Annotated in this window: 46 protein-coding genes (1 of these 46 running past the window's edge); 25 read left to right on the top strand and 21 right to left on the bottom strand. The window is 60.6% G+C overall.

Annotation, left to right across the window (positions count from 1 at the left end):
* The 8 genes from ACSOSP_RS32960 to ACSOSP_RS32925 form a co-directional block, all read right to left on the bottom strand.
* Window positions 1-571 carry the beginning of a citrate/2-methylcitrate synthase gene (locus tag ACSOSP_RS32960; RefSeq protein WP_455314855.1) on the bottom strand. It extends 653 nt beyond the left edge of the window, so the window shows 571 of its 1,224 coding nt (coding positions 1-571); its start codon is at window positions 569-571; the stop codon falls past the left edge of the window.
* A 177-nt stretch (window positions 572-748) separates the two neighbouring features.
* A complete protein-coding gene (locus tag ACSOSP_RS32955; RefSeq protein ID WP_455314854.1) occupies window positions 749-1,732 on the bottom strand; it encodes a LysR family transcriptional regulator in 984 nt (327 codons plus the stop codon).
* A 237-nt stretch (window positions 1,733-1,969) separates the two neighbouring features.
* Window positions 1,970-2,902: a 2-hydroxyacid dehydrogenase gene (locus ACSOSP_RS32950; protein ID WP_455314853.1), complete on the bottom strand. Its 933-nt coding sequence runs from the start codon at window positions 2,900-2,902 to the stop codon at window positions 1,970-1,972.
* Between the two features lie 78 nt (window positions 2,903-2,980).
* Entirely contained in the window at window positions 2,981-4,180 is a 1,200-nt protein-coding gene (locus tag ACSOSP_RS32945; RefSeq protein ID WP_455314852.1) for a mandelate racemase/muconate lactonizing enzyme family protein, read from the bottom strand.
* Window positions 4,181-4,236: 56 nt separating this feature from the next.
* Window positions 4,237-5,628, bottom strand: a complete 1,392-nt coding sequence (locus ACSOSP_RS32940; RefSeq protein ID WP_455314851.1) for an MFS transporter — start codon at window positions 5,626-5,628, stop codon at window positions 4,237-4,239.
* Window positions 5,629-5,656: 28 nt separating this feature from the next.
* Window positions 5,657-6,367, bottom strand: coding sequence for an RraA family protein (locus ACSOSP_RS32935; RefSeq protein ID WP_455314850.1), 711 nt, complete (start codon window positions 6,365-6,367; stop codon window positions 5,657-5,659).
* A gap of 90 nt (window positions 6,368-6,457) precedes the next feature.
* A complete protein-coding gene (locus ACSOSP_RS32930; protein ID WP_455314849.1) occupies window positions 6,458-8,008 on the bottom strand; it encodes an amidase in 1,551 nt (516 codons plus the stop codon).
* Window positions 8,009-8,466: 458 nt separating this feature from the next.
* The gene (locus ACSOSP_RS32925; protein WP_455314848.1) at window positions 8,467-9,669 is read right to left on the bottom strand and encodes a porin; all 1,203 of its coding nucleotides are present in this window, start codon (window positions 9,667-9,669) and stop codon (window positions 8,467-8,469) included.
* A 646-nt stretch (window positions 9,670-10,315) separates the two neighbouring features.
* On the opposite strand from ACSOSP_RS32925, the gene ACSOSP_RS32920 reads away from it, so the two are divergent.
* Window positions 10,316-10,663, top strand: coding sequence for a TIGR03118 family protein (locus tag ACSOSP_RS32920; protein WP_455314847.1), 348 nt, complete (start codon window positions 10,316-10,318; stop codon window positions 10,661-10,663).
* Between the two features lie 331 nt (window positions 10,664-10,994).
* Here ACSOSP_RS32920 and ACSOSP_RS32915 read toward each other — a convergent pair whose 3' ends face one another.
* Both ACSOSP_RS32915 and ACSOSP_RS32910 read right to left on the bottom strand, forming a co-directional pair.
* On the bottom strand, window positions 10,995-11,606 hold the full coding sequence (locus ACSOSP_RS32915) for a TetR/AcrR family transcriptional regulator (protein ID WP_455314846.1): 612 nt from the start codon (window positions 11,604-11,606) through the stop codon (window positions 10,995-10,997).
* Between the two features lie 198 nt (window positions 11,607-11,804).
* Window positions 11,805-12,287, bottom strand: coding sequence for a VOC family protein (locus tag ACSOSP_RS32910; protein ID WP_455314845.1), 483 nt, complete (start codon window positions 12,285-12,287; stop codon window positions 11,805-11,807).
* Between the two features lie 333 nt (window positions 12,288-12,620).
* Between ACSOSP_RS32910 and ACSOSP_RS32905 the strand changes: the two genes are divergently transcribed.
* The 7 genes from ACSOSP_RS32905 (at window position 12,621) to ACSOSP_RS32875 (ending at window position 19,931) form a co-directional block, all read left to right on the top strand.
* Window positions 12,621-13,376 carry an SDR family NAD(P)-dependent oxidoreductase gene (locus tag ACSOSP_RS32905; RefSeq protein ID WP_455314844.1) on the top strand — a complete coding sequence of 252 codons (756 nt, stop codon included), beginning with the start codon at window positions 12,621-12,623 and terminating at the stop codon, window positions 13,374-13,376.
* Window positions 13,377-13,509: 133 nt separating this feature from the next.
* Entirely contained in the window at window positions 13,510-14,991 is a 1,482-nt protein-coding gene (locus tag ACSOSP_RS32900; protein WP_455314843.1) for a sugar ABC transporter ATP-binding protein, read from the top strand.
* Between the two features lie 75 nt (window positions 14,992-15,066).
* Window positions 15,067-16,020: an ABC transporter permease gene (locus tag ACSOSP_RS32895; RefSeq protein ID WP_455315403.1), complete on the top strand. Its 954-nt coding sequence runs from the start codon at window positions 15,067-15,069 to the stop codon at window positions 16,018-16,020.
* A 64-nt stretch (window positions 16,021-16,084) separates the two neighbouring features.
* Window positions 16,085-17,056, top strand: coding sequence for a substrate-binding domain-containing protein (locus tag ACSOSP_RS32890; protein WP_455314842.1), 972 nt, complete (start codon window positions 16,085-16,087; stop codon window positions 17,054-17,056).
* A gap of 63 nt (window positions 17,057-17,119) precedes the next feature.
* Entirely contained in the window at window positions 17,120-17,866 is a 747-nt protein-coding gene (locus ACSOSP_RS32885; RefSeq protein WP_455314841.1) for an SDR family NAD(P)-dependent oxidoreductase, read from the top strand.
* A 46-nt stretch (window positions 17,867-17,912) separates the two neighbouring features.
* Window positions 17,913-18,959 (top strand): SDR family oxidoreductase, encoded by a 1,047-nt coding sequence (locus ACSOSP_RS32880; protein ID WP_455314840.1) that lies wholly within the window; start codon window positions 17,913-17,915, stop codon window positions 18,957-18,959.
* 45 nt (window positions 18,960-19,004) lie between these two features.
* Window positions 19,005-19,931, top strand: a complete 927-nt coding sequence (locus ACSOSP_RS32875; RefSeq protein ID WP_455314839.1) for an NmrA family NAD(P)-binding protein — start codon at window positions 19,005-19,007, stop codon at window positions 19,929-19,931.
* A gap of 196 nt (window positions 19,932-20,127) precedes the next feature.
* Here ACSOSP_RS32875 and ACSOSP_RS32870 read toward each other — a convergent pair whose 3' ends face one another.
* Window positions 20,128-20,463, bottom strand: a complete 336-nt coding sequence (locus tag ACSOSP_RS32870) for a hypothetical protein (protein WP_455314838.1) — start codon at window positions 20,461-20,463, stop codon at window positions 20,128-20,130.
* A gap of 456 nt (window positions 20,464-20,919) precedes the next feature.
* Here ACSOSP_RS32870 and ACSOSP_RS32865 point away from each other — a divergent pair, with 456 nt between their 5' ends.
* From ACSOSP_RS32865 to ACSOSP_RS32855, 3 genes are all read left to right on the top strand, one after another.
* The gene (locus tag ACSOSP_RS32865; RefSeq protein ID WP_455314837.1) at window positions 20,920-21,615 is read left to right on the top strand and encodes a helix-turn-helix transcriptional regulator; all 696 of its coding nucleotides are present in this window, start codon (window positions 20,920-20,922) and stop codon (window positions 21,613-21,615) included.
* Between the two features lie 407 nt (window positions 21,616-22,022).
* A complete protein-coding gene (locus ACSOSP_RS32860; RefSeq protein ID WP_455314836.1) occupies window positions 22,023-23,696 on the top strand; it encodes an FAD-dependent oxidoreductase in 1,674 nt (557 codons plus the stop codon).
* 622 nt (window positions 23,697-24,318) lie between these two features.
* The gene (locus tag ACSOSP_RS32855) at window positions 24,319-25,071 is read left to right on the top strand and encodes a tetratricopeptide repeat protein (protein WP_455314835.1); all 753 of its coding nucleotides are present in this window, start codon (window positions 24,319-24,321) and stop codon (window positions 25,069-25,071) included.
* A 105-nt stretch (window positions 25,072-25,176) separates the two neighbouring features.
* Here ACSOSP_RS32855 and ACSOSP_RS32850 read toward each other — a convergent pair whose 3' ends face one another.
* A complete protein-coding gene (locus ACSOSP_RS32850; RefSeq protein ID WP_455314834.1) occupies window positions 25,177-25,734 on the bottom strand; it encodes a hypothetical protein in 558 nt (185 codons plus the stop codon).
* 897 nt (window positions 25,735-26,631) lie between these two features.
* Between ACSOSP_RS32850 and ACSOSP_RS32845 the strand changes: the two genes are divergently transcribed.
* From ACSOSP_RS32845 to ACSOSP_RS32835, 3 genes are all read left to right on the top strand, one after another.
* Complete coding sequence (locus ACSOSP_RS32845) at window positions 26,632-28,035, top strand: alkaline phosphatase family protein (RefSeq protein ID WP_455314833.1); 1,404 nt, start codon at window positions 26,632-26,634, stop codon at window positions 28,033-28,035.
* 222 nt (window positions 28,036-28,257) lie between these two features.
* A complete protein-coding gene (locus tag ACSOSP_RS32840; protein WP_455314832.1) occupies window positions 28,258-28,632 on the top strand; it encodes a hypothetical protein in 375 nt (124 codons plus the stop codon).
* A gap of 46 nt (window positions 28,633-28,678) precedes the next feature.
* Entirely contained in the window at window positions 28,679-30,523 is a 1,845-nt protein-coding gene (locus tag ACSOSP_RS32835) for a ShlB/FhaC/HecB family hemolysin secretion/activation protein (RefSeq protein ID WP_455314831.1), read from the top strand.
* A gap of 225 nt (window positions 30,524-30,748) precedes the next feature.
* Here the strand turns inward: ACSOSP_RS32835 and ACSOSP_RS32830 are convergent, their stop codons facing one another.
* The 7 genes from ACSOSP_RS32830 to ACSOSP_RS32800 all read right to left on the bottom strand — a co-directional run bounded on the left by ACSOSP_RS32830 (window position 30,749) and on the right by ACSOSP_RS32800 (window position 42,982).
* A complete protein-coding gene (locus ACSOSP_RS32830) occupies window positions 30,749-31,978 on the bottom strand; it encodes a hypothetical protein (RefSeq protein ID WP_455314830.1) in 1,230 nt (409 codons plus the stop codon).
* Window positions 31,979-32,268: 290 nt separating this feature from the next.
* Window positions 32,269-34,737 carry an NfrA family protein gene (locus ACSOSP_RS32825; protein ID WP_455314829.1) on the bottom strand — a complete coding sequence of 823 codons (2,469 nt, stop codon included), beginning with the start codon at window positions 34,735-34,737 and terminating at the stop codon, window positions 32,269-32,271.
* A complete protein-coding gene (locus tag ACSOSP_RS32820; protein WP_455315402.1) occupies window positions 34,734-35,519 on the bottom strand; it encodes a hypothetical protein in 786 nt (261 codons plus the stop codon). The genes ACSOSP_RS32825 and ACSOSP_RS32820 overlap by 4 nt, the downstream gene beginning before the upstream one ends.
* Before the next feature lie 71 nt (window positions 35,520-35,590).
* Complete coding sequence (locus ACSOSP_RS32815) at window positions 35,591-37,714, bottom strand: glycosyl transferase family protein (protein WP_455314828.1); 2,124 nt, start codon at window positions 37,712-37,714, stop codon at window positions 35,591-35,593.
* A gap of 9 nt (window positions 37,715-37,723) precedes the next feature.
* A complete protein-coding gene (locus ACSOSP_RS32810) occupies window positions 37,724-40,018 on the bottom strand; it encodes a cellulose synthase (protein ID WP_455314827.1) in 2,295 nt (764 codons plus the stop codon).
* A gap of 165 nt (window positions 40,019-40,183) precedes the next feature.
* Window positions 40,184-41,374, bottom strand: coding sequence for a non-hydrolyzing UDP-N-acetylglucosamine 2-epimerase (gene wecB / locus ACSOSP_RS32805; RefSeq protein WP_455314826.1), 1,191 nt, complete (start codon window positions 41,372-41,374; stop codon window positions 40,184-40,186).
* A gap of 723 nt (window positions 41,375-42,097) precedes the next feature.
* Complete coding sequence (locus ACSOSP_RS32800; protein WP_455314825.1) at window positions 42,098-42,982, bottom strand: LysR family transcriptional regulator; 885 nt, start codon at window positions 42,980-42,982, stop codon at window positions 42,098-42,100.
* 97 nt (window positions 42,983-43,079) lie between these two features.
* On the opposite strand from ACSOSP_RS32800, the gene ACSOSP_RS32795 reads away from it, so the two are divergent.
* Complete coding sequence (locus tag ACSOSP_RS32795; RefSeq protein WP_455314824.1) at window positions 43,080-44,057, top strand: nitrilase-related carbon-nitrogen hydrolase; 978 nt, start codon at window positions 43,080-43,082, stop codon at window positions 44,055-44,057.
* A 12-nt stretch (window positions 44,058-44,069) separates the two neighbouring features.
* On the opposite strand, the gene ACSOSP_RS32790 is transcribed toward ACSOSP_RS32795, so the two are convergent.
* Window positions 44,070-44,951 (bottom strand): aldo/keto reductase family oxidoreductase, encoded by an 882-nt coding sequence (locus ACSOSP_RS32790; RefSeq protein ID WP_455314823.1) that lies wholly within the window; start codon window positions 44,949-44,951, stop codon window positions 44,070-44,072.
* Between the two features lie 101 nt (window positions 44,952-45,052).
* Between ACSOSP_RS32790 and ACSOSP_RS32785 the strand changes: the two genes are divergently transcribed.
* Window positions 45,053-45,967, top strand: coding sequence for a LysR family transcriptional regulator (locus ACSOSP_RS32785; protein ID WP_455314822.1), 915 nt, complete (start codon window positions 45,053-45,055; stop codon window positions 45,965-45,967).
* Window position 45,968: 1 nt separating this feature from the next.
* Here ACSOSP_RS32785 and ACSOSP_RS32780 read toward each other — a convergent pair whose 3' ends face one another.
* Window positions 45,969-46,898: a LysR family transcriptional regulator gene (locus tag ACSOSP_RS32780; RefSeq protein ID WP_455314821.1), complete on the bottom strand. Its 930-nt coding sequence runs from the start codon at window positions 46,896-46,898 to the stop codon at window positions 45,969-45,971.
* A 266-nt stretch (window positions 46,899-47,164) separates the two neighbouring features.
* Here ACSOSP_RS32780 and ACSOSP_RS32775 point away from each other — a divergent pair, with 266 nt between their 5' ends.
* From ACSOSP_RS32775 to ACSOSP_RS32735, 9 genes are all read left to right on the top strand, one after another.
* Window positions 47,165-48,112: a 2-oxoadipate dioxygenase/decarboxylase family protein gene (locus ACSOSP_RS32775; protein WP_455315401.1), complete on the top strand. Its 948-nt coding sequence runs from the start codon at window positions 47,165-47,167 to the stop codon at window positions 48,110-48,112.
* Entirely contained in the window at window positions 48,109-49,350 is a 1,242-nt protein-coding gene (locus ACSOSP_RS32770) for an aminotransferase-like domain-containing protein (RefSeq protein ID WP_455314820.1), read from the top strand. The genes ACSOSP_RS32775 and ACSOSP_RS32770 overlap by 4 nt, the downstream gene beginning before the upstream one ends.
* 290 nt (window positions 49,351-49,640) lie before the next feature.
* Window positions 49,641-51,155, top strand: coding sequence for an L-piperidine-6-carboxylate dehydrogenase (gene amaB / locus ACSOSP_RS32765; protein ID WP_455314819.1), 1,515 nt, complete (start codon window positions 49,641-49,643; stop codon window positions 51,153-51,155).
* 284 nt (window positions 51,156-51,439) lie between these two features.
* Window positions 51,440-52,516 carry an ABC transporter ATP-binding protein gene (locus ACSOSP_RS32760; RefSeq protein WP_455314818.1) on the top strand — a complete coding sequence of 359 codons (1,077 nt, stop codon included), beginning with the start codon at window positions 51,440-51,442 and terminating at the stop codon, window positions 52,514-52,516.
* Window positions 52,509-53,423 carry an ABC transporter permease gene (locus ACSOSP_RS32755; RefSeq protein WP_455314817.1) on the top strand — a complete coding sequence of 305 codons (915 nt, stop codon included), beginning with the start codon at window positions 52,509-52,511 and terminating at the stop codon, window positions 53,421-53,423. The genes ACSOSP_RS32760 and ACSOSP_RS32755 overlap by 8 nt, the downstream gene beginning before the upstream one ends.
* 17 nt (window positions 53,424-53,440) lie before the next feature.
* Window positions 53,441-54,235: an ABC transporter permease gene (locus tag ACSOSP_RS32750; protein ID WP_455314816.1), complete on the top strand. Its 795-nt coding sequence runs from the start codon at window positions 53,441-53,443 to the stop codon at window positions 54,233-54,235.
* A gap of 33 nt (window positions 54,236-54,268) precedes the next feature.
* Window positions 54,269-54,622 (top strand): (2Fe-2S)-binding protein, encoded by a 354-nt coding sequence (locus ACSOSP_RS32745; RefSeq protein WP_455314815.1) that lies wholly within the window; start codon window positions 54,269-54,271, stop codon window positions 54,620-54,622.
* A gap of 23 nt (window positions 54,623-54,645) precedes the next feature.
* Complete coding sequence (locus ACSOSP_RS32740) at window positions 54,646-56,076, top strand: FAD-dependent oxidoreductase (protein ID WP_455315400.1); 1,431 nt, start codon at window positions 54,646-54,648, stop codon at window positions 56,074-56,076.
* Complete coding sequence (locus ACSOSP_RS32735) at window positions 56,069-57,184, top strand: NAD(P)/FAD-dependent oxidoreductase (protein WP_455314814.1); 1,116 nt, start codon at window positions 56,069-56,071, stop codon at window positions 57,182-57,184. The genes ACSOSP_RS32740 and ACSOSP_RS32735 overlap by 8 nt, the downstream gene beginning before the upstream one ends.
* Window positions 57,185-57,671: the final 487 nt, after the last annotated feature.

Raw genomic sequence — 57,671 nt, 5'->3', positions numbered from 1 at the left:
TGCCCGGCTTTGAATCAAGCATGCAAGCGGCCAGCAACCGGACGAGTGTGCCGCAGCCCTCGGCGATGCGTTCCGGAGAACGTTGCCACGCGGCAGTGCCGGTATCGTCGCTCGCTACCGTGAAGTCGCGCAGCATGCTTTGTTCGCAGCGCTCGGCCGGCAGTGTGGCGAGCGCTGCCTGACGGGCAGGATCGAGCGGCTGAACATCGCCAAACGCGACTTCCTTCGGCATCTGCCAGAGATGTGCAGCGACGTCCTCGAGGGACATCGTCTCCGCGAGCACGGTGGCGTCGAGCCCGCGGTAATACAGGCGTTGATCGCGGATCAGCGTGATCGATGACTCGAGCACCGGGAGGCCCCAGTCGAGGGTGGCCTTGGCGATATCTTTTGACTTTCTGCCGCGGCGGCGATTGACCGCGAGACGTTCGACCTCGCTTTCCAGATAACGGCTTTCGCGCGAAGTGTCGCCTGGCAACGATTGCAGCACGCCACGGCTCACATAGGCGTACAGCGTCTGACGCGAAATGCCGAGCCGAGCCGCGGTTTCGGCGGTGGTAAGATAACTTGACATGATGGAAGAAGAGAGCGGGAACAATGTTGATTATCAACATTACTGACTGAAAATCAATATGTCGATTTGCTGCCGCCACCTATCTAACCAACCGCTGCAAGCGGGTAGTACTCACGTCAGGACTCCATCCCCGCGTCTCCACATAGGGGCGACCTGCCGCTTCCTCAACGCTGGCGTCTAGACGTCAGCGTTCGTCGCGTCGATTTCGTTTGCTCCTTGTTCCATACCGCTATTGCGCCGCGTCTGTTCGGGGACTGCACTGAGTGACACTATAAAATCGAGAAATGCGCGGACCTTGGCCGGGACGAAGTGTCTGGAAGGGTGGAGGGCGTAAAGTGGGAAGCGGGCGTCGGACCAGTCCGGAAACAATTCGACCAGCCTGCCATTGGTGAGTAACTGATCCACACCAAGCTCCATCACCTGAGCAATGGCATGACCGGCCAGGCAGACGCTGTGCATGGTGCCGACATCATTGACGATGAGTCGCCCGGCTACTTCGACAATGAGCTTTTTGCGGCCACGGTTAAACACCCATTCGAAAGGGCGTCCTGTTTCGGGATCTTTGAACCTGATGCACTGGTGGATATCGTCCTCAAGTTCAGAGGGCTCCTCAGGTCTTCCCTTACGCTTAAGATAGGCTGGCGCGGCGACTGTCAGAATTCGTGTATCGAGAAGTTTTCGCGCCACAAGACTGGAAGCCCGCGGTTCACCAAATCTGACAGCCAGATCGAACCCGTCGGCGATCATATCGCCGAGCTGGTCCCTGGTGATCAGTTCGAGCAGAAGCTCCGGATATTGATCGATAAACGCGTCCAGTCTTGGAGCAAGCAGAAGCCGGGAAAAGAAAGGATCAACGTTTACTCTTAGCCGGCCGCGAACGGCTGTCGCACCTTGTGTAGCAGACGTCACCGCCTCTTCCAATGCCGCGAGTAGCGGCATGACCTGATCGTGAAGACGGTGACCCTCATCCGTCAGTGTGACTGAGCGCGTTGTTCGGTCCAAAAGGCGAACACCCAGGCGCGTTTCGAGTCGCGCTATGCAACGGCTGACGCCAGATTGCGACATGTCGAGCATATCGCCGGCTCGCGCGAAGCTGCCGGTATTCACGATGGCTGACAACACACCCATGCCATTCAGAATTCGTTCGTCGAAGCCAGCCATCGATGTCCTCTCGCGGTCAACGAAATCACCCATGCATGCACGATGCCCTGCCCAGACTCAGTGAGATGGCGGGCGCCATCGTGATGGACCTACGCGGACAAGTTTCGCCGCCTACTGCTTCGCTTCGACCAGATCAGTCAACTGCACTACGCGGTGAGGATGCTCGCCTACACGCTGATCAACTTGAGGCGCCGCGGTAGTTATACGACTACCTCGTTGGCTCCGGTCGGCGCCGGCTCAAATCGGCGTCAACACCGGCTCGCCGGCAAAATGCCTGGTGGCATTGCTCAGGAAGTTATTGACTGAGGCGATAATCGCCTCCGGCGAGCGGCCGGCCACATGCGGTGTCAACACCACGTTACGCAGGCTTAGCAATGCCTCGCACGGATGCGGTTCGCCTTCATAGACATCGAGCGCGGCGCCCGCAATCGTCCCCGCGGTGAGCGCCTGCACAAGCGCAGCGGTATCAACGACGCTGCCGCGCGAAACGTTAACCAGGAAGCCGTGCGGACCAAGTGATTCGAGCGCCTGTGCGCCGATCAGATGACGTGTGCCTGTGCCGCCGGGCGTCGTCACTATCAGAAAGTCGCTCCACTGCGCGAGCTCCGCCACGCTGTCGACGTAACGCAGCGGTGATCCTTCGCAATGCTTACGATTGTGATAACTGATCTCCATATCGAAGCCGGCGCCGCGACGCGCGACCTTCTCGCCGATATTGCCAAGGCCGACGATGCCAAGGCGCTTGCCGGAAACGTCCGGACGCAGCGGTAATGTGTCGCGCAAGACCCCGCGGCGCGTGGCCTGATCGAGTTGCGCAACGTCGCGCACCACCGCGAGCAGCAACGCAAATGCATGATCAGCAACGCATTGGTCGTTGGTGCCCACACCGTTGGCGAGCACGATGCCGCGCGAGCGGGCATGTTCGACAGCAATATTTTCGTAACCGGCGCCCATCGCGCAGACCAGTTCGAGTCGTGGCATCTGGTCGATTTCGACGACGTTCAGACCGTTCGTGCCGTTGGTCAATACCGCACGGATATCCGCGCCGTGGGCGGCGAGCGCAGCGGGCCGTTTGATGGAGTCAGGGGCGTAGACGACATCGAACTCGGCTTCAATCCGGGCGCGGCTTGAGTCGTTCAAATGGATCAGGACCAGCAGGCGTGGTTTCATGGCGGTACGTATATTAAGGGCGTTGTCGGACGGAAGCGACGACACACGGCTGTGTATCTTCAGTTCCCGGCTCCTTACCTACGCAAAGCTGGGGTCCGCAAGCGACAGTGGAACAGGAGCAAGCGGGTGGCGTGCTGCAAGCTCAGCGTCGACCGAAAAACCAAGGCCTGGCGCGTCGCCGACTTCGAAACAACCGTCTGCGGAAATTGGACCGTTGCCGACAATCAATGACTCGAAGAGGGGTGACTCCGAGAATTGATGTTCAACGGGCTGATCAAGTCCAAGCGCGAGACAGGCATGCAACGTATGTGCGTGCGCGACCGGACCGGTTGGATTGTGCAGCGACACGACGACACCTTCTTCCTGCGCCATACGGACGATCTGTGCAAGTTCGCCATACCCGCCGCAATACTTGATGTCGGGCATCACGACATCGTAAAGGCGCTTGCGAATGAAGCGGGCGTAGCCACTGGCGCACACTCCGTTTTCTGCGCCGGCGAGCAGCATTCCATGCGCATTCGCATGCTTGTGCAGCCGCGCTATACCGTCGTCCCACAATTCGTTCTCGGGTACCGGGCACTCGAGCCAGTGCAAGCGCGAGCGAGCGACGCGTTCGATGAAGGCCATTGCGCCCGCTTCGTCCAGTCGCCAGTGACAGTCGACCATCAACTGGATTTCATCGCCGATCGCGGCGCGTACTGCTTCGATGCGCATCAGTGTGCGTTCGATTTCTTCCAGTCCGTGCGGACTTGAGGCGGTCGCGGGCAAGATCGAGTCGAACGGCATGATCTTGACGCCTCGATAGCCGGCCTCAACGGCGCGAAGCGCCGCTTGCGCGAAGCCCTCTGGCGTGCGCTCGCGAATGCTGCGATTAACGGTCGCGTAGCCGCGCAGCGGCTGCCTGGTATGGCCGCCGAGCACGTTGAAAATTGGCGCTCCCACTTCCTGCGCTAGCAGGTCGGTCGCCGCCTGATCGAGTGCAGACAGCAGAGCGTTGCCGACACGTCCGCTTGGCAAAGACGGACGCGCTGCAAAATCGCCGAAGACTTGCAGGAGCGTTTTGCCGATCAGTGATGGCCTTAGATCTTCGAGCGTCGCGTTGAGCAAGCGCTCATGTGCACGCAGCGTGAGTTCTGCCCAACCAGTTCGTCCATCGTCGCTTCGCAGCACGAGGAAAGACCAGTTGGAGCGGGGTGCGACGGCGACAGACAAAAGATTGGCCTCAGCGATGCGGATGCGGCCTGCATGATCGCCGCCGGCCCTGTCGTGATGAAACATGGTGTTCTCCTTAGATAAAATTCGTCACCTGGCATCGCCGGATGAAAGGGGATGCGTTAGTGTCCGTGGCGCACCTCACGCGGCGACCTGAGGATGAACCGCATTCGATAACCCAGCACCGTGACGACGACGGCAGCGAGCGCAACCACCCCGGCCAGGAACAGAAGCGAGATATCGAACGAACCGGTGAGATCGCGTATCGCGCCGATCGCGTAGGGGCCGAAAAATCCGCCGACACTACCGACTGAATTGATCAGTGCCAGCCCCGCTGCGCCAGCCGTGCCAGACAGCAGGGCCGACGGGATGTACCAGACGTTCGGGATGGTCGCCGCGACTCCGGCGCTGCCGATCATGAGCCCAATAAGGCGCATCAGATCGGAACTCGAACACGCGGCCAGCACGAAGCCCGCTGCGGCGATCAGGAACGGCACTGCGACATGCGCGACGCGTTTATTTGTTCGGTCGGCGTTCCAGCCGCTGAACAGAATCGCGGTACAGGCGGCTAACGACGGCAACGCCGCGACGAGGCCGACCTCGATCGTTGTCATATGATGGTTGAATGCATTGATGAACTGTGGCATCCAGATTGCGGGGCCATTCGAACCCACGATCAGGCACAACTCGATCAGGCACATCGCCCATATCCGTTTATCGCTGACGAGCCGTGCAAACGAATATTGGCCGCCAGAGCGCGTATCGGCGAGTTGCTGCGTGCGTCGTTCGGTATGCATCAACTCGACCAGACATGCACGTTCGTTATCGTCAAGGAATTTGGCATCTTCCGGACGGCTCGGCAGGAAGCAATAAAATACGAATCCCATGATGACCGCAGGGGCGCCTTCAATGATGAACATCCACTGCCAGTTTTTCAGGCCGGCGAAGTCCTGGAAGTGATGCAGGATCAGCGCCGACAGGGGCGAGCCAACCACCGATGCGAGCGGAACCGCGACCGACAGCAACGAGTACACGCGCGCCCGATAGGAGCGCGGAAACCAGAGCGTCAGATAGAACAGCATGCCGGGGAAGAAGCCGGCTTCCGCTATGCCAAGCAGTATCCGCAGCGCATAGAAGCTGCGGTGATCCCAGGCGAGCGCCATGCAGGCCGACACGATGCCCCAGGTGACGAGAATCCGCGGGATCCAGCGCCGTGCGCCAAGGCGGGCTAGCAACAGGTTGCTGGGTACTTCGAAGATCACGTAGCCGACAAAGAACATCCCGGCCCCGAAGCCGAATTGCGCGTTGGTCAGGTGCAGGTCGACATTCATGTCGAGCGACGCGATGCCGATGTTGACGCGGTCGAGAAACGCGGCGAAGTAGCACAGCATCAGGATCGGCAACATGCGTCGCCGGACTTTCGCGAGTACCGCGATCTGTGCCGTGGTTAAACGAAGCGGAGAATTGACGTCCGCGGGTGGATCGTCGGCCGAGCGCAACGTTGAGGGATTCATGAGAGGATCTCCTTGATGGGCGTGACGCTCAGATCGGACAGCCTTGGGCGCGCAGAATTGCGTTAAAGCGCTCTGGATCGGACTGGCGGTTTGCGTTAGCTTCGCGGATCTTTGCTTCGCGTTGTTCATGCGCGAGGACGCGTGGTAACAACGCATCCAGCTGCTCGATCGGAACAGAAATCACGCCATCGGCATCGCCAATGACAAGATCGCCGGGCGATACCGTCATTCCTGCGCATGCGATCGGCACGTTAATTTCCCCGGGCCCGTTTTTGCTCGGTCCGCGATGGGTATGCCCCTTCGCGAAGACCGGCAACCGGTCATCGCCCCATTCGACGACATCGCGCAACGCGCCATCGAGCACGATGCCGCTCAACTGTGCGGCCAACGCCGTGGTGCGCATCAGTCCACCGATCACCGCTTGCGAAAGGTCGCCGCCACCGTCAATCACGAGCACGTCGCCGGCTCTCGCAAGTTCGAGTGCCTTGTGGATCATCAGATTGTCGCCGGGCCGCACGCGCACCGTGAGCGCGGGACCGCACATCGTCAGGTTCAACGGCTCGTGATACGCCTTCAACCCGGTCGCTCCGAGGCTGCGTCCCAGGCAGTCGCCGATTGTCGCAACTGGCCGACCGAGATATGCGGTGATTTGTGCGACGGTGGGGATGTGTTCGCGCGTGCCGATGAAAAAACCTGGCGGCCAGCCGGCGCGGGAATCTGTGGAATTCTGAGAAGCCATGTGTGAGTCTCCCTATATGGAATTGGCGGGCGTTGTCTTCGCCTTGTACAAGATTTGCATGTGTGCGCTGTCCGGTGTCGGTCCGACGGCTTATGGGTGCGCGAGCGGCGGAGCCCGACGCGCGTCGAGCGTCCTCTCGATTGCCAGGGCCACATTGAGTAACTTCATGTCGTCATACGGCCGGGCGAGCAGGTCGATACCGACCGGCAAACCTTGCGGTGCGTTTGTGGTCGGTTCAGTGAAGCCAGCGGGAAGATCAATGGCCGGTAATCCCAATGCCGACGCGAACACACCGTTGCGTTCGGGGCGCGGCTTGTCGGTCAGCAAAATGGGCGGTCGCTTTTGCGACGGGTAGATGAGCGCATCGAGCTTTTGCGTGTCCATCAGCCCGAGCAGTTTCGTCTTGAAGGCCGCGGTGTAATCCAATGCAGCCAGATAGTCGGGCAGATGCAAAGGATCGCGCCAACTGACAGCGTTCTTCAGGAACTTGCCCATCGTCTCTTCGGGAAATCGGTGTGCATCGTAGTAGTCCAAAGTACTTTCAATACCAGAAACAGGCTTGATCGAAGCAAGATAGGCGTCGAACAGCGGTCGGAATTCGTAATTGCTGACGTTCATGCGTTCGCTTGAGGTCGCTGAGTCGAATTCCGGATCTTCGATCGGAACAAGCTGCGCGCCGGCTGCACGCAGTTTGTCGAGCGCGACTTGCATGATGTCATTGACGGGCGCGCCGTCCGGCTCTGTCGAAAACAGATGTTTGAGCACGCCGAGCCGCACCCCTTTGAGATCGGCCGCGTGCAGGTTCTCCAGTGCAATACGGGTGTGTAGCCCCTCGTTGGCTGTCGTTTGCGGATCACTGGGATCGTGCCCGGACATTTGTTCGAGCATCCGCACGGAGTCTTCGACATGGCGGCAGATCGGACCAACGATATCCATAGAGGAAGATTGCGGGATTACGCCGCTGCGGCTAACGAGACCATGCGTCGAGCGGACCGCGACGACACCCGCCGAGCTTGCCGCGTTGCGTAGCGAATTGACGGTCTCGGTGCCGATCGAGCACGTTGATATCCCAGTCGATGCCGACACGGCCGAGCCGCCGCTCGAACCGGCTGCGAAACGCGTCGTGTCGTAGGGATTGAGCGTTTGGCCGCCGAGCGAACTGATTGTGCTGCCGGCGACCGCCAGTTCATCCAGATTGGTCTTGCCGACGAAGAGTGCACCCGCCGCACGCAACCGGCGCACAGCCTCGGCATCGCTCGCGGGATGATTGTCAGTGAGCAGCACCGAGCCGCCAGTGGTGGGCATGCCAGCGACATCTATGTTGTCCTTCACCGCAACCGTGACACAGTGCAACGGCAAAACTGTGCCGGCGCGACGCAGCTCGTCCAGCTTTTCAGCATCCGACAGCAGGCTTGGGTTGACGGTGATGAAAGCCTTGAGCGTCGGGTCGAGGCGGTGGATTTCGGCCAGCGAACGCTGTGCGATAGCCACGCACGTGAGCGAGCTGTTCGACTGCGCTTGCAGTGTTTGCGAGATCGACATCAAGGGGTCGTTCGCCGAGGCATTGGCGGGGGTCGACATCAACGGTGGCGTGAGCAGCGCGGCAACAGTGCCGAAAGCGGAGAGACTGGAATGGCGCATGATGGTCAACCTGGGTCGATTGTTGGGAGACGGCCGATCTATCTGTTGACAAAATCATATTACGCTGCGAATAAATGTCAATATTGATAATAGTAATCAATATATTAAAGCTAACCATGGTTCGGTCTCGGAGCGACTACTTCAAACTACCCTCGACCCGCGAGAGGGTGGGTCGCGCAGCGGTACGTTAGGTTCGCGGAAAAGCGGGTGACGTGCACGGCGGCCGATGCAAGGAGTATCACTCTTAAGCCAAGCTCATATGACGTAGGGTTAAGTTTCGCTGGCGATTGCAATGGCCGCAGCGTGGCCAAACCGAAGTGCAGAGACAGCGGGTTGTGGGGTGCTCGAATTGCCAGCGCAATTGAAGGGCGGATGGACTACCTGAAGGGATGACGAATTAACGAAGATATGATGGGCCGGCCGCTCGATCGGCCGGTCCCTGCGGCCGGCCCCTATGTTTAGAACCTGTGAGTGATGCCGAAGATGGTGGCGAGCTGGTGATTGTTGGCCGAGTATGAGCTGCCGCTCAGATCGGCAACGGCCTGCTTACCTGTCGAATCGATACCCGAAGCCATCTCGTAGAAGCCAATCGCGTACAGCGTAGTGCGCTTCGACAGCGCGTAGAACGCGCCCAGGTTGAACTGATTGTACTTCGCGCTGCCCAGTCCGTCCGCGCCACTGTTGTGCGTATAAATATATGCGCCTGCTAGCAGCAGCGCCTGGTTCACTTGGTACTTCAGGTTGATTTCGCCCGAGTTAAATGTCGCGGTACCGCCGTTATACTTAGGGGCAGCGATCGCGCCGACCGCGTTTACCGAACCCAGGTTTTGGAATTGCGTATTTGAGTACAGGAGGCCGATGGTTGCCGGACCAAGCACATACGAACCGCCCGCCACGATGATCTGCTGTGAACCCGCCGAAGCGTAGCCGCCGAAGATCTTGTTGTTCATGTTGTCGTTCGCGCCTGTGGCCGAAGAAGACGGCGTCGACGAATTGGCCTGATCGCCGTAGGTCGCGTAATAAGGATCCTTCACGAACGTATAACCGGCACCGAGCTTGAATGGCCCGTTCGAATACGAGAGTGCCGCATCTACTACGGAATTTTGCGAGAAGTTGCCCGCCACGCCGCCCAGGCTGTACAGCACGCCCACTTGCAGGCCGCGGTAGTTCGGGCTCTCGTACTTGATCGAGTTCTGGATACGGTTCGACGTGTTGACGTTGTCGACGTCGCTCGCACGCGAGCCGAAGTTGAGGCCTGCGGCAGCCCAATCGGCACCGGACGCGAACCCGGAGGTCCAGTCACCGCTGACCGAGTATTGACGGCCGGCCGTTAGTGTACCCATCTGGCTGCTACTCAATCCGACGAAAGCTTTGCGACCGAATTCAAGGCCACCCTGGGCAAGCGCCCCCGTGCCCGAGCTGAAGCCATTTTCGAGGTTGAAGATCGCCGACAGACCGCCTCCCAAATCTTCGGTGCCCCTCAAGCCCCAGCGGGAGGAACTTGCTTGCGAGAGCGCGTACTGATGCAAGCCTTTGACGTTGTTGTTGATAAGGATGCCCGCATCGACGAGGCCGTATAGGGTCACGCTATTTTGCGCGTGCACGGCGCCAGCAAACGTGCCAAGTGTCAATACGGCCACCGAGGTCTTTTTCAGTTTCATCTTTATCTCCAATCCATATGAGGAAGGATCTATCGCTCGCATGTCGAACGTGATCAATTGATATGGCTTTTCAGTGAACATATATATAGTAGTACGACATAAAATATGCTGACCAAATAACCTACTTGAAGCAAACGCGACCCAAAGCCGTTGTCGTCATTCCGTCAGGGCTTTAGACGTGAAATCGCACATTAGAGTCCACCTAGGTCGAGCGTCTGACCGCGTTCGACCGATCTCTTGATACGATGATATTGTGTAAAAAATAAATGTAAATATTGATATTTATAATCAATATATGGACCTGCGTCTGCAGCCCTTCGCTGGAGCGGCTACTTCAACCTGGAAACGCATCTACGTCCTGGCCGAAGCCGGACATGGCGTTCGTGGAATGATCCCGCATGCGCGCTGTGTCGAGTATCTTGTGCGGGTGACATGCGCCACCTAAAAATCGTAACGTCGGCGACCCAGGAGGCGGGCTGGTATGTCTTCAGCCATGGGAAAGATTGTTGGTCCGATTGTCGCGGATCGTTGTCGCCATGAAATGCCTCGAATGCGATTCATATTTGCGCTATCAGGAATGAGGGTTATGTTGCGCTAAGGACGCAGCAGCAAAATCCAGGGGCATTTTCCCGAAGTGAAGCGCGATATGAAGAGGACGCCCGCTAGCCGCCGGCAACTTCATCAAGCGTGTTGCGACCGGCGGCGTTTTGAATTCGCCGTGGGGCGTGGCGCTTGCCCGGCGAATTTTGGGGCAGCGAGCAATGGACTGCTAGCGGGAAATTTCGGCGATGGGACGATCAATGTGTTCGACCCGAACACGGGCGCGTTCATTGGCGCCCTCACGCAGACTGATGGAACGATCTTCAAGCAGACGGGACTCCGGGGGATTGCATTTGGAAACAACGTCGATAACCAGCCACTTAACACGCTGTTCTTCGCGGCCGGTCCGACTCCCACCAGTGGTGTATATGGCCGTCTCGATCTAATGCCGTGACCGGTCGCCGCAAGGACGAACACGAATTCCAGGGCGAGGCGACGGCGCAAATGTGGTGATTCGGGCCGAAGCGTTAGCCAGATTTGGAGTCCAGATCATTCCGACTGGAGGCCGTTCTCTGACATCTGGACCAGGGAAGGATATTGCGCAAACCTCGTTCAGGAGCCGCTCACATCATTCTCGGACGATTGTGGCCCGACCGACGTATTCTTGCTCGCCAGGACGGTCCGGCCGCGGTCGTTGGGCATAGTTACAGCGGTGCGATCATTTCGTGAAAACACCCGACGGGTTTCTTGTTCTCAGTCCACCCGATGATATTGTCGATTGCGCTTCACTGGGGGTGTGTCAACCCGGCGGCGAGCGTCTGGTGGAATCCGAAGAGAAAATTGTGTACGTGCGCTTCGATCAGGCGAGTCAGACCGGCCGGCACCTCCATCCGGTATATCCACTGCCGCACGCCCATATAGAAGAAGCTTGAGTGAAAGCCCCAAAACAGCTCAAGATCGATCTCGGTGGGCTCTGGCGGCATCCCCTTGCTCGCCCGTATTTCGCGCAATACCGGCTTGAAGATTCTCTCGTGCAACAGGCCGATATAGCGCTTGTTGAGCGAAGGATCGTCGAGCGCCGCGAACACGAACAACCTGATCCAGTCGTTGCCTAATATGGCGCGCGTGTAGTCCTCCAGATAGATGATCAGCCGTTCATCGAGAGGCCTCGATGCATCTTTCAGCAGCTCTTCCCACTCCGGATTCCAGCGGGAAAAAAAGACTTCGCGATACACGCGCTCAACCAGTTTCTCCTTGCTGCCGAAGTAGTGATAGAGCAGAGGCTGTGTTACGCCGATGTGCTTCGCGAGTTCACGCGTCCCCACGCCGAAGCCGTGCGCCGAAAAGTACTCGACCGCGCGCCGCACGATCTGCGCTTCCCGGTCCGTTGCGAGCATGTGCTTAGCCCTGACCCTTTCCGTTGTGCTGTCCGGAGTCGGTTCCGCGGCCGCAGCCGGGCGCTTGCGGGGCGTTTTGCGCGCAGCTGACGCCTGCGCGGGCCCCGCAAAAGAATTGTTTGGCTTCATTCGGTTGTTAGTTTCCTCGCTGGCTGTATTCAGAGCATCAGCGCATCGCGCGGGCGCAGCCTGAATAGCCTATGAAGCAGGCGGCCTTACGGGCGGTGCTGCGGACAAGTTCATCCTCCCCAGATTATCTCCCAGGATTTCGTCGTCCGGCGAGTAAGGAAACAGTAACTCGATCTTGATCCCGTTCGGGTCCTCAAGAAAGAGCTGGTGCTCGGAGAGTTCCGGGATTACACGTTCCTGGAACGGCAAGCCCAGCACGCCCAGGCGTTTCTGATAATCCGCCAGGCCGATGCAGCGCATCGATATATGGTCAAGCGAGCCGCCGCCTTGCGTCACCGGGCGATCGCCCAGATATGCCGTCATTTCCGCATTGTCAGCTTCGACGTTGGCGATATGGACCATGGGCCGGTCGCCGACGTACATCCACTTGCCAGGGAACCTGAATCCCGGACGCCAGCCTTCTGTCATGCCGATGGCATCGCGGAAGAATGCCGCAGTCTCTTCGACCTTGGCCGTGCGCAGGGTGAAATGGTCAAGCCGCAAGATCGTCATATGATCTCCATAAATTGTTCGATCGATCAATTTTAGATTAGCACCTTAAATCTAAACGTTCAACCTTCGATTGATTCGGGAGCCATGAGCCTGCCGCCGCAGGACATCGATTCATGGAGCGCGCACTGAAAGCCGGAACGCATAGGTGTTTACGCGCATTCACGCAACCCCGCGCCTCAAAATATCGCCGGAATCCTTTTGACTAAAGGCTGTGCGGCGAATTTTCAATCATTTTGACAAAATTGATCGATTGACCAATACTTGAATCAACCCGGCGGATCGCACAGCTTCAGCGCCGTCGCAGAGCACGTTCGTTCAATCAGGAGATATGAAATGGCACGCGTGAAAGACAAGGTGGCAGTGGTAACGGGAGGTGCGCTTGGATTGGGGTTCGCTACGGCTCGACTGCTGGCGCAGGAAGGTGCAAAGGTCGTCGTTGCCGACCGCGATACGGTCAACGGCCACGCGGCGGTCGAACGCATCAGGGCTGAGACTGATAGCGATGCAATCTTCATCGAACTTGACGTGACGTCGGAGTCGCTGTGGCAAGCCGCTGTCAAGCAGGTGGTCGACCATTACGGCCGTCTCGATGTCCTGGTGAACAACGCCGGCATCTACCTTTCGGGGACGACCGAAAGTACGTCGCTCGACGTCTGGGAAAAGACGTTCGCGGTCAATGTGCGCGGCGTGTTCCTCGGCTCGCGCGCGGTCATCCCGGCGATGCGCCAGAGCGGCGGTGGGTCGATCATCAATATCTCGTCCAATTGGGGCATCGTCGCGTTTCCGGATGCGGCAGCCTATGTCGCATCGAAAGGCGCGGTGCGCCTGCTGAGCAAGGCCACCGCCTCTGAAGTGGCGCAGGACGGTATTCGCGTGAACTCCGTGCATCCGAGCCTCACGGCGACGGATATGACGCGCGGCGTCCTTGAAGACCCGGTACTCACCAAGACGCTTGTGGGCCCGTCGCTGCTCGGCCGCCCCGCCAGAGCGGAGGAGATCGCGCAAGCAGTGCTGTTCCTCGCGTCCGATGACGCGTCGTTCATGACCGGCAGCGAGATGGTCGTGGATGGCGGCTATACCGCCGTCTAGAAGACTCTCCCCGCTTCACCTGACTCAATTCGTAGCGGATGGCGCGGCGCGCGCCATCCGGCGGGAAAGTGCGCGCCCGATTTCACGTGGCTGATCGAACAACGCGAAGCCGCGACCAGAGGAGCATCGATTTATGCATTCGGATCTCATCGAAGCGGTCGGCGTTGAGAAATCCTTCGACGGCGTTCCCGCCTTACGCAATGGCACATTCATTCTCAAACCGGGCAGCGTGCATGCGCTATGCGGGGGCAACGGCGCTGGCAAATCCACTTTCCTGAACATCCTGATGGGCATCCTGCGACGTGATGCAGGATCGATTCGCGTGAATGGCGAGGACGTCGACTTCGAAGGGCCGGCTGACGCGATCAAACATCGCATCGCGATCATCACGCAGGAGCTGTCACCCATCCCGCACATGAGTGTCGCCGAGAACATTTTCCTCGGGCGCGAACCGCGTATTGCCGGCATGGTCGTTCACGCGCGGAAGATGCACGCGGACGCGGTATCCCTGCTCGAGCGCCTCGGTTTTGATCTCGATCCGTATGCGCAAATGGCTTCGCTCAGCCTCGCACAGATCCAGCTCGTGGAGATCGCGAAGGCGTTCAGTTTCGACGCCCAGATCATCATCATGGACGAGCCGACGTCGGCCATCGGAGAACGCGAGGCGCATGTACTGTTCAAGGCGATCCGCAGCCTGACCGCTCAAGGCGCCGGAGTCATCTACGTAAGCCACCGGCTGGAAGAGATCTTCGAGATCGCAGACACCTACACGATATTCCGCGACGGCGCGTTTGTGGAAACCGGTGACATTTCGACTATCGATCGTGCGCATCTGGTCCGCCAGATTGTCGGCCGGACTGTCGCCGAGCCGCGCCAGTCGTCGCGCTCGACGCTCGGCAAGATGCTGCTGGAGGTTCGCGGCCTGAGCGGCAAGGGCCAATTCAACGATATCTCCGTAGAGGTCTCGGCGGGAGAGATCGTCGGCATATACGGGTTGATGGGTTCAGGCAGAAGCGAATTTCTCAGTGCCGTCTTCGGTTTGACGCGGCGCGATTCGGGGACTGTGCACCTCGATGGAAAGCTGATTCCGGCGCATCGGCCAGATCGCTCCATCCAGGCCGGCATGGCGATGGTCACCGAAGACCGGAAGGAAAGTGGCCTCGTATTGTCCTCGTCCATCCGGCACAACATTTCTCTGTCAGCACTCGGCGTTCTTTCGTCGCACGGGGTGGTGCGCGGCAAGCGCGAGCGCGCGCATGCGAAGGCAATGATCGAACGGCTCGCGATCAAGACTTCGTCGGACGTGCTGGCGGTATCGACGATGAGCGGTGGCAACCAGCAAAAGGTCGTGATTGCGCGATGTCTGTCCACCTGCCCCAAGGTTTTGATTTGCGATGAACCCACGCGTGGCATTGACGAAGGCGCCAAGCAGGAAATCTATGCGTTGCTGGATCGCTTCGTCCGCGATGGAGGCGCCGTGCTGCTCGTGTCATCGGAAGCCCCTGAGGTATTGCAGCTGAGCGACCGGATCATCGTTTTCAGAAAGGGACGCGTCAACCAGTCGATGCCCGTGCACGCAGCGAATCAGGAAGTCCTGCTGCACGCCGCGTGCTAGCCGTTTCACCGAATCCTACTCAAGAAAGAGATAGCCATGAGACAAGATCTTCCCGCCAATAAGGCCCTCCTGAACATGCAGACCATAGGCAATTTCAACTGGGCCGTGCGCCTCTTCAAGTCGTACGGTATTGTCGCCGCGTTCGTCGTGCTATGCGTGTTCCTGAGTTTCGCCAACGAGTTTTTTCTGACGTGGGGAAACTGGACGAACATCATCCGCCAAACGGCGATCAACGGCATCCTCGCGATTGGCGTTACGTTCGTCATCCTCACTAAGGGGATTGATTTGTCGGTGGGTGCCGTCATGGCGCTCGCCGGGGCGGTGGGCGCAAGTCTCGCGACGACCTCCCATCCGCATGGTATCTGGCTTGTGCTGTTGGCCGGCTGCATGGTCGGGGTCGTGCTCGGCGGACTCAACGGCCTGGCGGTCGCAAAGCTGTCGCTGCCGCCATTCGTGGTCACGCTCGGCATGCTGAGTGTTGCACGGGGCATGACCTACATCTTCACCGACGGCCAGCCCATTCCCGATCTTTCAGACAGTCTGCTCTGGCTCGGCAGCGGGAACCTGCTCGGTGTACCAGTGCCAATCCTTTTGCTCGTCATCGTGTTCGGTGTCTGCTGGTTTGTACTACGCCATACGGTTTTTGGCAGGCACATCTATGCAGTCGGCGGCAGCGAAAAAAGTGCAACGACAAGCGGTGTGAAGGTGCCGCGGGTCATCTTGCTCGCCTACGTCGTCTCCGGCTTCATGGCCGCGTTGGCAGGCCTTGTCCTGACTGCCCGTACCACGGCCGCGTTGCCTCAAGCCGGCATCGCCTATGAACTCGATGCGATCGCAGCGGTCGTGATTGGCGGCACGAGCCTGTCCGGCGGGCGAGGCTCGCTGCTCGGTACGCTGTTCGGTGCACTGATCATCGGCACGATCAACAACGGACTCGACCTGATGGGCGTGTCCTCCTATTACCAGCAAGTGGTGAAGGGCTTGATCATCGTCGGTGCGGTGATGCTCGACGCGTCGCGCCGCAAGTAACACGCACGGCGCCCACCACACCCGCAACGAAAATTTATTTAAACCGCAATTCAGGAGACAAATCATGAAACTACTCGTACGCCTTGCACTCGTCACGGTGCTGGTGACGTCCGCTGCCGCGCATGCGCAGAAGACGACTTACCGTATCGCGGTCATGCCGTTCGGACTGCCCGAATACATGTCGCGCTGGGCCAATGAGATGCGTGAGCATCCGCTCGTCAAGGACGGCACCGTGAAGCTGACGGTACTGGATGGAAAGTTCGACGCAATGGTGCAAAGCAATCAGATGGACACCGTGATCACGCAGAAATTCGACGCGGTCATTTTCGCTCCGATTGACTATCAGGCCGCGGCCGCTCCGATCGCAAGAGCGGCGGCGGCAAAGATCCCGGTAGTGGGATCGGTGACGCGTGCCGGCTCCGACAAGCTGTTTGCCTATATCGGCACGAATGACGTGGAAGGTGGCAAGCTCGAAACCGAACACCTTGTCGACGCACTGAACGGCAAAGGAAACGTGGTGATTTTAGAAGGACCGATTGGTAACTCACCGCAACTGCTGCGACGCCAGGGGATTCAACAGGTACTCACGTCGAAACCGGACATCAAGATTCTGGCGTCGAAGACAGCTAACTGGTCGCGTGCGGAAGGGCTGACCGTGACGGAGAACTGGCTGTCGCTCTATGGGCCGAAGATCAATGGGGTGATCGCGGAGAATGACGAAATGGCGCTCGGCGCGATCGAGGCCATGCGGTCCAAGAAAATGGACCTTAAAGCGATTTCGGTGGTCTCGATCGACGGCATTCCGGATGGTCAACGTGCGGTCAAGCAGGGAACACTGTTCTCGCTCTACAAGGACGCGCATTCGGAGGGACAGGGCGCGCTCGACCTGGCGCTGCGCGCGGTGATCGGGCCGTCGTACAAGCCACGCTCCGATATCTGGTTGAAGGGCATGGCCTGGAAGGACGGTACGGCCAAGCAGTACGACGTCCCATGGGTGCCGCTCACCACCGCCAACGTTGATCAGTATCTGAAGTAATCGGCAATGCAAGTTCGGGGGTGACCTTGGTCAAACCAAACGCACCAATCAGTGAGGACCGAGATGCTTTCAAACAAGGTGGTACTGGTAACCGGCGGCTCCAAGGGAATGGGCGAAGCCCATTCGCGACTGCTAGCAGCACGCGGTGCACATGTCGTCATCGCGGATGTCGACACGCAGGGCGAAGAGGTCGCGGATAGCATCGTCCAGCAGGGCGGCAAGGCCGAGTTTCGTCATCTTGACGTCGTGGATGAGGAGCAATGGGAGGACGTCGTGGCGACGGTGACCCTGACGCACGGACGGATCGACGGGCTGGTGAATAACGCCGGCGTGCTCGTGCGCAAGCCGGCTGAAGAATTGACCGTCAAGGATTGGGATTTCGTATTTGATATCAACGTGAAGGGGACGTTTCTGGGCAGCAGGAGCGTGCTGCCTGCAATGCGCAAAGCGGGCAAGGGATCGATCGTGAACATCTCATCGATCTCCGGACTCGTCGCGAATATGCCGGGCATGAGCGCCTATTGCGCGACCAAGGGCGCGGTGCGGCTCTTCTCCAAGGCCCTGGCCGTCGACTATGCAAAGTACGGCATTCGTGTCAATTCGCTGCATCCCGGAACGATCAGAACACCGATGACGGCCGAATACGAATCAGATCCCGCGAAGCTGAACATGCTGCTGGGCACGACGATCCTCGGGCGTCTCGGCGAGCCGGTGGAGATCGCGGAAGTGCTTGCGTTCCTGCTGTCGGATGCCGCGTCGTTCATGACGGGCTCTGAAGTGCTGGTGGACGGAGGCTTCACCGCCGTTTGACGGCGCTTTGAAATGTCACGAGTTATGGCGAAAAGGAAATCGAAAGATGAAAACAGTTGTGGTTGCGGGCGCGGTAGGCGTTATCGGGCGTGGAGTATTGGCGCACTATGAAGCAAAAGAGGACGTGGAAATCATCGCGATCTCCCGGCGCGCACCGGATTTTCCGACGCGGGCCCGTCATCTCGCCATCGATCTGGAAGACCCCGTGTCGTCCGAACGCATGTTCGCGCAGGCCTCGGGCGCAACGCACCTGGTCTATTGCGCCTACCAGGAGGGCAAGACGCAAGCCGAGCAGGTTTCGGTCAACTTGACCATGCTCCGCAACGCAGTGCAAGGGCTTGAGAAGAATGCACCCGGCCTCAGGCACGTCACGCTCATGCAGGGAGGTAAGGCGTATGGTGCGCATATCGGCGCGTTTCCATCGCCTGCCAAGGAGAGTGATCTGCGTCACATGCCGCCCAACTTTTACTACGACCAAGAGGACTTCCTCCGAAGCGCATGCGAAGGCAAGCGGTGGTCGTGGACCGCATTGAGGCCGGAAGCGGTAGCTGGGCTTGCGATAGGCACGCCGATGAACCTTCTGATGGTGATTGCCATATATGGGTCACTGGCTCGCAAGCTGGGTGTTCCTATGTCTTTTCCCGGCCCGCGCGCGGCATATGACGCGCTGTATCAGGTAACCGACGCACGATTGCTGGCACGCGCTGTAGATTGGGCCGGCGAAACGCAATTGTGTCGTGGGCAGATTTATAACATCACGAATGGCGACTACTTTCGATGGTCCAGGCTCTGGCCCAGGATCGCCGAATTCTTTTCGGTGCCTGTGGGGGAGCCGTTCGCGCTATCGCTGCAGGAGACAATGGCCGACAAGGGCGCGACGTGGGATGAACTGGTCGCAAAGCATTCGCTTCGACCGTACGCGTACCGGGACATCGTATCGTGGAAATTCGGCGACGCCATCCTGAAGACGTGCTACGACAACATCACGAGCACCATCAAGGCGCGTCGTCACGGTTTCGTTGACTGCATTGATACCGAAGAAATGTATCTCGAGCTGCTCCAGGAGCTACGCGAATCGCGCGTTATTCCCTGAGAAGAGCTTGCTGGTCCCCGTTATCGCCTGATAGGAAGACACCTCATGAACACGATCGAAAACTCTACAAGACCCCGCATACTTGTTCTCGGAGCAAGTGGGCTCACCGGTGGCGCGGTCGCCGCCATACTCGACACAGCAGCCTCAAGCATCGAGGTGGTCCGTGCGTCACGAAGGCAGGAGAAGGTGGACTCCTGGTCGCGAGGGGGCAAGCAGGCGGTGTACCTCGATCTCGATGACGCGCGGACCTTCTCTGCAGCATTGCGCGGCATCGACCGATTGTATCTGCTGACTGGCTACACTTTCGCCATGATCCACCAGAGCAAAACGCTCGTGGACGCTGCGGCGGATGCAGGTGTTCGCTTCGTCGTGCATCAAGGCGTGTTCGGAAACAACCGTTCAACCGATCCACATTTCGCATGGCATGAAATGGTCGAACGGTACATCGAAGGCAGTGGTATTCATTGGTCGCATCTGCACCCGCACTTTTTCATGGAGAACCTCCTTACAACGGTACCCGTTCGGAATTCTCAGGTGCCGTGGCCCATGGGCGAAAAGCGCGTCGGCTGGGTTGCGGGAGAGGATCTCGCAGCGGTCGCAGCAAAGGTGCTGGAAGAGGGTGGCGATCGGCATGCGGGCAAGAACTATTACCTCTCGACTGATGTGCTCAACGGTACAGAGGCTGCCGAGATCCTGTCCGAAGCGACGGGGCATCAGTTCACGGCGGCAGTCATGACACCGGTCCAGTTAATGGCGTTGCTGGCCTCGGGGGCCGTTGTGCCGAATCCTGACGTCGAGGCGTATTACGCGAAAAGTCAACTTGAGTGGGTTCAGCAAACCTATGATGGTCGGATGGACTATTCCGCGGTCTCTACGCCAGCCGTAAGCGAACTGCTGGGCAGGCCTGCAGTGACGCTGCGCGAATGGGCCATCCGCAATCGCGAAGCTCTTCTTCGGATGGCTGCTTCCTAAGTGCGATCGGCAATACCGGTGAAAGTCTGAAGGGGTGGGCCATACGACATGGCCACTTGTGAAGCCGTCGTTCAGTCGCCGGTGTATGCAATCCGCACAGAGCGATGCCGATCGAACTTAGCAGGATCGCCCGAACGCTGCCTCGCTTCAGGCAGCGTTCGGAGGACTGCTCGGTCCGATTCACACAGGCAGGCGGTTATTTGTATTCAATCAGCACTTCACGGTACGGGTTGATTCCTTCGTTACGCGCTTTGTGCGTCGCGGGGACCTTTGCCCCCTTGCCAATATCTGACAGTACTTCCAGATAGCCATCCTCGTATTTGAGCGAGTAAATCGCCCCCGTGGGAACTTGAAAGATGCCTAGGTCTCCTCCATTTTCATCGAAGATGTGCAAGGGCGCACCTTCGATCGCGTACCACATGTACGAGTGCTTGTGGGTATGCATGGGCGTCTCCTCGCCAGGAGCGAGAACAAAGTTCCACACAATGACTTTATCGTTCTCAAATACCTTTTCGGTGCCGACTCCAGCCATGACTATCTCCTTGAATGCATAAATGTGCCAACCATACAATGAGCCGTTCTGCACTGCAGCAAGGGTTACTAGAGGTCAAAGCGTGCTAGTCAAATTGCTGCGACCGGGTTTCGATAGCTACAGTGCGAGAATGCCTTTAGGTAGGGTAGGCGAATGCCCTATTTGTTGCTGTCCAACCCGTATGCAGACTTGTCGCGGCGTAGGCACGCTTATCATTGCGGATGGTGCTATTTGCGCCGACGGCGCGCACAGTGTGAACGTGAAGTTTGTTGTCACCTGATAGCAGGAGTTGACTACGATGTCGAAGCCTCTACGAATCATTCACGGACCGTTTGGCAGAGTGGCATTGCTGCTGCTGGACAAAAGCATGGTTCTCCATGCGCACCGTGTTTCTCACGTTGTCTTCAGGAAGGCGGTCCCGACATCGAGTTCGGGATTTGCGGTCGCGAACATATTGTGTCAGACAAGAATGTGCTACTGGTGAATGCATGGGAGCCGCATTTTTACGATCACATCCCTCTATCTCAACCGACGGTGCTGCTTGCGCTTTACCTGGAGCCGGATTGGTTGCGGGAGGTCGATCGACGTTTTTCGCACAGCGTTCATCCCCATTTTTTTCCGAGGCCTTCAGTGTCGTTGCACGGTAAGCTCAGTCGCCTCCATGCTGACCTGCTGGATATTCTGACCGACCGTGAAGGTCGGTCGCTTGGCGCCGTCGAAGATCTGATCGCGGACATGACCGGTGAACTGGTCGGTATCTCGCCCCATTCGAGCGCCCTGTCGGCGGGTAGGTTCGTTGGCGCCGTCATGTACGACATCAGGATTCGTCGCGCGATCGATGCGATGAAGCAGGCGAGAGGTATCTCACCCGACTTCGACGACCTTGCTCGAACCATTGGGCTGTCGCGTCCACACTTTTTTCATCTGTTCCATAAGGAGACGGGCATGACTCCGGCAACCTTCGGAAGCATGTTGAGGATGGAGTTTTCGATCGAGAGCGTCTCGCAGCACGAGTTGGCGCTTCAGGACATCGCGTTTGATCTGGGATTCGATTCGCCCGGAAACTTCACGCGGTTCTTTGCTCATCAGCAAGGTGTGACGCCCAGTCAATATAGACGCAGTGTGCAATTTGTAGCGGGGCAGGGGCGGTGATACGTCGTCCGACTATCGAATATCTGCTCACTTCGGCGGACGCCAGTCGCGATGCTTCGCAATGCATCGCGCTGCCATCGAGTCTGAACTGCCATCGAGTCTGAAAGACTGGAGTGATGTGGCGTGCGACGAGCGTCAAGGCAACTAACGCCACCCACTGTCAGACAAGGCCAGGCGCTGAGCATAAAACCCGATGTCCAGCGGCCGCGCCTCCGGCCCGTAACGATGAAGATTGATCGCGCGATCTGTGCCGTTCTTTGCGTCCGGAGGGGCCTCATTCATTTGGGCCGTGGGCATGGTCCGCGGAGAGAGCGACTCGATCGCGTGTCGCAAGCGGAGATATCATACCGGTGGTGGATGCAGCAGTTCCACGACAAGGTTCACGTCTCAACTTGATGGAATCCGCCATGGGCAAAGACTCTTCAGGCAATCCCAACGAACTGTCGTCAGGTGGCAGCCGCTACCATCAGGTGTATCCCACGCTCGATGAGAGGCAACTGGCGACATTGGAAGGATACGGCAAGCGACGCAAGCTGAAGCCCAACGACATCCTCTATTCCGAAGGCGACCGGCACACCGGGATGTTCGCCATTCTCTCCGGAACGATCGAGGCATACAGAGCGTCCGTTCAGGGTCCCCGATTACTGGGCACACATGGCCCAGGCAGTTTCACCGGCGAGGTCGCCACGCTCGCCGGCCGGGCTGCGGTCGCAACGACACGCGCCGTCTCCGATTGCGAGGTCATCGTTATTGATGAGGAATCGCTGCGCGCGCTCGTGATCGCTGAGGCAGAGTTGAGCGAAACGATCATGCGCGCGTATATCTTGCGCCGGGTCGCTTTCATCCAGGGCCAACACGTAGGCGTGGTGGTGATTGGGAGTACGTCCTCGGGCCCCACGCTACGCCTGCGCCATTTCCTGAGCCGCAACGGTCAGCCCTCGGCCTACTTCGATATCGTCGATCACGCGGAAGCCAAAGAACTCCTCACGCACTATGACGCAACGGAAGCCGACATTCCGGTTGTGATCACGTTGCAAGGCTCTGTGCTGAGGCAACCCACCCACAGGGCCGTCGCGGACGCGATTGGCCTGAGTCCGGACAGGCTCAATGGCGAGCACTTCGATCTCGTGGTGGTGGGCGCGGGCCCCGCAGGTCTCGCGGCCGCGGTGTACGCGGCATCGGAGGGATTGAAGGTGGCGGTTCTGGATGCCAAAGCGCCGGGAGGCCAGGCTGGCACTAGTTCGAAGATCGAAAATTACTTCGGCTTTCCGACTGGCATATCGGGGCAGGCGCTAGCCGGCCGCGGCCTGTCGCAATGTCGCAAGTTCGGCGCCGAGGTCGGCGTTCCGATCGAGGCGCTGACGATCGACTGCTCGGACACCCAATCGTTTTACATTGGTCTCAATCAGGACGAGTGCGTGTACGCTCGCGCTGTCGTCATTGCCACCGGGGCGCGCTATCGGAAGCCGGATCTTCCCCGTCTCGAGCATTTCGAGGGTCGCGGCATCTACTACAGTGCGACCTTCATGGAGGGCGCGTTCTGCAACAACGAAGAGTTGATTGTGGTGGGCGGCGGGAATTCGGCCGGACAGGCCGCGGTATTCCTTGCGAGGTTCGCGCGCCATGTCCACGTCGTCATTCGCGGCGACGGACTCAGTGCAAGCATGTCGACCTACTTAATCAGACGAATCAACGCGGCGGCCAACATCACGCTTCACACGCGGACACAGATCGTCGAGTTATGCGGTGAGTCGAAACTTGAGACGATAAAATGGGACCGGCAGGGGCAGATCGAACAGAAGTCCATCCGGCACGTTTTCCTTTTTCTGGGAGCTCAGCCTAATACCCGGTGGCTTGGCGAATGCGTCGCCTTGGACAAGGATGGGTTTGTGCTGACAGGCTCCGATACGGGCGAGAGGTGGAAAGCGGAGCGGCCGCCGCATGATCTGGAGACAAGCAGGCCCGGTGTGTTTGCCTCTGGCGACGTGCGGAGCGGCTCCGTCAAGAGAGTGGCGGCTGCCGTGGGAGAGGGGGCCGCCGCTATTCAGGCCGTTCACCAATATCTTGCAGGGTGCGGTTGACGTGCGTCGAGCGTTACCCGATTCGTTCGCCTGGAGGGGTTCAGGTTTCCCCTGCGGATTATCCGCATTCGCATTTTTCGGAAGCGGCGATTGCGGAGAACTGCACCGCAAGCGATCGCGGTATTGTCGGGAATCGGTATTCGTTGCACTTGCGCGCAGTTAGCTGGACTCGAAAGCACGGAATTTGCCGGACTGCCGGGCCACGCGGAAATCGAAGGACTACCGCGCAGCGCAGCTGGCTCCAGGCAACTTGTTGATGAGGCTTTGTCCAGAGAGCGAGAGGCGGTTGACGGACTGGAAGAAGGCAGTCACGTTTCTCGCGGATCGTCATTGCGAGGTCGGCCACAATCCGATAACTAACAAACCGATAACTGCCAATTCAAAGCCGCCTGGCAATCCAGTAGACCGTAACGTGCGGTGAAGATTTTCTAAGTAAGTCGACAAAAGAATCTAATGCGCATCCGCTGTCCGGCCGCCCGGGCCAACTGCCAATCCGCCGGAATAAGCGCGTGCCCCGGTGCCCACCGAGTTACCAGGTATCTCACCAGGCTTCTGTCACAATAGCGCTCTGCCGTTTCGCTGACGTGCTGCTGGCAACGCACCACAACTGACCTTTTCGTCGATGCGCATTTTCGGAATCAGCCTTTACGTCATCATCGCCCTGTTCTTTGCGGTGCATGCCGTGCGCAACCAGCAGAACATGTACTGGCTGCTGATCCTGTTTCTTTTCCCGGGCCTTGGCAGTCTGGTCTACTTCTTTGTCATCTACCTGCCGACCCTGCGCCAGTCGCGTGGTGCAAGGACGGCAACGAGGGCCATCTCGCAGTTTGTCGATCCCAACCGGGCGGTGCGCGAGGCGCGCACGGATTTCGATCGCGCGCCGACCGTCGAACATCGCATGCGGCTGGGTGCAGCGCTGCTCGATGCAGGCAATGCCACCGAAGCCCTGGAGCATTACCGATCGGCAGTCAGCGGGCCGTTCTCATCCGATCCGGCCCTGCTCCAGGGACTGGCGCGCGCTCAGTTTGCCACCGGCCAAGCTTCGGCCGCGCAGGACACGCTGGAAAAACTGTTCGCCGTCCATCCTCCTGCCCGCCAGCAAGCCGAGCCTGCCTTGCTGTATGCACGGGCCCTGGCTACGATCGGCGCACCAGGCGCGCGCGCCGCGTTCGAGATGGCGCTCACCTGCGCAAGCGACGCTGCACCCCGTTGCCTGTACGCCGATTGGTTAACGGCGCAATCCGGCGATGCCGACCGTCAGCGTGCGCGCGATCTTTACGCTGAGATCGTGCACGATGCGAAGCATTGGCCACGCCACGCCCGCGAACATAACAGCGAGTGGCTTCAACGAGCCCAGGCTGCCCTAAGCCGATAATCCACGGCCCCCGCGCCAGTTCGACGATGACCTTCGCAGTGCTCTTCCCACGCAAGAGTCTGCGCGAAGTCCTGTTCGAATCCGCCATCGTCCGGCTGCGGCGGCTCAGATCGGATTCGGCAGGTCGCCCGCGAGCAGTAGCTGCGGCACCTGACTGAAGCTGTACCCGCCGCTACCCGCCTTGAGGTCGAACACCCACACCATATCGAAACGGTCTCCCGGCCAGCTTTGCGGAGCGCTCTTGTTACCCAGAATCGCGTTGGCGATGAGTGGAATGTGCTTGTGCTCCCAGCCCACGAGCACCACGCCGTCGCATGCCATGGCCGCGGCAGCCAGGTCAGTCTCGTCGCCAACCTTGTACGTTGAATTGGTCGTGAGATCGAGCTTTTGAGCGACGACGCTCACCGTCTCGATAGGACGTTGGCTCGCGCTTCCATCTTCGTCCGCTGCTGCAAACACGTATTGCGGCACTGCGAGGGTGGCGCTTTGCAGTGGCCCTCGTGAAGGCGCGAATAGAACAGCCAATGCACCGGCACGCGTCCATCCGGCAACCAGCAGCGATTGCACATCCTGTACGCCAGCAGTCGTCACGCCATATGGCGGTGATGTCCCTTCAGGCTTTTCGCCGTGACGAATGACCATGATTTTCTGTGCGCGCGCCATGATTTTCTCCAGCGGGGTTAAGGAAACTGATCCTGTCCGTCGCCTCTTTGCTATCGGCTTTCTTACGCTTTCATTCGATGGACGGTCTGCTCGAATTGTCAGCGAGTAGCAGGTGAGTACGAGAGCACCGGCGCATTCATTCCGTGAACCGTGATGGTCGCGCTGTGATCGAACTTACCATCGATGGGGTTAGTCCGAAATCGCAATCTCGTTTGCAAGCATCCTTACGGAATCCTATATTGTTGAGTATCGATCAGTTCGATGAACGATGCGGGCCAGCGCATCCTTGATTGCATTACCCATCCGCAAACAAATCGCGCCCTGAACACGGATCAATATCGCGTTGAAACTCGCGTTGGACACGACTCAAGTTAGGATTTCGCATTTCAGAAGTCAAGCAAACGACCGCGATGGGTATCGTTAAAGCCTTTGCCTGGCCGCAACCATTTAAGAACTCGCTGAGGATTTTGTTCAGACGGCCGTCTGTTCACGCAGTCAATCGATAAATGGGTGCAGGGGCTTCGCCCAAGGAGTAGTCTGTCGAGGCGCATCGCTTGTTGCCTTGGGTCTTGGGAATCGAGATGTGAATTTCTGATGGATAAGCAAGATGCGCTCCGTGCGATAGCGCATATACCTGCGGCCGATCCAATGGCGCGCTCGCGTTTCACCTACTAACCTGCCTTTGGAAATCGATGGCCGTGTTTTGACCAAGCCCACTTCCATCTGGCAAAAATACGAAGGTTGCGTGACACTCGATAGGTCATGAAGGCATGGACCTCACGATGGAGTGGACGAACAAGCCGGTACCCCTAAGAGAACATGACGACTGCGTCTTGTCAGCCGCTATTGCTGATGCCACGCATCCGAGACACCGTTGTTATAAAAGAGGACTTTTCCGTGCCGAATATCCTTGAAAACATCGAACACGTTGTTGTCGTGATGTTCGAAAATCGCTCGCTCGACACAATGCTCGGCTGGCTCTATCCGACCGGGAGCTCGCCCGGAACGGTTCTTCCCGCAGGGAGTTCGTCGCAATTCGACGGCGTCCAAATGAGTATGTCGAACCCTTCGAAGTCGGGCGTCCCGGTTCACGTGACCCCATCGACAACTAGCAGCACGGTGCCCGACCCGGATCCGCAGGAGACTTTCGACAACGTCACCGAACAATTGTTGGGGCCGACCCCTGCTCCAGGAGCTTCCCCATCGATACCGATGCAGGGATTCGTCATCAATTATCAAACCACGTCAGCATCCGACGACAGCCAGGTCATGCAATGTCACAGCGTGGATCAATTACCCGTGTTGGCGACGTTAGCGCGTTCCTATGCGGTATCCGACGCCTGGTTCGCATCCGTGCCGAGTCAGACGTGGCCAAACCGGGCGTTCGCGCACGCCGGCACCTCGAATGGACACGTGAACAATGGCAGCCCGCCAGACCCAATGAAGTGGGACGTGCCAACTATCTTCAATGTGCTCGTCTCCGTCGGCGCAAGCTGGTCGGTGTACAGCGACACCATATTGACCCCGTCGCTTACCCGGACGATGTTCCCCAAGCTGTGGGACGTGACGCTCTCGGCTCATTTCAAAGGGTTCCCTGCATTTGTCGATGCGTGCGCGAATGATGCGCTACCGCAGTATTCGTTCATCGAACCAAGCTTCCTGGTCGACCCTAACGACCAACACCCACCGCACGATGTACGTGCAGGCGACACGTTTCTTCATGCGATCTGGACTGCCGTGAGCACGTCTCCTGGCTGGAGCAAGACCTTGCTTATCATCACGTTCGACGAGCATGGCGGTTGTTTTGATCATGTCTTGCCACCGTCCGGCGCGATCCCTCCCGATGAAGCAAGCTCGCCGGGCGACGAGGTATTCGGATTCGACCGGTTCGGCGTGCGCGTTCCGCTTGTTGTCGTGTCGCCCTATATCGCAGCGGGCACAGTGTTTCGGACACCGACGCTGGTTCCGTACGATCACACATCGATACTCGCTACCTTGCGCGATTGGCTCGACATTCCCGCGTCGAAAATGCTTCCAAGCAAACGGATAGCTAACGCGCCCACGCTCGAGCAGGTCCTGACGTTGACGGTGCCGCGCGAAGATATGCCAAGTATCGGCAATCCCTCGGCCAACTTCGTCCAGCCCCCCTTGACTCAACCGCTAAATGATCTTCAGAAAAGCCTCGTGACAGGCTCTGCGCGCCGGTTCGGACTGGATCCTTCGGCGACTGTCGCTCCGATGGACACCCGGCAACACGCTGTCGATTTCTTTAAGCGAAGGACGTCGCAGGCCAACTCGTAGTCGACGGGCGTGGCATGAGTGATTAATTGACACGCGCGATCAGGCGACTACCGTTCGCGCGATGAGCGGACTATCGTCTGCACTATGAATTCGGAATGCGGGACAGCACACATACCGGCTTGCGCACCCCTGATAGTTTACGAACCCTACAAAGCCTCGCCGCCAGGTCGAACGGAAGAGCGAAAACATCACAGGGAGAAGGGCGTGCCACATCGCGCTGGTATGTCGAAAGCACAGTCGATCGACTCCGTGCTTCCGGTGTCATTCATCGAAGCTCTTTCATCGCACCGGCCTGGCTCGTTTTCAACGACCGGCGCGGCGCTGTCCGCCGGGCGATTGAAAACGCTTTCCGCCAGCATGATGATGACCAGGATTTGCGCGGCCGGCAGCGCCTATGCCACGCTACCGCCGCTACCGTCGGGCGGCGCACTCGTGGGCGCACAAGGCACGGCGCCGTCTTCGAGCAACGCACTGACGGCCTCGCACATGAGCAATGCGGCAAGCTTCGGCCCGAGCTGGGATTTCGGCGCGAACGGCACGAGGGTGATGCCGGCCGGTGGCACTCATCCGGTCCTGCTTTGGCAGGTGGCTCATTAAACGGCTCGTTACATGGCGCGTCACTCGCTTCGCTGAGCGTCTTGTCATGCGTCTCGCGAAGCGGCGCGTAGCCAACCGCGCGACGGCAACCGCTACGACGGCAACCGTTGAGACAGCGACCGCTGCGGCAGCACTCGCAGCGCGTAATGTCGCACCGAGCGTCTTTGCGGCGTGCGTGCTTTTGATTACCACCCAAGCGCTTGCGCAGTCTTATCGCGATGTCGCGCCGCTCGGGGTTCCGGATGCACGTCCTCCGGTCACCGAGGCCGTGCCGCCGGAGGCACCGGACGGCTCGGCCGCGGTGGCCGTTCCCTTGCTTCGCGGACTCGATTTCGTAGCGGCAGCCCAAGCAAACGCAAACACCAACACCAACGCCTCGACATCCGCAAGCGGCGCCGTGAATGCCACCGGCCTGCCGCCGCTCGACGCATCGTTTCTCACGACTTTCGATAGTTACATCGGCAAGCCGCTCACGTTCGCGGAGTTGGCGCAGATCCGCCGTGCCGTGGTGGCGCGTTATCGTGCCGCGGGCCAGCCGCTCGTCGATGTCTACGTGCCTGAGCAGGACGTCGAAAGCGGCATCGTGCAAATCTCTGTGGCCGAGTTTCGTCTCGGCAAGATCGAGGTGCGAGGCAACCGGTACTTCTCGACACCGCTCCTCACGCGCGAGATGCCGCTGACAGCGGGCTCGACTATCGATGCACGCGATGTCGACGCGGGACTCGCCGTGCTTAACGCGAACCCATACCGTCGCGTCAACGTCATTTACGCGCCCGGCACGGCACTCAATACGACCGATGTCATCCTGCAAACGGACGACCGCCTGCCGCTGCGGATCTACGGCGGCTACGACAACGACGGCGTGCGCCAACTGGGTCGCGACCGGTTCCTGGCCGGCTTCGGATATGGCAACCTGTTCGGCCTTGACCAGCAGATCAGCTATCAGGCAACGGCAAGCAACGACCTGTTCGGCGGCAATCCGTCAATAGAAGGCCGGCCGAACCGGCCGCGCTTTGTTGCTCACTCGGTTAATTACGTCGCGCCCTTGCCGTGGCAGGATCGTATTGAGATCTTCGGCGTATTTGCCCAGAGCACCCCGCGTCTTGCCGATAGCTTTGGCCAGACCGGGATCTCGACGCAACTGAGTTTTCGATACGACTTGCGCCTGCCATCGCTTGCCGCGTGGCAGCAGCAAGTGCAGTTCGGTTACGACTTCAAGCGCTCCAACAATGATCTGGAATTCGGTGGCGCGCAGGTATTCAACGCGAACACGCACATTCATCAGTGGCTGGTGGCTTATGACGCTACCCGCGCCGATGCGCTCGGTTCGACCCACGCAAATGTGACGCTCGTCGGCAGCCCGGGCCGGCTCGATTCAGATAACAACGACGCAGCGTTCAATGCCGCGCGGCTCGGCGCGAAGCCGCGCTATGGCTATCTGCAGCTATCGGCTCAACGCGATACGGCGCTCGGCGCGGGTTTTGTGCTCACCAGTCATGGGCTGTTTCAGTGGAGTCCGGATACCTTGTTGCCAAGTGAAGAGATTGGGCTGGGTGGTGAGGGGAGTGTGCGGGGCTACGATACGTACTCGGTGCAGGGCGATCGCGGCTGGAACATCCAGACTGAGGTGCGTGCGCCGGGATTTGCTTTTGGGGCGAGCGGGGCGGCCGTGCAGCCGTTTGTCTTCTTCGATGCAGGGCATGTGTGGAATCGTATCAATGAGCCGGCGGAGACGCAGAGTGGTCTGCTGGCGAGTGTGGGTGCGGGATTGCGATTCCAGCTCGGCCGCTTTGTTGATTTTCGAATGACTTATGGGGCGCCGCTTAAGGCGGTCGTGGCGAATGGGTCCAAAGCGCCGATGGTTTTGTTGATGCTTGTGGTGGGGAGTTAGGGCCGGCCCAAAGAACCGAATGGGGCCGGCAATGAAAATAGGGCTTACGAATATTGATGCGCCACAGCGAAGTCTCGAAGGTGGCCATCACAAGGGCGAGCCCAAATGCGCTCTTCGCGGCCGGACCTGCGGAAGCGCGAAGAGCACCGTGAACCTGAAGACAGGCAAACCGATGAAATCAAAGATCGGAGCCCGGGACTCGGCGAATAGTGCGGCTGAGTGCGCCTACTCCCATCCCTGATATCCGGCGGGCTGCGCCGAATTGCCGTAACCGGCGGGGTACGGCCGCCGCAGTTCAGGCGGCGTGTACATCTGGTTATATGCCGGATAGGCAGGCGGGCGGGCCACTGTGACGACCTGCTGCGCCACGGCCTGAGGGGGTGGCCTGGGTACGTAGGCGGACTGCGTGTAAGCCGCTTGGTACTGAGCGGTTCGAGGCGGCAAGGGCGGCGGCGCGTATTCCCGCCCGGAATACCCACCTGACTCCTGAGACTCGGTTGGCACCTGGTTATAGGCCGGCGCCGCCGCATATTGCTGGGGCTGCCGATTCTGATATTGCCGAGCTTGCCGGTTCTGCGCCGCTTGAGTTCCCGGCGCCGCGGCGTATTGCGGTTCCTCATCGGCCTGCCGATACTGCGGCGCCGCCCGCTGAGCGTTCTGCGAATGGCGGCTCTGCGCTACCTGTGCGTCGTCGTCATTGTTCGATTTTTCGTCCGGCAATGCCGTCACGGCTTGCGTCGGAATCAGTATCGGCGGTTCGGACTCGGGGCCAAACATCTTCGACGGCGTAGTCCGCGTGGCAACCTGCTTCAGGTGCACAGGTTGCGCTTCGGCCCGCCTGGGCGGCGTGACCTGCACCGAAGCTTGCTTTAACAACGCGACCGGCGCCGCGACCCGCCTCGGCGGCACAGGCTCGACCTGCGCGTAAACATGCTTCTGCGGCACGGGTGCGGCTTGCGCGGGAACGCGCTTCAGCGGCACAGGCTCGGCGCGCGCGACGACCTGCCTGGACGGCGTGGCTCGCGCAGCAGCGACCCGTTTCGGCGATGCGACCGGTGTGGATACGGATACTTGCCTCGACGACGCGGCTTGCGCCACGACCCGCCTTGGCGGCGCAACCCGCTCGGCAACCGGCTTCGGCGGTGCGGGCATGGCCGGCGCGGCAAGCTGCTTCTGCGGATGCTTCACCTCGTCAGCCAAGGTCGAATAGGATTTCGAGTCTTCCCTGGCGCGCGCGTTATAGCCGATGAAATACGCGTAGCGCAGGTCTTTCAGGCGCGCCTGATTGTCGGCAGCGGCTGAGATGCGCTCTTCGCCGGGATCGAGGGAGGCATCGACGGTCGAGTCTTCGTAGGCCGGGGCTACTGCATCAGCGGCACGGGCGGATTCGGGATGCAGCGCGCCCACCGAAGACATCAGCGCGGCGGCTACCGCGGCGAGGACTTTCTTTTCCATTCTTTCACCTCGGAATTCCGTGCGACAGGCCGCGTGGGATTCTTCAATCTCCGGACCTGACTTTCAGTCGTGCTACCGGGATATCGACTCTTTTTAGCACGTCCTGAAGGGCCCAGGAAACTGTTTTCGGCTATAACCCGAGCGAAAGACCCTATGCGCAACAACCATAGAGGTACCGGCGTCGCCCGTCCGGAAATTTTTGCCTGCTCGGGCGGCCATGGCTTGCATCCGACACGCTGAGCCGACGCAAAAGTTGTATCGACGTCGCACGCGGCAGTTCGCAACCACCGCTAGTAATTGAAGCTCGCGTTGAAAAACACGCCCTTGGCGCGGTCATCGCCGACAATCTTCAATCGATATTGCAGCGAGAAATCCACGAACGAGCGCGGCGCGTGATACGTGTCCTCACGGAACCAGTAGCGCAAGTTCATGCCCACGCCTGCGCCCATCGCGGCACGGTTGTTGATCTGCGTGTTGTAGTCGCCGCCAAGCACCGCGTACGGAAACGCGACGAGATGCGGATCGATGGCATCGAGCCTATAGCTTCGGCCCAGCTCGCCGGTGAAGGTCGCATAGTTGGCCGGATGCGTGATGTAGTGCCCGGCTTCGGCGTAAAGCTGCCCGGTCCACCAGCTTGGCGTGTCCACGCGCAAATCCGTGCCGAACCCGTTCGAATACGCAATACGTGCAAGCCAATCCGGCTGCACCGCGCTGCCAAGCGGCACGATGCGCTCGAACGCGAGCACGAGGTTTTGGCTTGCAAACGGCTTCGCGCGGATGCCGAGCGCGCCTTCCAGGCTCGGCGTGCCCGTGACGTTGCCCGCCTTCGAATAGAGCGTCTCGTAGGCACGCGCGTAGAGCTCGACGATGTGTCCATCGAGATAACCGAAGGGCCGCCAGTAGGCTTCGGCGCCGGCTTGCACGCTTTTGTCGGCGGTACTTCCCGGGCTGGCCACGAAGGTGGTCTGGTCGCCCGTGGGCCGGTATCCCAGCGATGCATTCACGCCCCAGGTCCGGTCAAGCTCGGACATCGTGCGGCGGGTTTCGAACGTCTGTTGCGGCTGCAGAGAAATGTCGCCGTTGTTATTGGCGTCGATGCCGCGCTTGAAATAATCCTCCGCCACGGGCGCCGCGCCCGCGTTCAGGTTTGCATAGCCTGCATCGAGCAAGCTCGATGGCGGCAACTCCTGGTTGCGGTCAGCCTCGTTGTAATAGCGTGCAGCAAGCGCCGGCTGTCCCGCATTCGATGCGAAATACGCGGCGTTCACGCTCGGCAATGTATCGATCATGCCGGTTTGAATGAGCCTGGAAGCTTCCTGTTGAGACCCCGTCTGATCGCCGTTCGATGCCAGCGCCTGGATCAGCAACAGGCGATGCACCGGATCATCGGGCGCGATGCGAACTGCCTCACGTGCCTGCGCCACCGCGAGCGGGTAGTCATGCCGGTCGTAGGCGCGCGCCGCCGCGGCGTACTGCGTATAAGCAGGATCGAAAGGATGCAGCGTGCACAGGATGCCCGAATCGATGCGCGTGCAATCGAGCATCGGCAGCGGCAGATTGGCCGAATCAACAGCATTGGCCTGAGTAGCCGCACCCGACGATGCCAACGCGCGCCGCGCTTTCTGGCGACGGACGGCGATCATCAGGCCGGTGGCGTCGCCACTGGGTTTGAGATCGCTCAGCGTATCGAGCGCGCGTTGCGGATCGTTGGTTGCAAGCGCCATGTCCGCGATCACGATCCGGCCATTGCGTCGCTCTTGTTCAGAGCCGTCCTCAAGCCGCGTTGCCTGCGTGAAATCCGCGAGCGATGCCTCATGCTGGCCCAGGCGCTCGCGGATCGCGCCGCGCAACAACCACGGCGCGAGGGCAGACTGATTGGCTGCGATGGCGTCGGTCGCGGCTTGATCGGCTTCATCGAAACGATTGGCTTGCATCAATGCATCGATCAGCAGATCGCGTGCGCCGGGAACACCCGGCGCGTAGCCAATGGCGGCGCGTGCGCGCGAGATCGCGGTGTCCGTGTCGCCGCGTTGGAGCGCGTCGTAAGCCTCGGATGCCGCCACTGGACCAAGCCGCGCGCCGATAAACCCGCGTCGCGCGCGCAGCCCCGGGTTATCGCCGCCGCGTTGCGTTTCAGCGATATCCGCGTTGTACGCATCGAGGTCGCGCCCTTGCGCGGTGAGGGCATCGATCACGAGAAAATGCAGCGGCATGACATCGGGCCGCGCGGTCAATACCTCATTTGCCGCTGCGATCGCGTCATCATAATCATGCTTCGCATACGCCCGATAAGCACGCTGTGCCGTCTTCGCCAGCTTGCCCGTCAGCGCGTTCGGATCGTACGGACCTTTACCCTTGCCGTTACCGTTACCGTTACCGCCGCTCGCGATGATCGCAAGCAACGCGCGACGGCGAGCGAGCAACGCGGGTTCGGGGCCGAGGTCCTTGATCGCATCGTCAACGGCATGAACCGCCGCATGCCTGTCGCCTTGCGCTTCGAGTGCGCTGGCAAGGAGCAGGCGCAGCGACATCACATCCGGGCGTTGCCGGATCGCTTCGCGCGCGTAAGTGACGCTCGCCTGGTAACGATGGCTGTCATAGCTGCCATACGCCTGCCGCGCCACCCTGTAGGCGCTGCCGGTCAGCGGCAGCGGAAGGGTTTCATCGGCTTGCGACAGACCGGGAATGGACCAGAAAAGCGCAGCGCCGAACAGGAACGCGGGCATGCGTGTGCATAGAAGAGGCTGTTTAAATTTCACTGCAGGAGACTGTCCACGAGTTGAGGCGGCACGTAATGGGGTCCATCGAAAAGATACGTGCGATAACCGCGATAAGCATCGAGTTGCTGCCGGAGTTCCTGCGCCGTGGCCGAGCGAAAGGTCGACTCCAGTGCGAGCCGGAAGGCTTCGGCGATGACCCGCACGCGTTCTCGCCCTAACCTCGCGCTAAGCGCAGCGGCGTATGTCCGGGCAATGCGCGGTTCGCGCGCATACACGCCCACGCCGTCCTGCAGCAACACGCCCACGTCATTGGGAAGCCAGCTCGAAAGCCACTCCGCAAGCGGCGCGCCGCCAATATTGCCGCGGTCATAGACGCTGATCCACAAGGGCCGCGGCAAGCGTGCGAGCAATGGCGCGAGCGAACGCGCACCCCGCCAGCCCGGATCGACTTCGACGGGAAAATACCATCCTTCGATGTTCAGCCGCGGCGCCGCGCGCACGAGTTCAAGAGACTGTTCGACGAGCAGCGCGGCGTTGGCGCGCGCGGCATCTTCGTTGAAGCGCCCGGCCAATCCAACGAGCACACGCCGCGCCCACGGCTCTTGCGCGATGCGGTTCCAGTCCGGCAAACGCGGCGCAACAGGGATCTGCGTTCCGGCGACATACGCGGTGTCATCGACAGCGGTCCATTGCAGCAGCAAGTCGGTCACGCCCAGCCGGTTCCAGTCGCCGTGTGCGTCGGCATGCGTGTTATCGAGTTGCCATGCAACGCCTTGCACGAGCGGCGTGGACCGGCACCCGCCAAGTCCGAGCGACAGCATTCCGGCGGCGCTGCCGCGCAAGAATGCGCGGCGGCCCGGCGTCAGGACGCAAGGACCGGAACAGTTGCCGATCACGTGTTTTGTCCCGCTTCGCGCGCACGGCTCTGGGTCTGCACTGCATCGCTTAGCGCCCGCGCCGAGATCGCGCCATACGCCACCATGAATTCGCCGATGCGGCCGTCGTGTTCCGGCCTGTACACCTTCAGCGCCTGGTTGAAACTCTCGCGCGTGATGTAGCCCATCTGGATCAGCAAATCGCCGAGCAGCGGCACGTTCGTCTCGTTCGGCTCAAGTGCATTTTCGGCGCCGCGCAAGAACCGGAAGCCGGTCGCGATTTCGCTTTCACGCACGATCCTTTGCGTCACCGGCCCTCCGGCGACGCGTTCGATTTCCTTCAGTGCATCGTCTGCAATCGGACTTGCCGCCAGCAAGATCCTGCGTCCCGCATGATCGGTGCCTTGCGGCAGGACGCGGTATCGGATGGCATGTTCGAGCGGTACGTGCGCCTGACCTTCATCGAGCAAGGCAGGGTCCAGCGCGGCGCGCTCCAGTTCAGATTGAAACGACAGCGCTTCGGCAAGCGTCTCCTCGTCGAGCCAGCCGCGCGCCAGCAATTCGCGGCCAAGCGGCGCTTCGCTCGCGAGCTCGTCTTCCATCGCGGTCTTGAGTTGTTCTTCGTTGATTGCCTGCCAGGAGATCAGCAATTCGCCAAGCCTTTGCCGGCGCTTTTCCGAGAGACCCTCCGCCGATGGAAAATCGTGCATGGTCTTGTCCCACGCAAGCCGCTTGCCCGTGATCAGATGCGACGCAAACAGGCGCCATGCGCGCGATACCGCCAGGAAGTTGATGAAGTTGGCGACGACCATGCGCGGTATCGAGACGATTCCCTGTTCCCAGCCGTAGAGCCGCGTGACGAAATACACCCGTTGCACGACCCGCAGCAGCACGGCGATGGTGTTCAGCACGAGCACGGTTTTCATCCACGTCGAATCGACGAATGGCGAAGGCAGGAAGTCGCTCGTCAGCCCGAACGAGGCCGCGCCCATGAACGCGATGAACTGCAGCACGAGCACATAAGCCAGCATGCCGACAAACGATGTCACCACACCCTTGCGATCCCGAAACAGCAAATAGCGGTTGGCTAGCGAGCCGCTCCAGCCGGTCTGCTGCCAACCCTGCATGCCGATCCCGAGCACCCAGCGCGCGCGTTGCCGGTACGCGGTGCGAACCGTATCGGGGAAAAATTCACGCACGGAAAGCGGCACCGTCACGGTCACTTCGCGATCGTCGCCGAGCCCGAACACGCTCTTGCGGCGGGTGCGGAACTGCACCGGAAACACCGCAAAAATCGATTCCATGCCGAGCTTCAGCAAGCGCGTGCCGACATCGTAGTCCTCGGTCAGCGAATCGGTATTGAACGGCTGGTTCTTCGTGGTCTCGATCAGCGCGAGCATCGCCCGCCGCGAGAAGCAGGTGCCCACACCCGCCGACGGCACGCTGCCCGTCATGCTCTCGCGCACCACGAGATCCTTTGCGTGCCACTCGGCGAACTCGTCCATATACGTGCCCGCGACCAGCTCGTACCAGTGCCGCTCCAGGGACGCCACCGGCAACTGGATCATGTCCTTGCGCGGCACGAGAAAGTTGAAGAACTTCAGTTCGAGCGAATGCAGCACGTCCTCGCTGTCGTGCAGCACGAAGCCCGCGAACTCCAGGTCCGCATTGCGTTCGTGCTGGAGTGCTGCCTGCACCACCCAGTTCAGGCAATCGGCCTTGCAGGTCGGGCCATCGTGCGGTACTTCCACGCGATGCAACTGCTTGTAGCGCATCCGCATGCGCTCGACTTCGGCGCTGGTCGCCGGATCGTTCACATACGTTCCCACGAAGATCACGTAGTTCCTGTAGTCGAGCACGCGCACGGCATCTTCCAGCATCGCCGCGATCACGCCGTATTCGTGCCAGGCAGGAATCATTATGGCGATAGGCTGCTCCGCGCGCTCCTGCAGTTGCGACGCTTTCAGTGGCTTGAATTCGCGCTTGACCGTGAGCGCGCGGACCGCCCGCCGAACCCAGTAATACGCGTCGATGAACAGATCGTCCGCGCTCGAAACCAGGATGATCACGGCGATCACGCCGGCGCAATATTGCAGCCAGTAGTAATACTGTTGTGCGTAGTAACCGGGATCAAGGTCCATGGCGTGTCCTCATTTCGACGGCGGGTTTTGAGGCTGGTTTTGAGGCGGGTTCTGAGCTTGCTTCTTGCGGCTGCGCATCAGCGAGGCGAACATCAGCAACAAGACGAACATGCCGACCAGCAACGCCGGCACCGTCCACGACAGCCATTTGCGCGACCACGGCGCGCCCGCATCATTGCCGGTATCGATACGGATCATGCTGGCCGGATCGCGCGTATCGATCTCTTTCAACACGCCCGTACCGTCGACCACGGCAACGTCGGCCTGCGCCAGTTGCAGGCTCACCGGCACGAGCGGCGCGCGCCCGCCGACGCTGCGCCAGATCACGCCGTGCGTGTCGCCGGACTGCGCGACATCCAGCACGCCTACACCTTGCTGGCTGACATCGTAGAGCGTCTGGTCGTCGTTGCCGGTGATGGCAAGGCGGGTGTCCGCGACCTGTACGTGCGACTTCTGGTCTGCAAGCGCAACGTCGAACGCGAGAAACGCTCCGGCGGGCGTGACTGCAGCGCTGCCCGATGTCACCGTCAACGACGCGCGTTGCGGATCGACGCCGGTAGCATCCGCCAGACGCGCGACGCGGGGAAGGGTGGTGGTGGCGTCGGCGAGATACGCGTTTGGCACCAGCACGCTCGCGCTCGTGGCGAAGCGCGCGACCATGCCGGTGAAGTTGTCTTCGGCGTCGGCCTTTATAAGCGTGAGATGGCTGGTCGGCAGGACCGCTGCCGGATAGCCCTCATCGCTCGCGCAACCGGCGTCGGACTGGCGCGTGAACGTGACGCGCAACAGGTTGCGTGAACTCAATGCACTGCGCGGAATATGCGATGTCACCCGTTGGGCGCGGCCATCGGCATCGAGCAGTTTCGAGCCGATCAGCGTGTCATTGAAGAACACCGACGCGACCACGCCCGCGTTGTGACCGTTGGGCGAACCGGCGAGATCGAGCACTACGTCATCGGGCAGGCGTCCCGCGCCCGCGACCGCGCCGAGATCGAAATCCGCCGTCCACGATGCCTGCCGCAGCACGTTCACCGTGCGCGGTTCGCCGCCCAGCGCGGAGAGCGGCACGACGTCATGACGCCCGTTCGCGGCGCTGTCGATGCTGTGCACGACCAGTTGATTCGATCCGTCCACGGAGCGCCAGACCTGCGCGAGCGCGCCGACCGAACGCGTGTCGCCGACCACGATCACCGCCTGTCCCGCCACGTGTACCAGTCGCGCTTCACCGGGCGCGAGCGGCGTGACAAGCGGGGCGACCGCACGTTTGCGCCAGTCATCGAATGCACTTGCCGCTTCGGGAGATACCGCCGCCGCTTGCAGACGCAACGCGTCGAGCGAGGCGTTGACGCTGGTGCGCAGGGTGTCATCGGCGACGATGAGATCCGCCGGCAGCGCCGCCGGCGCCGAGATGGCCAGCAGCGCCCCGGCTTCGGCGGGGTTCGCCAGCCGGTGCTCGCCGCCGCTTGCAAGCGCTGCGAACGCGGGCATGGCGCGCAACGCGGCGGGCACGTCGGGCGTGCCGAGATTCACCGTATCGCCCACGGCGGGCCAGCTGTTTACCGAGGGTTCGCGGCCATCGCGCTGCATGATCGCGGCGGCGCGCCACGCGGTGTCATAGGCAGGCGCGCCAAGCCGTTTCGACGATATGGCAATCGCCGGCATCTGCGAGAGCGCGCTCCACGCGGTGCGCAGATCGCGGACGTCGCTGCTGTCGTAGCGATAGTTCAGGCGCGTGGCAGGCGCGAGCCGCAGCACGTTGCCGATTGCTGTCTGGTCGGCGCACACGGCGTCGTTGATCACCGACGCATATTCGAAGCCCACGCGCAGATAGCCGGTGGCGCGCGGCGATCCATCCACGCCGATGGTCGCCGCCGCGTTGCCCTGCGGCTGCGTGAGGGCGCGCGCCAGCACCGGCGAGCCGTCCAGCGACACGAGCATCGTGGTGCGGCCGCCGTCGCCGCGCAGGTAGCTGGCATCGACTTGCAGGGCGGCATCGGTGATCGGGATGCCGGCGGGCACCGGGAAGTAGTACTCGCGGCGGCTGTCCGGTGCGCCGAGCGCCACTGTGTCGCGCACGCCGAGGCGTTTCAGCTCGACGCTACGCGTGATCGAGGCGTGGCTGGCAGTATCGAAGGCGCCGGCGAAGTCCGGGGCTTGTGCCGATGTCTGCGCTGCGGCGGCATTGAACGAAGCCGCGGCGATCGCAATGGTGATCGCAATACAGGGAAGCACCCGGAAAAATGCCGGCAGGTGCGAGGAAAAATGGCGAGTGTGACGAAGATGCAGTTGGATAGCTCGGGTCACGGTCGGTAGCGGATGTGGTTTATATAAGCAACGACGACTCAATGCAGTTCGCGTGAGTCACGCGCGTCGCTGCAATTGGATGCCGCAAGAAAATGCAAGCCGAGCCTGATGGCGCGTTGGATCAGTTAGTTCAGCCGTTGAGTCTGTCGCTGAGTCATCGCCGATTCAGCCGCCCGAGACCCGCCGGGTGCGCGCAAGAGCAGGTGCATCGATCAACGCTGGCGAAGCGGCGCCGAACTCCGTGAACCGGCGGCCTGCTAGCGCCGCGACAATCCGTTCGGACGCACGGCCATCGCCGTATGGATTGGCGAGACGTGGCGCAGGGCGCTTGACCAATGACGACATCGAGCCCAGTAATCCCGATACTGCCGCCCCGATCGCTGCGCGGCTCGTGCCCACCAGGCGCACCGTGCCCGCTTCGACCGCTTCCGGCCGCTCGGTGATGCTGCGCATGACCAGCACGGGTTTGCCGAGCGCCGGCGCTTCTTCCTGCACGCCGCCCGAGTCGGTCAGCACGATGTCCGCGCGTTGCATCAGCCGCACGAAACCGAGGTAATCGAGCGGCTCGATCAGATGCACGTTCGGCTCGCCTTGCAACATGGCAAGCACGGGTTCGCGGACATTCGGATTGAGGTGAAGCGGATAGACGATCTGCACCGCATCGCGCCGCGCAATGTCCTGCAACGCGAGACAGATTTGATGAAAGCCATCGCCGAAACTTTCTCTCCGATGCCCCGTGACCAGCAGGATCGGCTTGCCATTGCCGGTAAAAGGCAGCGCGGCGTCCAGGCGCTTGCGCAGGTGTGCGTCAGCGTCGATGCGCGCGGCTGTCATCATGAGCGCATCGATCACCGTGTTGCCCGTGACCACCACGCGACCCTGCAGGTTCTCCGCCTGAAGATTCGCCTTCGCTCCCGCGGTTGGCGCGAACAGCAGGTCGCACATGACGTCCACCACGCGCCGGTTCATCTCTTCGGGCCACGGTTGCGACAGATCGCCCGTGCGAAGACCAGCCTCGATATGCGCGACCGGAATTCGCCGATGAAACGCCGCGAGCGCGGCAAACGACGCAGTGGTGGTATCTCCGTGAACGAGCACGCGATCAGGCTGTGCGATATCGAATACGTGGTTGAGCGAATCCAGCACGCGAGCGGCGAGGCCGTTTAGCGTCTGGTTTTCCGTCATCACGTTCAAGCGATGATCCGGCGTGATGCCGAACTGGTCCAGGACCTGTTGCAGCATGGTTTCATGCTGCCCCGTCACGCACACGATGGACTCCAGGTCCGGGTCCGCTTCGATCCACTTCACCAGCGGCGCCATTTTGATGGCTTCAGGCCGGGTCCCGAAAATCGACATTACTTTTTTCAATTGCATTGAATTATGGCTGTTAATTTCGAGTTGAAAGTCTAAAAGAATTGTTTGTATCAAATGAAGTTAAAACTTAGTTCATTCGTAAAACAACGTAATCGATGTAATCGAAAGTAACTGACAATGCGGACGAAAAGTGAACAAATTTTAAAAGGCTTTAGTTAGACAAATATTTCCTGGCGATCGGGCTACAGAATTGGGTTGCAGGTAAATTTTGGACGCACCGGAAAGGAGCGAATATCTGCTTCAGAATGAGCAAAAATTACTCGCTAAGCCTCATGTGCGTTGGGTTGAAAAGATCAGTGGTTAGCAGTCCAACTAATTGTTCCTGGTCAGTAGACTTAAAATATTTATGTGGCGACATTAATGTCGCATGCCAAATACCGGATTAATATGGGATGATTTATTCGAATTGAATCTGACGTGAAACTCTTAGGGGTGGAATCTCAGAAATTACAAAATTATGCAATGACAGGGTGAGCTGCGCTATTAATAAAACTGGAATTCAATCCTTAGGTAGGCGAGAGGGAAAGATGTGAACCGACAGCCGATGACCGCAAGGTCGAGTGTGCCCATGATTGACGCGAACGGCGCCGCAATCTTCCAAGTTGCGGCACCTCTCGCCGCGGAAGCTTGTTCCTTTGACGGATGCGGTAGCTGAAGAACCTTCATACCAAACGCCCTTATTGGCGTCCGCCGTAGCAAGGAGTTTTATTTGACATCCTGCGGTATCTTCGCCGCGCGTACGAATTCGATGAAGCGTGCCGCTACCGCGTTATCACGGCCCGTCTGCCACGCCAGCCCGACTTGCCAACGGGCGGCTGCATCGCGCAGGGGGAGCACCCTTGCGTCGCGCAAAAGATACTTCGCCCTGGATGGCAAAAATGCAGCACCGACGCCCGCAGCCACAGCGGCAAGAACGGACTGGATATCATCGGTCTGCTGAATTACGCGCGGCACGAAACCGTGCTCACTGCACCACCGATCGATCTGCGCTGCCAACCCGGGGCCACGGCTGCGCGAGAGCGCGATCAAGCCAAGATCGTTGAGATCATTCAGGTCAGACGGAAGACGCTTCCATTTTGCATGCTGAGGCACGGCCAGCGCCAAGGTCTCGCTGAGCAACGGGACACACGATAAATCGCCTTCGGGCGGCAGGCGAATGAAGCCGACGTCGAGCTTCCCTTCGAGAAGCCGGCGGGTTTGCTCGGCTGAAGAAAGGTCATTGAGCGATACGCTGACGTTCGGATTCAGTCTTCGGAATTGCGCGATCAGTTGCGGCGCCAGGGTCAAGGTCGTGAGTCCGAGTCCTACGCGCAGATATCCACGTTTTCCGCTGCTGGCTTCGCGAGCCCGTGCGACGAGTTCGTCCGCATCGCGTACCAGCGTTTGCGCTCCGCCAAGGAACTCGGCGCCAAATGATGTCAGTTCGGCGCCATGTCTGCCGCGTTCAAAAAGCCGCGCGCCCAAGGTGTCTTCCAACGCAGCTATCTGCTTGCTGAGGGCGGGTTGAGTGACATTGAGCGCGTCGGCGGCGCGGCCGAAGTGGTGGAGTTCCGTCACGGTCAGGAAGGCGCGCAGTAATTTGAGTTCCATTCTGTGAAGTAATTGAATATGTCGAATGATTCATTTTACTTATCGAACGCCTGACGGTCCAATGGACTCTTCAATGGACCGTCAGGCGGCAAACGATATGACTTCTCCTTTTAAGGTTGCAACCGTTCCGCTAGTCTCCGTACGCGGGAATGCAGCGCAGAACGTCGCGAGCGTATCGGCGCGACTGGCCGATGCCGCGCTTCAGCGAATCTCACTGGTGGTTTTTCCCGAGGCCAGCCTGGTCGGATACGGCGATACGCTGGACCTTCGTCGCCGCGAGCTTGTGGCGCTCTCCGAGCCGCTGGATGGTCGCTCGATCGATGAGGTCGCGAAGGCCGTGGAGCGCACCGGCGTAGCGGCGGGCGTGGGATTTATCGAGCGTGCGCCGGACGGGCGCTTGTTCAACAGCTATGTGATGTGCATGCCGGGAGGCGTGCGTTGTAGTCATCGAAAACTGCACATGGTCGAACACCCCGCTATTGAAAGTGGCGAGCAGTACACCGTGCTCGATACGACGTGGGGCGTTCGTATCGGCATTCTGATTGGCGCCGATAATTATCTTGTCGAGAACGTTCGCATGGCGGCGCTGATGGGCGCGACATTGCTCGTCGCGCCGCATCGGACCTATGGTTCGGACAGCAACGGAGAAGCTGCGTTGCAGCGGCTTGCCACGGAGCAACGAACTCGGCCGCACGCCACAGAGAGCGGGGGAGGAGCCGGCTGGCTGCGGCGCTCGTTGATTGCGCGAGCGTCCGACAACGGAATGTTCGTAGTCTTTAGCAATGGATCGAACGTGGGCGCCCATCAGGACGGCATGATCATCGATCCCGGCGGACGAGTGCTGGCCGAACACGGCTCGTCATCCGGCACGATGCTTTCCGCAAGCGTGGATCCCGGCCTGATAGCGGGGAGTGTCGGCCAGCAATGCCTGGCGGCCCGCCGCTCTGACGCTAACGCGCCGCGCGCCCGTTCGATGTTCCCAAGCGCAAACGCCTATGCGGAGCGCAACGCAACCGCGCCGAGAGGCGCGATCGCATTGAGCTTTGCTCAGGTCAGCCGCATCCGCCAGACTTAGTGCTCCATCGAATCAATGCGCACCGCCGGCATTTCCGATCGCGTCCAGCTCACCAAGCACCGCCTCCGACAAATTCAACTGCGCCGCCTGTAGATTTTCCCGCAGATGCGTAAGCGACGACGTGCCCGGAATCAGCAGAATATTGGGCGAGCGATGCAGCAACCACGCGAGCGCGACTTGCATCGGTGTCGCGCCGATCGTCTGGGCGACCGTGGACAACTCGGACGATTGAATCGGCGTGAACCCGCCAAGCGGGAAGAACGGCACGTACGCTATGCCCTGGCTCGCCAGTTCATCGATCATCGTGTCGTCTTCCCGGTGAACGACGTTGTAGTGGTTCTGAACGCAGACAATCTCCGCGATGCCCTGCGCCTCGGCGATTTGGGCCGCGGTCACGTTGCTCAGTCCTATGTGGCGAACAAGCCCCTCGCGCTGGAGTTCGGCAAGCGCTGTGACCTGCTTTTCTATCGATCCTTCCGCCGGAGAATGGATGTTCCCCATGCTGCGCACGTTGACCACGTCGAGCACGTCCAGGCCGAGATTGCGCAGGTTGTCGTGGACGCCGCGCCTGAGGTCTTCCGGTTCCGTCGCCGGCAGCCACGCACCGTCGTCGCCGCGAACGGCGCCAAGCTTCGTGACGATCACCAGATCATCCCGGTACGGATGCAGCGCTTCGCGAATGAGCTGGTTGGTGATGTGCGGCCCGTAGAAGTCGCTGGTATCGATGTGATCGACACCCGACGCGACCGCTTCACGCAAAACCGCAATGGCGGCTTGACGATCCTTCGGCGGCCCGAAGACGCCGGGTCCGGCCAGTTGCATGGCGCCGTAGCCCAGGCGATGCACCGGGCGGCCGGCAAATTCAAAGGTGCTAACGGGTGTGAAATCCGGCATGACGCTCTCCTTGGTGAATGTGAGGCTAGTATGGCCACGATTGTGTTGTTAGATAATCCGGTCTAAATTGCACGGGTTGTTTAAAAAAGTGAACAGTAACCATGGAATTAAACGATCTTGCCGCGTTCGTTTCAGTCGCTCGCGCCGGCGGTTTTCGCGATGCAGCCCGGATCAGCGGCGTTTCCGCCTCTAGCCTGAGCATTGCAGTGCGCCGGCTAGAAGCGAAACTCGGCCTCCGTTTGCTCAACCGGACTACCCGCAGCGTGGCTCCGACGGAACCGGGGCTGCGGCTCATCGAAAAGCTGGCGCCGTTGTTCAGCGAGATGGAAGCGTCGCTGGATGTCCTGAACGGCTTCAGGGACAAGCCGAGCGGCACGCTGAAGCTCAACGTGCCGTCGAGCGCCGCGCGCATCGTGTTGCCATCCGTCATCGCGCCGTTCCTGAAGGCTTATCCGGACATCCGAGTGGAAGTCGTGGTCGAGGATGGTTTCGTCGATGTGCTGTCGATCGGCTGCGACGCGGGCATTCGTTACGACGAGCGGCTTGAGCAGGACATGATCGCCATTCCGATCGGGCCACGCGTGCAGCGCTTCGCGACCGCGGCGGCACCGGAATATCTCGATACGCACGGCCGGCCCGAGCACCCCAGCGAGCTGCTTTCGCATGCGTGTTTGCGCGGCCAGTTTGCCGGCGGCGCGAAGCCTACATGGGATTTCGAGCGGGACGGGGAAGTGGTGCGGCTGGATCCTGCTGGGCCGCTCCTGGTCAGGCCCGGCGCGGCCATGGACCTTGCAATCAGCATGGCCGTGGCAGGCGTGGGCGTGATTCACCTGTTCGAAGGAATGCTGCGCCCGCATTTGGATAGCGGCGCGTTGGAGCCGATTTTGGAACCGTGGTGGCCGTCGTTTTCGGGGCCGTTTTTGTATTATCCGGGGCGTCGGCACTTGCCTGCGCCGTTGCGCGCTTTTGTGGATTTTCTTAAGGCCGGTGGGGCATCGGATTTTTCGGGGCTTTGATTTATGCCCGCACATCCGCCTCCCGCGGCCCTTGCGGCACGATCGAACTCAACCAGTCCGATAGCGCGACGAACGGTTCGTCGTGCGCAATTTCATCGGGGGCGACCAGGTAATAGCCGGACGTGCCGGACATCGGCTTATTCAGCGGCACGACCAGCCGCCCGGCTGACAATTCATCCGCGAGCAGGATCTCCGGCAGGAGCGCAACACCCAGGCCCGCCTGAGCCGCACTGGTGAGCATCGTGAACAATTCATAGCGCGCGCCGCGCACCGCCCGCACATCGTGCTCGAGGCCGTTCAGGCGAAACCAGGTGCGCCAGGCGTCGGGCCTCGTCGATAAATGCAGTAACGGCAAATCAGCAAGCTGCTCAAGCGAAATCGACGCGCCGGGCGCGTTTTCGGCAAGCAGCGAAGGGCTGCACACCGGCACGACCTTGCCCTCGCGGAACAATAGCTTGCCTTGCGTGCCGGGCCATACCGAATCGCCGAAATACAGCGCGGCGTCGAAGGGTGAGTCGCTGAAGAGGAAAGGCTCGGTGCGGATGGAGAGATTCACCGTGATGTCCGGCCGCAGCGCACGAAATAACGGCAGGCGCGGGATCAGCCACTGACTGGCAAGCGTTGGAACCACCGCTATTTCGAGAATCCGCCCCACACCGCGCTGAGCCATCAGTTCTAGCGTATCGCGCTCAATCCGGTCGAGATTCTTGCGCACGAGCGCCGCGTAGTGGCGACCATGCGTGGTCAGAACAATGCGCTTCTTGATGCGAAGGAACAATGCGACGCCCAGCCGGCTTTCCAGTCCCGCCACCTGACGGCATACCGCGCTCTGTGTAAGCGAGAGTTCATTTGCCGCCCGGGTGAAGCTCTCGTGCCGCGCGGCGGCCTCGAAGATCTGCAAGGCGACCAGATTGGGAATACCTTTTCTCATGATTTACCGGTACGGTTTGCGGTTTGCGTATCGAGGCAATTGGGTCACTTGGTGCGATTCACGAACCAAGTGATGAGTTTATATCAGTTGCGCGGCTTTTTGCCGCCCTCCAGAATCATCCTCCAATGAACCGACGAACCGGGCTTTAGGCTTGTCCCAGGCTCGCGCCACGCTAGATCAGCCGGAATGGATAAATGAACTCGAATCTCGCCGCATTGCTTGCCGTAGCCCTTCCAGAATCCGATGTAGCCGGGTTAGTGCGGTTGATGAACTTGCCGTCCGTGCTCGCCAAATCCCAGCCGGGTACGGTCAACCGCGCCGAACTGGCGCAAGCGATGAACATGGCGCTGTTCGCCGGCCTGCTCGCACGCGTGCCAACGGGCCGCGCTTATACCGACGACCTCCGGCCCACGCAAACCCGCGTTCAGTTCGATCACGGCGCGCTGCGCACCGTGCGCTGGGCCGAATCCGGCGCGTTGCCGCCGGGCGAAGCCGCGTTCACGCGCATTCTCAAGCCGCTGGGTTTTGTGCTGAACGGCACGTACCCGCTCGATCGCATCAAGATGACGGGGCGCTCGTACATGCATGCCGATGCCCCCGATGAAATCGCGCAGTATTTCGTCAGCGAACTGCATCCCGAGCGCTTCAGTCCAGAATTCCAGCAAGCCGTCACGAACGTGATCGGCAAGAGCGTCGAGCCGCTGACGCCGCAAGCGGTCGCGTCGCTGGCCGAACTGGAGCGGGACCACTCGCTGCCGCTCACGGCTGCCCTCGACCTGCTGCCCGTGCTCGTACGCTGTTTCGAGCGCCAGCATCTCGCACCACGCCTGACCGACTATGAAACGCTGCGCGCCGAGTCGGCGGAAATGGCGTGGATTGCGACTGAAGGCAACGCGTTCAATCACGCAACCGATCGTGTGGACGATGTCTTCGCCGTCGCCGAAACCCAGCGCGCGCTCGGCCGTCTGATCAAGGACAGCGTCGAAATTTCGAAGTCGGGCCGGGTGCGCCAGACGGCGTTTCGCGCTGATCCTGTGCGCCGGATTTTCATCGGCGCGGACGGTGGGCGGATCGAACGCGACGTGCCGGGCTCCTTCTACGAATTCATCAGCCGCGACGCGGTCATGGACGAGACCACAGGCCGCAGCAAGCTCGATCTCGGTTTCGATGCCGGCAATGCCACGGGCATCTTCAAGATGACGGCGGCCGCATGAATTCCGCCGCCGACTTAACCAAACCCGCAGCCGACCTGTACGACTTCACGGGTCCGTTCAAGGCGCCGCAAGGCTCGGCGATCCGTGAGCTATTCAAGTACCTCAGCCGGCCGGGGATGATCTCTTTCGCGGGCGGGTATCCGTCGAAGGATCTTTTCGATCGGGCGGGTATCGGCCAGGCAATGGAGGACGCTTACGCCTCCGATCCGATTGCGTGCCTGCAATACGGCGACACGGCCGGCTCGCCCGCCCTGCGCCGCGCGATCCTGCGTTTGATGAGCGAGCGCGGCGTGACGCGCGAGGTGGACGACGTGATCGTGACCACCGGCTCGCAGCAAGGCCTTGACCTGCTGATCAAGATCCTGGTCGCACCGGGCGATGCGGTGCTGATCGAAGAGCCGGCGTATCCGGCCGCGATTCAGGCGCTGCGGCTCGCGGGCGCAAAGCTGCTTCCGGTGCGCACTGACGCCCAGGGTATAGACGTTGACGCGCTCACTGAGCAGCTCGAAGCACTCGATCCGGCTACGCGGCCAAAACTGCTCTACACGGTGCCGACCTTCGCGAACCCGACTGGCGCGACCTTGTCGGCGGCGCGTCGTGAAGCGCTCGCGCGGCTTGCGATGCGGTTCCGTTTCGTGCTGGTCGAAGACGATCCGTACGGTGAACTGCGCTTCTCGGGTGAGCCGGTAAAACCCATCACCGCACTCGCCGATGCCATCCCCGGCGCAAGCGACTGGGTCGTCTATTTCGGCAGTCTCTCGAAGATCGTGGCGCCGGGCTTGCGCATCGGCTGGTCGATTGCGCCGCCTGCCATCACGCGCCGCATGCTCGTGGCGAAACAGACGAGCGATCTTTGCACCTCGCCGCTCGCGCAGGAAACGGCGCGCCATTATCTTGAGCGCGGGCGTCTGGCGGAGCAAGTGCAGACCATCGTGCTGGCGTATCGCAAGCGTTGCGAAGCGTTGTCCAGCGCATTGCGCCAGTTTGTTCCCGATGAAATCGAATACGTGATGCCCGAAGGCGGCATGTTTGTCTGGGCGCGATTGAAGGGCGGCCGTCATTCCGCCGATTTGCTCAAGCGCGCGATCGAGCAGAACGTGATCTACGTTCCCGGCCCGGCGTTTTACGCGCGCGATCCGGACGAATCGAGCATGCGGCTTTCCTTCGCCGCCGCGCCGGGGGAGGCCGAGGTGTTCGAAGGCGTGCGCCGGCTCAAGCTCGCACTGGCAAGCCGATAGATGCGGGCGTCGATCACGGACAATCCGCCGTATGACTCGCCAGATCCGGTGAAACGCGTTCTAATCGCATAACCTGAACGCAGATGGATGCCCGGCCGGGTGTAGTTGATTCTCTCAACGCACCAAGTCGTGCCGATTAATCAATTGCAGCGGTTTTTTTAAGCCCTGAAACTCTGTCCCGACGAACGCATGGTTTCACTCGCCGGAGCAGGTTCCAGAGCGGTACTGACGGATCGTGGCCTCGGGCCGCGCCGCAGTGCACGGCAACCACCCGATACAGAGAGGAAGTGATGAAACTGAACGATATTCTTGGTGAACTCGGTGTAGATCTTGGTCAGTGGAAGGGCGATGCCCTCACGGCGCGTTCGCCGCTCGACGGCGCGACGCTGGCCGGACTGGCCGTTGACACGCCCGCCGATGCCGCTCGCAAGATCGACGCTGCTCACGCCGCTTTCCTCAAATGGCGCACCGTGCCCGCGCCGCAACGCGGCGAACTCGTGCGCGTTTTCGGTAACGTGCTGCGCGAACACAAAGCCGCGCTCGGCAGCCTCGTCACGCTGGAAGCCGGCAAGGTCACGTCCGAAGGCCTGGGCGAAGTGCAGGAAATGATCGACATCTGCGATTTCGCCGTCGGCCTGTCGCGCCAGCTCTACGGCCTGACGATCGCCTCCGAACGTCCGGGTCACCGCATGATGGAAACGTGGCATCCGCTGGGCGTGGTCGGCGTGATTTCGGCGTTCAACTTCCCGGTCGCGGTGTGGTCGTGGAACACGGCGCTGGCGCTGGTCTGCGGTGATGCGGTGGTCTGGAAGCCATCGGAGAAAACGCCGTTGACGGCTATCGCCTGTCACGCGCTGTTCGAAAAGGCTTTGCGCGAATTCGATAAAACCCATCCGGGCGTCGCGCCCGAAGGCCTGAGCCAGTTGCTGCTGGGTGCGCGCGATGTCGGCCAGGTGCTGACCGAATCGCCCAAGGTGCCGCTGGTCAGCGCGACCGGCAGCGTGCGCATGGGTATGGAAGTGGCGCAAGTGCTGGCAAAGCGCCTGGGCCGCAGCATCCTGGAACTGGGCGGCAACAACGCAATGATCGTCGCTCCCAGCGCGGACCTCGACCTGGTCGTGCGCGGCGTGACCTTCTCGGCAGTGGGTACGGCGGGTCAGCGTTGCACGACGCTGCGTCGCCTGATCGTGCATACCAGCGTGGTCGACCAGTTGCTGCCGCGTCTGGAAAAAGCGTTTGGATCGGTGAAAGTGGGCAGTCCGCTGGAGTCGGATACGCTCGTCGGTCCGCTCATCGACCGTGCTGCATTCGATGGTATGCAGCGAGCATTGGGCGATGCCCGCGAGCAAGGCGGTAATGTGAAGGGCGGCGAACGCGTTGATGTAGGCGGCCATGCCGATGCGTATTACGTGCGTCCGGCATTCGTGCGTATGCCTGCGCAAACAGCCGTGGTCGAACGCGAGACCTTCGCGCCGATCCTCTACGTGATGACCTATGACGACTTCGCTGAAGCGCTGCAACTGCAAAACGGCGTGCCGCAAGGTTTGTCGTCGGCGATCTTCACGAACGACATCCGCGAAGCTGAGCAGTTCATGTCGGCGGCGGGCAGCGATTGCGGCATTGTGAACGTGAACATCGGCACGAGCGGCGCTGAGATTGGCGGCGCGTTCGGCGGTGAAAAAGAAACCGGCGGCGGCCGCGAATCGGGCTCCGATGCGTGGAAGGGCTACATGCGCCGCGCGACCAACACGATCAACTACAGCCGTGAATTGCCGCTGGCGCAAGGCGTGAAGTTCGACGTTTGACCTGAATTTGCTGCAGCGTAAAAACAAGAATCAAAACGAGACATAAACCCGGCGTCACACCCCGACGCCAACTCCTTTCATCCGCTTGGGCGCACGCGAACCGCGGTGCGCCTTGAGCGGACGTCAGGCCTCCGTGGTCATCCCCGGTTGTTGCACTTGAATCTGTCCCATGACGCGCTTCGCATGAGAAGCGCGTTGCGCCTGTCTACGTGCCGCGTTTGCGTTGCTCCACGTGGATACTTCGCATCCGTTCAATTGTTTTCTGCCAGACCCTGGAGGCCGCCGTGTCGTTTCTCGTGCTGGACAAACTGACCAAAGCCTACGGCGACCTGAACGCCGTGAGCGACGTGAGCCTCTCGGTTGAAAAAGGCGAATTCGTGTCCCTGCTGGGTCCTTCGGGCTGCGGCAAGACGACGACGCTGCAAATGATCGCTGGTTTTATCGATGTCACGCGCGGGCGGATTTCGCTCGATGGCAAGGACATCACAAACGTGCGGCCGAACAAACGCGGTCTGGGCGTGGTGTTCCAGAGCTACGCGCTGTTTCCGCACATGACGGTCGCGCAGAACGTGGGCTTCGGGCTCGAAATGCGCGGCATAGGTAAAGCGGAATGCGCGGAGCGGATTCGCGAGACCTTGTCGCTCGTGCGCCTCGATGCGCTGGCGGCGCGTTATCCCCGTGAACTGTCGGGTGGCCAGCGGCAACGGGTGGCGATTGCGCGTGCGCTGGTCATCAAGCCGCCGGTCCTGCTGCTCGATGAACCCATGTCCAACCTCGACGCCAAGCTGCGCGAAGAGATGCAGTTCGAATTGCGCGGGATTCAGCGCAAGGTCGGCACGACCACCGTGATGGTCACGCACGATCAGTCGGAGGCGCTGTCCATCAGCGACCGCGTGGTCGTGATGGAAGCGGGGCGCGTGACGCAGGTCGACTCGCCGTATCGCGCGTATGAGCGCCCGGAGAATCGCTTTGTGTCGCAGTTCATCGGCAAGGCGAACATGCTGGCGGGCAAGGTGACCGAGGCGCGTCACAATGAAGTGCATGTGGATCTCGGGCATGAACTGACGGGCATTGCGTGCATTGAAGCGGGCACGGTGTGGCGCGAAGGCGATACCGTCACGTTATGCATTCGGCCGGAGAAACTGCACTTGTGCGAGGCGGGAACGGGGCGCTTGAGCGCGACGGTCACCAGCCGCTTTTTCCTGGGCAGCCAATGGCTTTATCGCCTGGATACCGCCGTTGGCGAAGTGCTCGTCTGCAGCCAGAACGAAGGCACGGAGCCGGTGGCTGAAGGCGCGACGGTTGGCATCGACTGGCATCGTGACGCCGTGCGCGTGCTTCAGGAAGTGAGCCATGGCTAGTGCGATCGATTCGACTCCTTCGAAAGACCACGGCGCGCTGAACAAAAACCGCGCGCCATGGCATGCATTCGTGCCGCCCTGGATGATGAGCTTGCCCGCGTTTATCCTGTTCGCGGTGCTCGTGCTGACACCGCTCGCGATGACCGTTGTGCTGACGTTCTATCGCTTCGATCCGGCCAGTGGTCCGATCGCGGCATTCCAGTTCGGCAACTATGTTGAAGTGCTGACGGACAGCTACTACCAGACCATTTTTGCGCGGACCTTCGGCATCGCGATCCTGACCACTTTGCTGTGCGTTGCGATCGGCGCGCCCGAGGCTTACGTGCTGTACCGCATGCGTGATCCGTGGCGCTCGATGTTCCTGCTCGTGATCCTCGCGCCATTGCTCGTGTCGGTTGTGGTGCGAGCCTTCGGCTGGAGCATGTTGCTCAATACGGGCGGTATCGTGAACCAGTTCTTCGGGCTGTTCGGGATGGGCCCATACAAGCTGGAGTACACCACGTTCGCGATCGTGATCGCGCTCGTTCACGTGATGCTGCCGTTCATGGTGATCCCCGTCTGGACCTCGTTGCAGAAGCTCGATCCGCAAGTGGAAAACGCGGCGCTCTCGCTGATGGCGTCGCCGGCGACCACGTTGCGGCGCATCGTGTTGCCGCAGATCGCACCGGGAATTTTGTCGGGCAGCCTGATGGTGTTCGGCTTGTCGGCGAGCGCGTTTGCGATTCCCGGCCTGCTCGGTGGCCGTCGCCTGAAAGTAGCGGCCACCGCTGTCTACGATGAATTCCTCGGCTCGCTCAACTGGCCGCTGGGCGCGACCATCGCGATCCTGTTGCTGATCGCGAACCTCGTGATCATGATCACGTATTACCGGGTTCTGGAGCGTCGTTACTCCAGAAGCCTGGGTTAAGGACGGAGACCGCTCCCATGCGAAAGAACGGCCTCATTGCCCTGAGTTTCCACACGCTCGTGATCCTGTTCGTGCTGGCGCCGCTTGTGATCATCGTGCTGGTCGCGTTCACGCCGGACCAGACGCTGACGCTGCCCACGCACGGCTTTTCGTTGCGCTGGTTCCGCGCGATTCTCGACTACCCGGATTTCATCTCGGCGTTTTTCAACAGCATCCGGCTGGCGTTTGCGTCGGCTACGCTGTCGCTCGCGCTGGCTTTGCCGGCGGCGCTTGCTATTGGGCGTGAACGTTTTCCCGGGCGCGAATTCCTCAATGGTTTGTTCCTCTCGCCGCTGGTGATTCCCAGCCTCGTGCTCGGCATTGCGTTCCTGCGTTTCTTCGCGATGATCGGCGCGACCGGCTCGTTCACCTGGCTCGTCGCGGCGCACATGATCATCATCACGCCGTTCGTGATGCGGCTGGTGCTGGCATCGGTGAGCGGCATGGATCGCAGCATCGAGCATGCGGCGCAGTCTTTGGGAGCGGATCGATGGACAGCGTTTCGCCGCATCACGCTGCCGATGATCCTGCCCGGCATCACGGGCGGCTGGCTGCTTGCGTTCATCAATAGCTTCGATGAACTGACCATGTCGATCTTCGTGACCTCGCCGCGGACCATTACGTTGCCGGTGCGCATGTATATGTACGCGACGGAATCGATCGACCCGATGATGGCGTCCGTGTCCGCGCTCGTGATCTTCATCACGGCCGGTGCGATGATCGTGCTTGACCGCGTGTATGGACTGAACCGGATCCTGATCGGGTCGCATTGATTTGGCCCGGTTCCTACGACTTCTATTGACGCGATGACAAACGTCCCACGCACAACATCCACTAGCCAGCCGAATCCCGTGGCCGATGCCGCGCCGCAATTCGTGCGTCTTGCGGAAGCACATCGCAAGCAGGTGACGATGATGCTGGACGGCGAAGCCATCACGGCCATGACGGGTGATACGGTGCTGAGCGCCATCCTGCTGCACACACGGCGCGTGCGTGACACCGAGTTCAGCGGTGAGCCGCGCGCCGGATTCTGCCTGATGGGCGCGTGCCAGGACTGCTGGGTACAGCTGGAAGAGGGCACAAGGATCAGGGCATGCTCGACCTTCGTCAAGGAAGGCATGCGTGTGCTGACGCGGCCAGTTGGAGTGATCGGAGCGTGAGCACGACCAACGATAAAAACAGGATGCATCGGGTCGTCATTGTCGGCGCGGGTCCGGCCGGCGTGAGAGCGGCTGAGACGCTGGTGGCGGCGGGTATTGTGCCTGTCGTGATCGATGAAGCGCCGCGTGCCGGTGGGCAGATCTATCGGCAGCCGCCGGTGGATGCGGGGTTTGCCCGGAGCAAACGCACGCTGTATGGCATGGAAGCGGGCAAGGCGGACGCGGTGCATTCGACCATGGCCGGGTTGCTCTCGAAGCTCGACTATCGGCCCGACACGCTGGTGTGGGGATGCGGCGCCGCGCAACTCGATACGCTGCACGATGGACGCCAGCGCACGGTGCCTTATTCGCACTTGCTGATCGCGACCGGCGCGACAGACCGCGTGCTGCCGTTTCCCGGCTGGACGCTGCCGGGCGTCTACACCCTCGGCGCGGCGCAGATTACGCTGAAATCGCAGGGTTGCGCGATTGGACGCCGGGTGGTGTTCGCGGGAACCGGGCCGTTGCTTTACCTCGTGGCGTATCAATACGCGAAGGCGGGTGCGCAGGTGGAAGCGGTACTCGATACCAATCTGTTCTCGCGCCAGTTCGCCGCGACGCCGCGTTTGTTGCGGCAGCCGTCGACCTTTGCGAAGGGCATGTATTACGTCGGTTGGCTGGTGGCGCATGGGATTCGTATCGAACGTGGCGTGACGCTCGTGCGCGCGACGGGCGATAAAGCCGTGCAAGCGATGACCTATCGCGATGGCGATCAAGAGCGGACCATTCCCTGCGATGCGGTCGGGTTTGGTTATGGCCTGCGTTCGGAAACGCAGCTTGCGGACCTCGCAGGTTGCCGTTTTCGCTTCGATACGCTCAATCGCGCATGGTTGCCGGAGCGCGACTCAGCCGGCCGCACGTCGGTGCCGGGGGTGTATCTCGCGGGCGATGGCGCGGGTATCGCCGGAGCGGATGCTGCGGAACTGGCCGGCCGCAGAGTGGCGCTGGCGATGCTCGAAGACCTTGGGCATCGGGCTGGCAACGCTGACGTTCGGGCGCAGGCGGCGAAGCTGGACCGGCAACTGGCGAACATCGCCGAGTTTCGTATTGGCCTGGAGCAGGCGTTTGCGCCGCCCTCCGATTGCGCGTCGCACTGGCCGGACGACATGACGGTATGCCGTTGCGAGGAGATCGATGCGGGCACGCTGCGCCGCTGTATTCGTGCTGGCGAGGCGAGCGAGATTAATCGGCTGAAGGCGCTTACGCGAGTGGGCATGGGCCGTTGCCAGGGGCGCATGTGTGGCGCGGCAGCCGCGGAGTTGCTGAGCGCGGAGACGGGCAAATCCGTTGCGGACGTTGGACGTTTGCGCGGACAGGCGCCGATCAAACCGGTGCCTTTATCGATATCGATGATGGACGAAGCCGAAGCAGCGGATCATCTCGCCGCGATCCCGGAGCACGCCCGCGATGACTGAGACTGTGCGGTTTGACGTGCTGGTGGTGGGCGGCGGATTGGTGGGGTCATCGACGGCCTTGGGGCTTGCGAAGCGCGGCCTTAAAGTCGGTCTCTTCGAACGTCGATATTGCGGCGCGCAGGCGAGTGGTGTGAATTACGGCGGCGTGCGCCGCCAAGGCCGGCCGGCTGAACAATTGCCGTTGGCGGTGCGTGCGAGATCGATCTGGGACCGGTTACCGGAACTCGTGGGCACGGATGGTGAGTTCGTTGTTTCCGGGCATTTGCGGCTGGCTCGCAGTGAAGCGGATCTGGCGGGACTTGAAGCGTATGCGCAGCTTGCGAACCCGTTCGGCCTTGACTTGCAATTGATGAGCGGGCCTACGTTCAGGCGTCGTTATCCGTGGCTTGGCGCGGCTGCGGTGGGTGGCTCGCTGTGTCCCGGTGACGGTCATGCCAATCCGCGCGTGGTGTCTCCGGCGTTTGCACGCGCGGCGCGTGCTGCCGGTGCTGATGTTCGTGAGCAGACCATGGTCACGAATATCGCGCATGACGGGGATAAGTTTGTTGTCGAGGCACGGCATGATTCGGGTGCTGCGATCGAGGTTCAAAGCGACTGGCTGGTCAATGCTGCGGGCGCGTGGGGCAATACGATTGCCGGGTACTTTGGCGAGACCATTCCGATGGAGCCGATCTATCCGAACATGTGGGTGACCGAGCCGTTGCCGTATTTCATCGATCACAATCTTGGGGTTTATGGTGGTGGCATTTATGCCCGGCAGGTGACGCGTGGCAATGTAGTGATTGGCGGTGGCCGTGGGTTGGGGGATGGTGAGTATGCCCAGCCGCTCACGGAAACTACGCGGACGGTGATGAGGGCTGCGTGTGCGCTTCTGCCTGCTCTGAAGGATGCGTTATTGTTGCGGAGCTGGACAGGTGTGGAAGGCAGTACGCCAGATGACAATCCGGTGATTGGGCTTAGCCGGACTACGCCGCGGTTGTTGCATGCGTTTGGATTTTCGGGGGGAGGGTTTCTGCTTGCGCCGGGGGTTGGGGAGGTGCTTTCCGACCTGATCGTGGAGGGGGGATCGGGGACGCCGATCGAGGCGTTTTCTATTGGGCGGTTTTAGGGGCTGGGGTGAGGTTTCAGGGCGGGGAGGGGTTCTGAGGTTAGCGGTCGGGGTCAGTGCTGGGTTGCGAGGTTCTTGCGTTAGCGGTTGGGGTCAATGCCGGGTTGCTAGGTTCCTGCGTTAGCGGTCGGATTCATTGCCGGGTTGCTGCTTTTGGGGTTAGTGGTCTGCGTGAGTTAGCTGTTTTCTTTATCACTATTAGCCACTGCGCGTGGCGGCGCGTCATTTCTTTGTCCAAAGCGACAAAGAAACGAAGCAAAGAAAGCGCTTTCAAAACGAGGGCTCGTAAGTTGACCTAGCGTGCAGTTTTCACGTTTTTGGCACCCCAAAAGCACGGTGCTCGCCAGAGCGACGGATGTGTGAACCCCTCCTTCTCGCGAATTCTTACACGCACACGCTTCGCCCCGTACGCTCTCGGGCAAGCACGCTTGCCAAGGAAACCCGCACGGACGGACGCGTATTTGCTGCTATGGCTCTTCGTGGGTTA

The organism is Caballeronia sp. KNU42 (genome assembly GCF_053760385.1).
The sequence above is the reverse complement of the archived record's forward strand: the minus strand, read 5'-3'. Positions and strand labels throughout refer to the sequence as shown.

Bases quoted from the DNA above. Each gene is read 5' to 3' on its own strand.
- ACSOSP_RS32835 (WP_455314831.1), top strand. From the start codon at position 28,679: ATGCGTCTCGCGAAGCGGCGCGTAGCCAACCGCGCGACGGCAACCGCT.
- ACSOSP_RS32850 (WP_455314834.1), bottom strand. From the start codon at position 25,734: ATGGCGCGCGCACAGAAAATCATGGTCATTCGTCACGGCGAAAAGCCT.
- amaB (WP_455314819.1), top strand. From the start codon at position 49,641: ATGAAACTGAACGATATTCTTGGTGAACTCGGTGTAGATCTTGGTCAG.
- ACSOSP_RS32745 (WP_455314815.1), top strand. From the start codon at position 54,269: ATGACAAACGTCCCACGCACAACATCCACTAGCCAGCCGAATCCCGTG.
- ACSOSP_RS32900 (WP_455314843.1), top strand. From the start codon at position 13,510: ATGCATTCGGATCTCATCGAAGCGGTCGGCGTTGAGAAATCCTTCGAC.
- ACSOSP_RS32775 (WP_455315401.1), top strand. From the start codon at position 47,165: ATGAACTTGCCGTCCGTGCTCGCCAAATCCCAGCCGGGTACGGTCAAC.
- ACSOSP_RS32755 (WP_455314817.1), top strand. From the start codon at position 52,509: ATGGCTAGTGCGATCGATTCGACTCCTTCGAAAGACCACGGCGCGCTG.
- ACSOSP_RS32800 (WP_455314825.1), bottom strand. From the start codon at position 42,982: ATGGAACTCAAATTACTGCGCGCCTTCCTGACCGTGACGGAACTCCAC.
- ACSOSP_RS32940 (WP_455314851.1), bottom strand. From the start codon at position 5,628: ATGAATCCCTCAACGTTGCGCTCGGCCGACGATCCACCCGCGGACGTC.
- ACSOSP_RS32945 (WP_455314852.1), bottom strand. From the start codon at position 4,180: ATGTTTCATCACGACAGGGCCGGCGGCGATCATGCAGGCCGCATCCGC.
- ACSOSP_RS32875 (WP_455314839.1), top strand. From the start codon at position 19,005: ATGAACACGATCGAAAACTCTACAAGACCCCGCATACTTGTTCTCGGA.
- ACSOSP_RS32860 (WP_455314836.1), top strand. From the start codon at position 22,023: ATGGGCAAAGACTCTTCAGGCAATCCCAACGAACTGTCGTCAGGTGGC.
- ACSOSP_RS32920 (WP_455314847.1), top strand. From the start codon at position 10,316: ATGAAGAGGACGCCCGCTAGCCGCCGGCAACTTCATCAAGCGTGTTGC.
- ACSOSP_RS32890 (WP_455314842.1), top strand. From the start codon at position 16,085: ATGAAACTACTCGTACGCCTTGCACTCGTCACGGTGCTGGTGACGTCC.
- ACSOSP_RS32915 (WP_455314846.1), bottom strand. From the start codon at position 11,606: ATGCTCGCAACGGACCGGGAAGCGCAGATCGTGCGGCGCGCGGTCGAG.
- ACSOSP_RS32905 (WP_455314844.1), top strand. From the start codon at position 12,621: ATGGCACGCGTGAAAGACAAGGTGGCAGTGGTAACGGGAGGTGCGCTT.
- ACSOSP_RS32955 (WP_455314854.1), bottom strand. From the start codon at position 1,732: ATGGCTGGCTTCGACGAACGAATTCTGAATGGCATGGGTGTGTTGTCA.
- ACSOSP_RS32830 (WP_455314830.1), bottom strand. From the start codon at position 31,978: ATGGAAAAGAAAGTCCTCGCCGCGGTAGCCGCCGCGCTGATGTCTTCG.
- ACSOSP_RS32750 (WP_455314816.1), top strand. From the start codon at position 53,441: ATGCGAAAGAACGGCCTCATTGCCCTGAGTTTCCACACGCTCGTGATC.
- wecB (WP_455314826.1), bottom strand. From the start codon at position 41,374: ATGTCGATTTTCGGGACCCGGCCTGAAGCCATCAAAATGGCGCCGCTG.
- ACSOSP_RS32930 (WP_455314849.1), bottom strand. From the start codon at position 8,008: ATGCGCCATTCCAGTCTCTCCGCTTTCGGCACTGTTGCCGCGCTGCTC.
- ACSOSP_RS32790 (WP_455314823.1), bottom strand. From the start codon at position 44,951: ATGCCGGATTTCACACCCGTTAGCACCTTTGAATTTGCCGGCCGCCCG.
- ACSOSP_RS32925 (WP_455314848.1), bottom strand. From the start codon at position 9,669: ATGAAACTGAAAAAGACCTCGGTGGCCGTATTGACACTTGGCACGTTT.
- ACSOSP_RS32840 (WP_455314832.1), top strand. From the start codon at position 28,258: ATGTCGAAAGCACAGTCGATCGACTCCGTGCTTCCGGTGTCATTCATC.
- ACSOSP_RS32780 (WP_455314821.1), bottom strand. From the start codon at position 46,898: ATGAGAAAAGGTATTCCCAATCTGGTCGCCTTGCAGATCTTCGAGGCC.
- ACSOSP_RS32735 (WP_455314814.1), top strand. From the start codon at position 56,069: ATGACTGAGACTGTGCGGTTTGACGTGCTGGTGGTGGGCGGCGGATTG.
- ACSOSP_RS32935 (WP_455314850.1), bottom strand. From the start codon at position 6,367: ATGGCTTCTCAGAATTCCACAGATTCCCGCGCCGGCTGGCCGCCAGGT.
- ACSOSP_RS32785 (WP_455314822.1), top strand. From the start codon at position 45,053: ATGGAATTAAACGATCTTGCCGCGTTCGTTTCAGTCGCTCGCGCCGGC.
- ACSOSP_RS32950 (WP_455314853.1), bottom strand. From the start codon at position 2,902: ATGAAACCACGCCTGCTGGTCCTGATCCATTTGAACGACTCAAGCCGC.
- ACSOSP_RS32880 (WP_455314840.1), top strand. From the start codon at position 17,913: ATGAAAACAGTTGTGGTTGCGGGCGCGGTAGGCGTTATCGGGCGTGGA.
- ACSOSP_RS32770 (WP_455314820.1), top strand. From the start codon at position 48,109: ATGAATTCCGCCGCCGACTTAACCAAACCCGCAGCCGACCTGTACGAC.
- ACSOSP_RS32795 (WP_455314824.1), top strand. From the start codon at position 43,080: ATGACTTCTCCTTTTAAGGTTGCAACCGTTCCGCTAGTCTCCGTACGC.
- ACSOSP_RS32820 (WP_455315402.1), bottom strand. From the start codon at position 35,519: ATGCTGTCGCTCGGACTTGGCGGGTGCCGGTCCACGCCGCTCGTGCAA.
- ACSOSP_RS32910 (WP_455314845.1), bottom strand. From the start codon at position 12,287: ATGACGATCTTGCGGCTTGACCATTTCACCCTGCGCACGGCCAAGGTC.
- ACSOSP_RS32855 (WP_455314835.1), top strand. From the start codon at position 24,319: ATGCGCATTTTCGGAATCAGCCTTTACGTCATCATCGCCCTGTTCTTT.
- ACSOSP_RS32895 (WP_455315403.1), top strand. From the start codon at position 15,067: ATGCAGACCATAGGCAATTTCAACTGGGCCGTGCGCCTCTTCAAGTCG.
- ACSOSP_RS32870 (WP_455314838.1), bottom strand. From the start codon at position 20,463: ATGGCTGGAGTCGGCACCGAAAAGGTATTTGAGAACGATAAAGTCATT.
- ACSOSP_RS32740 (WP_455315400.1), top strand. From the start codon at position 54,646: ATGCATCGGGTCGTCATTGTCGGCGCGGGTCCGGCCGGCGTGAGAGCG.
- ACSOSP_RS32885 (WP_455314841.1), top strand. From the start codon at position 17,120: ATGCTTTCAAACAAGGTGGTACTGGTAACCGGCGGCTCCAAGGGAATG.
- ACSOSP_RS32815 (WP_455314828.1), bottom strand. From the start codon at position 37,714: ATGGACCTTGATCCCGGTTACTACGCACAACAGTATTACTACTGGCTG.